A 48243-nucleotide genomic window follows, 5' to 3' on the forward strand; every position below is an offset into this window, starting at 1 on the left:
CCCGTTCGCCACTGATCCACAGAGCAAGCTCTGCTTCACCGTTCGACTTGCATGTGTTAAGCACGCCGCCAGCGTTCATCCTGAGCCAGGATCAAACTCTCCGTAAAGAAATGTTGCTGACCTCCACCGGAATAAGGCAGATGCAGCGAGTTTGATGCTGACCAAAGAGATAAATCATTGCTGACTATCCATAATGCCGACACCAAAGTGCCGGTCTTTGATCCAAAGGAATCTCACCCCAGGCAAAACCTGGAGTCGAGGTTATTTGGCATTTGACAAGTGCACGCTGTTGAGTTCTCAAGGATCGGATGCTCCCACACCACCCTTCCGGGCTTCGTAGTGAGGCGTCGTCTCATCTCCACGTCCGAGGCCGTGCGAGATCTCTGCGGAGGTCATGGACCTTCGTGAGGATCACCACGGGCTTCGAGGTGGAGTTCCCATCCTAGACCATGAAGGCTTGTTCTCTCTACCGAGAGGTTTGGGATGGGGTTTGGTTCTCCGCTTGAGGGGGCGTCGCCTTCCGGCTCTCGCTCTTCCCTGTGGGGCGAACAAGTAATAAGTTACGCGGGGATCGGGAGTCCGGCAAATCAGGTGCGAATCCCGGGCGTGTCGCGCCTGCTCACCCCACGAAAACGCCGGCGAGCGTCTTCTTGCCACGCCGTACGACGGACACTCCCCCGGGCAGCGATCCCTCGACAGGGTGATCCTCGGCGACGACCTTCACGCCGTCGACGACGACACCGCCCTGCGCGATGGCACGGCGCGCGTCACTCAGCGACTTGACCAGCCCGGTCTCCACGAGCGCCTGGCTCACCGGGATCGCACCGGCAACCGCCGTATTCGGAAGCTCTTCCAGCGCCGAGCGGAGCGTCGCGGCATCCAACGACGTCAGATCTCCCTGGCCGAACAGCGCGTCTGAGGCAGCAATGACCGCCGTGGTCGCCTCGATTCCATGCACGGTGGTGGTCACTTCAAGCGCGAGCCGGCGCTGGGCCGCGCGCCGGAACGGCTCGTCTTCGACGAGTCGCGCGTAGGCCGCGATCTCCTCACGCGTCAGGAAGGTGAAGACCTTCAGGCGCGAGATGACGTCGGCGTCATCGGTGTTCAGCCAGAACTGGTACATCCGGTAAGGGCTGCACATCGTGGCATCCAGCCAGATGGCGTTGCCCTCGCTCTTGCCGAACTTCGTGCCGTCGCTGTTGGTGATGAGCGGCGTGCCGATCGCATGGGCCGACACCCCCTCCACGCGGTGGATGAGGTCGGTCCCGCTCGTGAGGTTGCCCCACTGGTCGCTGCCGCCGGTCTGCAGGACGCAGTCGTACTGGCGGTGAAGCTCGAGGAAGTCCATCCCCTGGAGGATCTGGTAGCTGAACTCGGTGTAGCTGATGCCGGCGTCCGAGTTCAGGCGCGCGGCGACGGCGTCCTTCTTGAGCATCGTGCCGACGCGGAAGTGCTTGCCGATCTCGCGGAGGAAGTCGATGGCGCTCATCGGAGCGGTCCAGTCGAGGTTGTTGACCAGCCGCGCGGCGTTGTCGCCCTCGAAGCTCAGGTAGCGACCGACCTGTCCCCGCAGCCGGTTCACCCAGTCGGCGACCGTCTCGGGGGTGTTCAGGGTGCGCTCGGCGCTCGGGCGCGGGTCGCCGATCAGGCCGGTCGAACCGCCGACGAGGCCGAGGGGCTTGTGCCCGGCGAGCTGCAGACGGCGCAGGAGGAGAAGCTGAACGAGATTGCCCAGGTGCAGACTCGGCGCCGTCGGATCGAAGCCGCAGTAGTAGGTGATCGGGTCGCCGGCGAGCAGGGTGCGAAGCGCCTCCTGATCGGTCGACACGTGCACGAGACCACGCCAGACGATCTCGTCCCAGACGTTCTCGAAGGACGGGTCGTTGGAGGGGGCGAGGGCTTTCACCTCGGCGGTCACGACGGGTTCAGACACGCGTTTCAGGTTATCAGCGCGAAGATCAGCCGCCCTGCGCACACCGGGGTGCGCGTCGGCAGCCCGTGCCAGACTGACCCGCATGCACGCGACGATCGCCGAACCCCTCCTCGCCGCAGGTCTGTCGATCCTGCTGATCGCGACGCTCGCGGGCATCCTCGTCCTGACCGTCCTCAACCTCCGCACCCCGCGCACCGCCGCCCTGGCAGCTGCCGCCGGATTGCTCGTCGTCGCCACGATCGTCGCGGCCATCTCCCCCGTGGACGTCCCGATCCTCGTATCCGTCGTCATCGCGATGCTCGGCCTCGCGGTCGCCGTCCTCGGCGGCAACCCCGCCACCCGCGTGGTCCTGGGCCTCGCCACGGGAGGCCGTGTGCGCGAGACGGCGGACGGCGGCATCCTCATCGGAGCGCCCCGCCTGCACCCGGGATCGGAAGAGCTCGAGCCGCTCCTGCGAGGCGGCACCACGATCGGCTATCTCGAACGCGTCGCCGTCTCGATGGGCATCATCGCCGGATTCCCCGAGGCCATCGCCGTCGTCGTCGCCATCAAGGGCATCGGTCGATTCTCCGAGCTCGCCGCAGCCGAAGCCCGCGAGCGATTCATCGTCGGCACATTCTCGAGCCTCGTCTGGGCTGCGGTCGCCGGCGCGCTGGTGCGCCTGGCGATCTGGTGAGCCTGAGCGATCGGGGGAACCTGAGCGATCGGGGGAGCCTGGGCGATCGGAGGAACCTGGGCGATCTGGCAACCCTCAGGCGTTCTCCCGAAGCGCTCGATACCCCTCGACGACGGCGGAAGCGCCCGCCGTGGCGAGGATCTGGGACACCGCCGACTGCGTGATCCGCTCCTGCCGGGCCAGCGCCGCCTGCGTGTGACCGAGGCAGCGGCCGTAGCTGAGCCGCCGCGCACGACCCGACATCGCCGAGATGAGCTCGTCCCGCGCCCACGCGTAGGAGTTCGCCAGAGCGAGGGATGCCGCGTCCGCGGCATCCGGAGCGGCACTGATCCAGGTGCGCACACGGGGCATGGCGCGCACCTGCTTGGCGTGCAGGGTGTCGATCGCCTCGCGCGCCGCCCACCAGCCCGGCCCTTCGGACAGCTCGCCTGCCGACGACGGGATCATGCCGATCTCGCCGATCCCGACGCCGAAACGGAGGTCGACGTCCTCGGGGAGCGCGAGCCGGAGGAGGGTGAGTGCGCACAGGGCGGAGGCGAGGTCGGGATACACCCCCTGGAGCTCATCGCCGACGGTCGCCCTGAGCGGCCGGGTCGCCGCGGGGGCGTCTCGTTCCACCCTCTCGACGGCCGCGTCGATCTGCCGCTGCGCCTCGGCACGATCGTCGAGTTCGCGGGACCCGACGATGTCTGCGGTGATGACGACACTCATATCTTCACGATATAAGCGTCTGACTTACTTGACAAGAAAATAAGTCTTCTGCTGCTCAGAGGCCGAGGGCGTGACCGAGCTCCTGGCTCTTCGCGACCAACGCCGCCCGCTGCTCGGCGACGCGCACCGGGGCGGTGCCACCGGTCCCCGTTCGGCTCGAAACCGAGCCTTCGATCGTGAGCACCTCGCGGACGTCGGGAGTGAGTCGCTCCGACACCGCTGCCAGGGTCGCGTCGTCGGCATCCTCGAGGCCGATGCCCCGCTGCTCGCACGCCTGGACGAGCGCGCCGGACACCTCGTGCGCCTCCCGGAACGGGACACCGCGCTTGACGAGCCACTCGGCGACGTCGGTCGCGAGCGAGAATCCTTCGGGTGCCAGCGACGCCATCCGGTCGGTATCGAAGCGGAGGGTCGCGATCATGCCGGCGAAGGCGGGCAGGACCGTCTCCAGTGTGACGACGGAGTCGAAGACGGGCTCCTTGTCCTCCTGCAGATCGCGGTTGTAGGCCAGCGGGAGTGCTTTGAGGGTGGCGAGCAGACCGGAGAGGTTGCCGATGAGGCGCCCGGCTTTGCCTCGCGCGAGCTCGGCGATGTCGGGGTTCTTCTTCTGCGGCATGATGCTCGACCCCGTGGAGTAGCCGTCGTGCAGCGTGACGAACGAGAACTCACGGGTGTTCCAGATGATGATGTCTTCCGCGAAGCGGGAGATGTCGACGCCGATCATGGCGGCGATGAACGCGAACTCTGCCACGACATCGCGGGCCGCGGTGCCGTCGAGAGAGTTCTCCGCCGGACGGGCGAGACCGAGCTGATCGGCGACGAGCTGCGGGTCGAGGCCGAGGGTCGCGCCGGCGAGCGCACCACCGCCGTACGGGGACACCGACGCGCGCGCCGACCAGTCGCGGAGGCGCTCCAGGTCGCGCACCAGCGGCCACGCGTGGGCCTGGAGGTGATGCGAGAGCAGGATCGGCTGGGCGTGCTGCAAGTGGGTGCGGCCGGGCATGATCGCGCCGTGGTGCGCATCGGCCTGGGCGACGATCGCGTCGATGACGCGGAGGAGGTCCCGGGCGATGACCCGCGCATGGTCGAGGAGATACATCCGCACGAGGGTCGCGATCTGGTCGTTCCGGCTGCGACCGGCGCGGAGCTTGCCGCCGAGTTCGGGACCGACCTCGGCGATCAGCGCGTTCTCGAGTGCGCCGTGGACGTCCTCGTCCTCCTCGCGAGCGACGAGGGTGCCGTCCTGGACCGCCGCGGCGAGCGCGTCGAGCCCGGCGTGCATCCGAGACTCCTCATCGGCCGTCAGATAGCCCGCCGACGCGAGCGCGCGAGCGTGGGCGTGCGATCCGGCGAGATCGTACGGGGCGAGAACCCAGTCGAAGTGCGTCGAGCGGCTGAGCGCCACGAGTTCCGGCGAGGGCCCGGACGCGAAACGTCCGCCCCACAGTGCGCCCTGATTGGTTGCCTCGTTCTTGCTCTCGCTCACCGGTCCAGCCTATCGGCGGCTCGGTGCCGCACCGGGCGGCGGCGGCGCGGCATCCGTCGGCACGAGCCAGGCGACCAGACGGGCGAGCGCCCGCTCGAGCGGACCCTGCCCACGGAGCACAGCCCACACGGTGCAGGAGACGATCGTCCCGGCGATGAACCACCCGAGCGGTCGAAGCTCGCGGAAGCCGAAGAGGTCGCCGGTGTCGCCGAGGAGGACCAGCGCGGCGACCGCCCACGCGAGGATCTGTCCGGCGTACGCCGTCAGGGGCATCGATCCGACCGCCCGCAGCGGCGCGAGAACCCAGGTCAGCGGGGTGCGGCAGATCAGGAGACACCCTCCGAGCACGCTCGCCGCGACACCGGCCGACCCGACGACGTCGATGATGCCGCTGCTGTGCGGAACCGCGCTCCACACGGCGGCGAGGTACGGGTCATCGAGGAAGCCCGAACCGTCGAGCACCTCCGAGAGGAGCGCCGCCCCCACGGCGACGGCCAATCCTCCCGAGAGCAGGACGATCTGGGTGTAGGGCTGGCGCAGATCCGTGCGTCCGATCGCGATTCCCGCGAGGAGGAACGCGATCCACACCGGGAAGGGGTAGGCCAAGCCGAGGAGCAGCGACACCGTCTCGCCGATCTCCCCCGGCCCGTCCGGGAGGATGTCGAGCACGGGCAGGACCCACGGCACGAGGACGGCGACGGTCGCGGCGACCCCCCACAAGGCGGCGGGCTTCGCCGAGAGCGCCGGAAGCGCGAGGAGGAAGAGGATCGCGTACGCCGGCAGGATCACGTAGACCGGCACCCCGGTCTGGATCAGAAGCACACCGACGACCCACAGCACGGCGGCGCGGACGGCGATGCGCACGCGGGCGCGGCTGAGCTCCGGCCCACCGAGCGGCCGGAGGCCACCGGTCACCAGGGCGAGCGAGACACCCGCGAGGAGAGCGAACAGCACCGACGATCGACCGTTGACGAGATCGATCCAGGTCTCCGGCCGGGTGAGCGTGAAGGGGTCCTCGATCGTGAGCAGGTGGGCGGCGAGCATGCCGAGGACCGCGAGGGCCCGCGCGAGGTCGACGCCGTGCAGCCGGGCGGGGCCGTTCCAGCTCCGCCAGCCGCTGGTCACTGCTGACGCAGCAACCACACCAGCAGCGCCTTCTGCGCGTGCAGCCGGTTCTCCGCCTCGTCCCAGACGACGCTCTGCGGACCGTCGATGACATCGGCGTCCACCTCGTAGCCGCGGTCGGCGGGCAGGCAGTGGATGAAGATCGCCTCCTCCTGCGCGAGCCCCATCAGCTCCTGCGTGACCTTGTAGCCGCCCAGGTCGCGCAGCCGCGCGCTCTTCTCCTCTTCCTTGCCCATCGAGACCCAGGTGTCGGTGACGATGACGTCGGCACCGGTCGCGGCCTCGGCCGGGTCGGTGTACAGGGTCAGCGATCCGCCGGTGGTCTGCGCGATGCGCTGCGCGTCGGCGACGACGTCCTCGCGCGGCGCGTAGTCCGCGGGCGCCGCGATGCGCACGTGCATCCCGGCGGTCACCCCGGCCAGGGCGTACGAGTGCGACATGTTGCAGCGCCCGTCGCCGAAGAAGGCGAGGGTGAGTCCGGCGAGGTCACCCTTGTGCTCGCGGATCGTGAGCAGGTCGGCGAGCAGCTGGCACGGGTGGAAGTCGTCGCTCAACGCATTGACGACCGGCACCCGGGTGCCGCGGGCCATCTCCTCGAGCCCTGCCTGCGCGTAGGTGCGCCACACGATCGCCGCCACCTGGCGCTCCAGCACGCGGGCGGTGTCAGAGGGGGTCTCCTTGCCGCCGAGCTGGCTGTTCGCGGTGGAGATGATCAACGGTGATCCACCGAGGTCCGCGATGCCGACCGCGAAGGAGACGCGTGTGCGGGTGGAGGACTTGTCGAAGATGACCGCGACCGTCTGAGGCCCCTCGAGCGGCTTTTCGCGCCAGCGGTCCTTCTTCAGCTCGAGCGCCAGATCAAGGATCTCGGTCTGCTCGGCGGTGGTGAGGTCATCGTCACGCAGCAGGTGGCGGGTCATGCGGATTCCTCCGAGGTGTGGGGGTCGTCGAGCAGCAACGCATCCGCGACGGTCGCGAGCGCGTGGGCGAACAGGGACTGGAACTGGTCGATCTCGACATCACCGATCGTGAGGGCGGGCGCCAGTCGGATGGTGGAATCGTTGGCCGCGTTGATGATGAGGCCGTGCTGCTGGGCTGCTGCGACGACGGCCCCGGCGACGGGATGCCGGAGCGCGACGCCGATGAGAAGGCCCTGACCGCGGCATCCTTCGACCAACGGCGAACCGATCCGGTCGATCGCGGAGCGGATCTGCGCGCCACGCTCGGTCGCGGCGTCGACGAGGCCCGCGCGCTCGATCTCGTCGAGGACTGCCGAGGCGACGGCGGTGGCCAGCGGGTTGCCCCCGAAGGTCGAGCCGTGCGTGCCGGGGTAGAACAGGTCGCTCGCGGCGCCGAAGGTGATGAGTGCGCCGATCGGGATGCCGTTGCCGATGCCCTTGGCGACGGTGATCGCATCGGGGGTGATTCCCGCGTGCTGGAACGCGAACCACGCGCCGGTGCGGCCGGCACCGGTTTGGATCTCATCGACGATCAGGAGCGCGCCATAGCGTTCGGTGATCTCCCGCGCCGCCTGCAGGTATCCCTCGGGGAGCTCGATCACGCCCGCCTCGCCCTTGATGGGCTCGACGAACAGGGCCGCAACGCGGTCGTCCATCGCGGCCTCGAGCGCCTCGACGGTGGTGTCGAGGAACTCGACGCCCGGGACCATCGGTTCGAAAGGCTCCTGCATCGCGGGCTTGCCGGTGAGCGCGAGCGTGCCCATCGTGCGCCCATGGAAGGCCTGCTTCAGCGCGAGGATGCGGGGGCGCTCCGATCCGCCGTGGAGACGAGCGAGCTTGAAGGCGGCTTCGTTGGCCTCCGCGCCGGAGTTGCCGAAGTAGACGCGCCCCGACTCGCCGGTGCCCGCGAGGCGCTTGAGCCGTGCGGCGAGGCCGAGCTGCGGCGGCGTCGCGAAGTAGTTGGAGACGTGCCCGAGAGTCGCGGCCTGATCGGCGACGGCCTGGACGAACACGGGATGGGCGTGGCCGAGGGAGACGACAGCGATGCCGCCGAGGAAGTCGAGGTAGCGGGTGCCCTGGTCATCCCAGAGGTGGGAGCCCTCGCCGCGGACGAGCAGCCCGTAACGGTCTCCCGCGTTCAGGACGAGGTCGCGCGCGGCGTCGTCCTTCCAGTTGGTCGTCATCACTCCTGCGCCGCCGGTCACTGCGCCACCACCTCTGTTCCGATTCCCTGCTGTGTGAAGAGTTCGACCAGCACCGAGTGGGGCTGGCGGCCGTCGATGATCGCCGCGGCGCTCACTCCTCCGTCGACGGCGTCGAGGCATGCCTGCATCTTCGGGATCATGCCCGACTCCAGCGACGGCAGCATGTCGCGCAGCTCCGTCGCGGTCAGGTGCGACACGAGCGAGTCGCGGTTGGGCCAGTCGGCGTAGAGGCCCGCGACATCGGTGAGGATGACGAGCTTCGTGGCACCGAGGGCGACCGCGAGCGCGGCGGCCGCGGCATCCGCGTTGACGTTCAACGAGGCGCCGGGGGTGTCGGCGTCGGGGGCGATCGACGAGATCACCGGCACGCGGTCGGCCGCGATGTGATCGAGCACCGCCTGCGGATCGACGCCGATGACGTCGCCGACGTGACCCAGGTCGTGCTCAGCCCCGTCGATGACCACGCCGCGGCGACGTCCGCGGAACAGCCCCGCGTCCTCACCCGACAGTCCCGTCGCGAACGACCCGTGGGCGTTGATGCGGGACACCAGCTGCGGGTTGATCTGACCGGTCAGCACCATCCGGACGACGCTGATCGCCTCGGTGGAGGTGACCCGGTAGCCGCCCTTGAATTCACTCGGGATGTCGAGCCGGTCGAGCATCTTCGAGATCTGCGGTCCGCCGCCGTGGACGACGACGGGCTTCACACCGACGTGGTGCAGGTAGGCGATGTCCTCCGCGAAGGCCGCCTGCAGCTCTTCGCTGACCATCGCGTTTCCGCCGTACTTGATGACGATGATCTGGTCGCGGAACCGCTTGAGCCACGGCAGCGACTCGACGAGGACGGCGGCCTTGCCGGCGGCCTCCTCCGGGGTGGTCTGCTGGATGTCGGTCATGAGGAGTACGCGCTGTTCTCGTGGACGTAGTCGTGGGTCAGGTCGTTGGTGAGGATCGTCGCCTCGGCCTCGCCCACCCGCAGGTCGATGACGATGTGCGTGCGGCGCGGGGTGAGGTCGACCTCCTCGCGGGGGCGGTCGGGGCCGCCCTGGCTGCACACGCGCACGCCGTTGAACGACACGTCGACGTCGTAGGGGTCGAAGGCGGCGTCGGTCGTGCCGATCGCGGCGAGGACCCGACCCCAGTTGGGGTCGTTGCCGAAGATCGCGGCCTTGAAGAGGTTGTTCCGCGCGACGGAGCGACCGACGATGACGGCGTCCTCTTCGGATGCCGCGCCGACGACCTCGATGGCGATCTCATGGCTCGCGCCCTCGGCGTCGGCCTGCAGCTGCACGGCGAGGTCCTGGCAGACCTCGGCGAGCGCGGCCGCGAACTCGTCGAGGCTCGGACGGATGCCGGTCGCGCCGCTCGCGAGCAGCGTGACCTGGTCGTTCGTCGACATGCAGCCGTCGGAGTCGAGGCGGTCGAACGTGCGGGCCGTGGCGCGGCGGAGCGCGGCGTCGGCCTCGGCGGGCTCGAGGACGGCGTCGGTCGTGATGACCACGAGCATGGTCGCCAGTCCCGGCGCGAGCATCCCGGCGCCCTTCGCCATGCCGCCGATGGTCCAGCCGTCCCGCGTGACGACGGCGCGCTTGGGCTTCGAATCGGTCGTCATGATGGCGAGCGACGCGTCCTCTCCCCCGTCAGCGCTCAGCGCACCGATCGCCTCTTCCATCCCGGAGAGGATTTTGCCGCGGAAGATCTCGTCACCGGTGCCGATGAGCCCCGTCGAGCACACGATGATGTCGGCGGCACTCACGCCGAGGAGCTCTGCGGCCTTCTCGGCGGTCTGGTGCGTGGTCTGGAAGCCGAACGATCCCGTGAAGCAGTTCGCACCGCCGGAGTTGAGCACGACGGCTTCGACGACGCCGTCGGCGATCGCCTGCTGCGACCAGATGATCGGGTTCGCCTTCGCGCGGTTGCTCGTGAAGACCGCGGCGCCGGTCTTGTGCGGGCCACGGTTGACGACGACGGCGACGTCCTTGCCGCCGCTGCTCTTGAGCCCGGCGGAGACTCCGGCCGCTTCGAATCCCTGCGCTGCCGTGACGCTCACGGGGCGACTCCGTTCACACTCAGGCCCGTGGCCTCGGGGAGACCGAGGGCGATGTTCATCGACTGGATGGCGGCACCCGCGGTGCCCTTGACGAGGTTGTCCACCGCGGTCACGACGACGACGCGGTTCGCAGCGCGGTCGACGGCGATCCCCATGAGCGCGGTGTTGGCCCCCACCACGTCGGCGGTGCGCGGGAACTGGCCGGCCGGCAGCAGCTGCACGAACGTCTCGTCTCCGTAGGCGGTCTCCCACGCCTCGCGGATCTGCGCGTCGCTGACGCCGTCCGCGAGCGGGGCGGTGGAGGTCGCGAGGATGCCGCGGGCCATCGGCACGAGCACGGGCGTGAACGAGATCCGCACGGGGCCGGCCGCCCCGGCATCCTTCAGCGCCTGCTGGATCTCGGGGATGTGCCGGTGCGTGCCGCCGACGGCGTACGGGTTGGCGGTGCCGAGGATCTCGCTCGCGAGCAGGTTCGTCTTGAGACTCTTGCCCGCGCCGGACGGTCCGACGGCCAGCACCGAGACGATGTCCGAGGGGTCGATGACGCCCGCAGCGACGCCCGGGGCGAGGCTCAGCGAGACGGTGGAGGCGTTGCAGCCCGGGGCGGCGATGCGCGTCGCGCCGACGAGGCGCTCGCGCTGCTTCGCGCCGCCGACGAGGAGCTCCGGCACACCGTAGGTCCAGGGCTCGTGGAAGTGACCGCCGTAGAAGGCGTCCCACGACTCCTGCGAGGTGAGGCGGTGGTCGGCGCCGGCGTCGATGACGAGCGGGGTGTCACCGAGCGCCTCCGTGTACTGCCCGGACTGCCCGTGCGGCAGTGCGAGGAACACGATGTCATGCCCGGCGAGGATCTCGGGGGTCGTGTCCTGCAGCGTCTGGTGCGCGAGCGAGCGCAGGTGCGGCTGGTGCGCGATGAGCGGCTGCCCCACGGTGGAGTGCGCGGTGACGGTGCGGATCTCGAGGTCGGGATGCGAGGCGAGAAGGCGGAGGATCTCGCCACCCGCATAGCCGGAAGCGCCGGAAACGGCGACCGAATAGGTCATGACTCAACCTTATTGTCTGGGACGGAGGGGCCGAGGACGGCGACACCTGCGGCTGCGACCCACAGCTGTGGGGAGCACGGAGGGTCGCCTAGCGTCGGCGGTCGCCCAGACGTCGGCGCACGCGTGACACCGCGGGAGCGGTGAGGAGCGGGGCCGAGGGCATGCCGCCACCCTAGCCCCGCCGATCACGCGACCGCAAAACGGCGGCCGCACGTGACGACGTCAGGGCTCCTCGGCCCGCCACTGTTCGATGAGCGCGAGCTCATCGGCGCGGTCGAGGCCCGCACCGCGCGAGCGCGACACGCCCCGGTCACGCTCGTCGGCCAGGGTGCGCGCGATCGTCTCCACGAGGGAACGGATGCCGCCGCCCGCGGCGCGGTAGGCGGCACCGTCCCGCGTCGCGAATCCGGGCATGTCGCCGGGCAGCCACAGTGGCAGCGAGCGGGGACCGGACCAGTGGGCAACGCCGTGACGGCTCAACCACTCGTCGGGCACGACGACCACGTCGCCACGATGCCCCGCGGCTTCGCGCACCAGCGCGAGGAGATCGGCGAGGGGAAGCGAGGCGCCGACGGCGTTGACGACGCCGTCGAAGCCGCGGGCGCCGGCCGAGACCACGTAGTCGGCGAGGTCGTCCACGTCGATCACCTGCGCCATCGCTCCCGGCGCCGCCGGCACGAGCACCGGCTCGGCCCCCGCCGCCGCGAAGCGGGCGGGCCAGTAGCCGAATCGATCCGTCGGGTCGCCGGGACCCACGATGAGCCCCGCGCGGACGATCGACAGTCCGGCAGCGAAACCCCGGGCGGAGCGCTCGGACGCGGCCTTCGCGCGGGCGTAGTCGTCCTTCTCCCCCGGCTCCCACGGAACGGCGAGGTCGGCCGTCTCATCGGCGCCGACCTCGTCGGAGGCGGCGTAGACCGAGACGCTCGAGACGTACGTCGCGTGCGCCGCGCGCCCGCCGAGAGCCTCGGCCGCCGCTGCCACGGCCACCGGATCGGAGGACACATCCACGACCTCGTCCCAGTCCTGGGATGCGACGTGCGCGTAGGCGCCGGGCTTCGACCGGTCGGCGACGACGAGGTCGGCGCCTGCCGGCGCGGGCCTCGTTCCCCGCGCGAGACACGTGACCTCGGCTCCGCGTTCGAGCCACTGCTGCGCGACACGGGAACTGAGCCAACCGGTTCCGCCGAGGATGAGGACGCGAGTCATCTGTTCATCCCACCAAACCGCTCCGCCCACCGACAGCCCGTTCCGCTGGTGGCGTACCCGTGTCGGGGACGCAGGACATACTGGCGGCATGCTCACGACGCTCGCCGTGTCCGGTTACCGTTCTCTCCGCGACGTCGTCGTCCCTCTCGGGCCGCTGACGATCGTCACCGGGCCGAACGGTTCGGGAAAGTCGAACCTGTACCGCGCGCTGCGCCTGCTCGCCTCCTCTGCGCGCGGCGAGCTCGTCGGCGCCGTCGCCCGGGAGGGCGGACTGTCGTCACTGCTGTGGGCGGGACCCGAGAACGGCGGCGGGCAGGGAACCGTTCGCACCCGGCCCATCGCCGTGAGGCTCGGGTTCGCCTCCGACGAACTGGGGTACCTCGTCGATCTCGGCATCCCTCAGACCGCGGGGAACAGCCCGTTCGCCCGGGACCCCGAGATCAAACGCGAGCAGGTGTTCGCGGGCGCCCTGGCGAAGCCCGCGACACTGCTCATCGACCGCACTCGCGCCCACACCCGCGTCCGCGACGGATCGTGGACCGACCTCGCGCAGACCCTCGCGCCCTTCGAGAGCATCGTGACCGATCTCGCCGACGGGGACACCGCCCCCGAACTGCTCGGCATCCGACGCGTCATGAACGGATGGCGCTTCTACGACCACTTCCGCGTCGACGCCGACGCCCCCGCCCGCCGCCCCCAGATCGGCACCCGCTCACAGCTGCTCGCCGACGACGGCGCGAACCTCGCAGCGGTATGGGCAACCATCATCGATGCCGGCTTCGGACATGAACTCGACCGAGCCGTCGACCTCGCCTTCCCAGGCAGCCGTGCGCGGGTGGAGAGCGGCGACGGTCGCTTCCGCCTCACCCTCACCCAGCCCGGGCTCCTGCGACCCCTCGACACCGCCGAGCTCTCCGACGGAACGTTGCGCTACCTGCTGCTGTGCGCAGCGCTCCTGCCGGCCCGGCCCGCTCCCCTCGTCGTGCTCAACGAGCCGGAGTCGAGTCTGCACGTGAGTCTCCTCGAACCACTCGCGGAGCTCGTCCGGACGGCATCCAGCCGCACGCAGGTGGTGCTCGTCTCGCACGCCGGCAGGCTCGTCGACGGCTTCGACGATGCCGACCGCGTCGACCTCCGAAAGACCCTCGACGGCACGGTCGTCGAGGGTCAGGACTTCATGTCCGTGCCGGCGTGGAACTGGGGGAACCGCTGACCACGGGCCTCAGCTGAAGGAGATCAGCGACAGTCCACCGGTGATCGCCAGCACGATGCACGCGACAACGAACCCGCAGATCGTGACCGCCCGGAAGGCCCCGATGCCTCGGTGCCCCGCCGGCGCGGCCAGCGCCGCGACGCCCGCGACGAAGAACGCGATCGCCATGACGAAGAACCAGATCCCGATGGTCCCGTAGTAGGAGTTCAGCGCCCACGCGCCCGGGAAGAAGACCGCTGCTTGGGGGAACATGAATGACAGGAGGTTCAGGTTCGCCGCGTAGCCGATGACGCTGGCCACGATCGTCGCGACGTTGAACCCGACCAGCACCCGGATGAACGGGGTGATCCTCGGGATGCGACGCGGGCCCGTCGGGGCCGCGTCGGTCGTCGTCTCCACAGCGCTCATAGCTGAACGGTACTCCGGCACACGGCCGAGGCGCTGTCCCCTCTTCTGGGGACAGCGCCTCGGTCAGGCACGGGTTGTGACCGTCAGTCGCGGATGGTGGCGCCGAACCGGCTCGCCGCGGCGTCGACGCCGGCGAGCTTCGCCTCGGTCGCCTCGGCGGCGGTGAGAGTGCGATCGTCCGCCCGGAAGCGGAGGGCGAACGTGAGGCTCTTGGCTCCGTCGTCGATGCCGGCACCGCGGTAGTCGTCGACCAGTCGGAGCGACTCGAGCAGGTCGCCGGCGCCCTCGACGAGCGCGGCGCGCACATCGGCGGCGGGCACGTCGGCGGGGACGACGAGCGACACGTCCTGCGTCGCGGCGGGGTAGGTGCGCAGCGATGCGGCGACCTCCGGCGCGCCGGCGAGCGACAGGATACCGTCGAGGTCGAGCTCCGCGACGAACACCCGGCCCGGCAGATCGGCGGCGTGCGCCACCGCCGGGAGGAGTTCGCCGACGTAACCGACCTCGGTATCGCCGACGGTGAGGATACCGGTGCGTCCCGGGTGCAGCGCGGCGCGCTGTCCCTGGCGGACATCGATGCGGACCCCCGCAGCGGCGGCGATGGTCTGGACGGCGCCGAGCGCGTCGGACAGGTCGTATTCGACGGCGGCGCGACCCGGCTGCTTCGAGATCGCCGAGCCCGTCAGCAGCACGGCGATGTGGCGCGGCTGCGGCGGGATGGACGCGTGCAGCGCGGCGAGGGTCGCATCGTCCGGACGGACCGCGAGCGGCGGCACCGTCTCGGTGCCGTAGGCGGCACCCGCCTCGGGGGTGAACACCGATCCCGCTTCGAACAGCGCGAGGTCGGTGAGCCCGCGGGAGACGTTCCGGTGCGCGTTCTGCAGGAGACCCGGCAAGAGCGAGCGGCGCAGGAACGGCGCCTGACCATCGAGCGGGTTCGCGAGCTTGATCGAGGCCAGGTGCTCCCCCGTCTCCGATCCGTGCAGGTCGTTGAGCTCCTCGGTCGTGAACGGGAACGCCAGCGTCTCGACGAACCCGGCCGAGGCGAGGGCATTCGCGACGCGGCGACGTCCCTTCTGATGCGGGGTGAGGCCGCGACCCGACGGCGGCGTCGGCAGCACCGACGGGATGCGGTCGAGCCCGTGGATGCGGGCGACCTCTTCGGCGAGCGTCCACTTGTCGGTGAGGTCGGGACGCCACGACGGCGGGATGACCTCCCACGCGTCGCCGTCCTCCGAGACCTCGCAGCCGACCATCTCGAGCGCCGCGATGACCTCGTCCTCGGTGTAGTCGACGCCGATCAGACCGGCACTGAAGGACTTCGGCAGAGCGATGGCCTCGAGGAACACCTCGGAGAAGAGCGCACCGCCGACCGTGGTGTCGAGCGTGCCGCCGGCGAGCTCGACCATGAGATCGGCGACGCGGCGTGCGGCGACGAACGGGATGAGTGGGTCGACCCCACGCTCGAAGCGGCGAGATGCCTCACTGGGCAGCTTGTGTCGGCGCGCGGTGCGTGCGATCGACACGGTGTCGAAGATCGCGGCCTCGATGAGGACGTTGCGCGTGGCATCGCCCATCTCGGTCTTACCGCCACCCATCACGCCCGCCAGACCGATCGGGCCGGACTCGTCGGTGATGAGCAGGTCCTCGGGGCTGAGCGAGCGCTCCTTGCCGTCGAGGGTGGTGAGCTTCTCCCCCGCCGTCGCCCGGCGCACCGTGATGCCGCCGTTGAGCAGGTCGAGGTCGTAGCCGTGGATCGGGTTGCCGAGCTCGAGCATCACGTAGTTCGTGATGTCGATGAGGATGCCGAGCGAGCGGATGCCGGCGAGCGTGAGCCGCGCCCTCATCCAGGGCGGCGTCGGGCGGCTCGGGTCGACATCGCGGACGATGCGCACCACGAACTCGCTCGCGCCGACGTTGCCGTGGATCGGCGCGGTGTCGTCGACCGTGACCTCGAAGCCGCCGGTGGGCTGCTCGAGCTCCTCGAAGGCGCGCAGGCCCGGGTCGCGGAACTGGCCTCCGGTGGCGTGCGCGTATTCACGCGCCGCGCCGCGAAGCGAGAGCGCGTAACCGCGGTCGGGCGTGACGTTGATGTCGACCGCGACGTCGTCGAGTCCGAGGAGCGCGATGGCGTCGGTGCCGACCTCGGGGTCGAGGCCGAGTTCGGTCAGGCGGAGGATGCCGGAGTGCTCGTCGCCGAGGCCGAGCTCCTTCGCCGAGGCGATCATGCCGTCGGACACGTGCCCGTAGGTCTTGCGGGCGGCGATCGGGAACGGACCGGGCAGCACGGCGCCGGGCAGCGTCACGACGACCTTGTCACCCTCGAAGAAGTTGCCGGCGCCGCAGACGATCCCGCGGATCCCGCCATTCTCCTCGCCGACGTCGACCTGGCACCACCGGATCGTCTTGCCGTTGGACTGCGGCTCCGCCTCGAACGAGAGGACCTTGCCGACCACGATCGGCCCGGTGAGGTCGAAGCGGTGCACGTCCTCCTCTTCGAAGCCGACCGACACGAACGACGCGAGGACGTCCTCCGGCGTCGCGTCGGGCGCGACGTCGACGAACTCGCGCAACCAGGAGAGCGGGACGCGCATCAGACCACCATTCCGAACTGCTCGCTGAAACGGACATCGCCCTCGGCCATGTCGCGCATGTCCTGGACGTCGGAACGGAACATGAGGGTCCGCTCGATGCCCATGCCGAAGGCGAAGCCCGAGTACACCTCGGGGTCGATGCCCGCGGCGCGGAGGACGTTGGGGTTCACCATGCCGCAGCCGCCCCACTCGATCCAGCGCGCGCCACCGGGGAAGGTGGGGTGCCACAGATCGAGCTCGGCGGAGGGCTCGGTGAAGGGGAAGTAGTTGGTGCGGAACCGCGTCTTCGCCTCGGCGCCGAAGAGCACCTTGGCGGCGTGATCGAGCGTGCCCTTGAGGTTCGCCATCGTGATGTCCTTGTCGATGACGAGGCCCTCGAACTGGGTGAAGGCGGGCAGGTGCGTCGCGTCGAACTCGTCGGTCCGGTAGACCCGACCCGGGCAGAGGACGTAGATCGGCAGATCGCGCTCAAGCATGGAGCGCACCTGGACGGGGCTCGTGTGGGTGCGCATGACGAGGTGGCGCGCCACCGGGTCGACGAAGAACGTGTCCTGCATCTGGCGTGCGGGGTGGTCGGGCGCGAAGTTGAGTGCGTCGAAGTTGAACCACTCGTGCTCGAGCTCGGGGCCCTCCGCGATCTCCCACCCCATGCCGACGAACAGGTCTGCGATCTCCTCCTGCAAGAGCGAGATCGGATGCCGCGCCCCGACGCGCGTGCGCGGCGCGAGCGCCGTGATGTCGACACGCTCCGCCTCGAGCTTCGCGGCGGTCTCGGCCTCGGCGAGCTCCTGCTCGCGCGCGGCGAGGGCCTGGTTGACGCGGCCGCGCGCCTGGCCGACCAGCTTGCCGAAGGCGGCCTTCTGATCGTTCGGGACGTTGCGCAGCTGTGCGTTCAGACGCGCCAGCGGCGAGCCCTCTGCGGTGTGCGCGTTGCGGGCGGCTTTGAGGGCGGCGGTGTCGGAGGCGGCGGCGAAGGCCGCGAAGGCCTCGGCGACGGCGGCATCCACGGCCTCGGGAGTGATCTCAGGTGCGTCTGACACGAGAGACGAGTCTACCGGCGGGCCGGTGTGCGGCCCGCCGGTGGCGCATCAACCGGGCGCGTTGCCCTGATCGAACTTCCCGGCACCCTTCTGGGCGGCGATGAGCTCGGTGTCCGTCGTCGGGGCGACCGGGTGGTGCACCCCGCCATCGGGCTGCTTCGGCTGCCGCCGCAGACGCTTCTCGACACGATTGGCGATGAGCGAAAGCAGGAGGCACAGCGCGATGTAGATGGCGCCGATGATGATCGTCGCCGGCACGATGGGCGATTCGTACGTGGACTGCGTGCCGATGAACCGTGCATAGAACAGCAGTTCCTCGAAGGTGATCACATAGCCGAGCGCGGTGTCCTTCAGCGTCACGACGAGCTGCGCGATGATCACCGGCATCATCGCGCGGATCGCCTGCGGCAGGAGGACGAGCCGCATGACGCCGGACTTGCGCAGGCCGATCGCGTACCCGGCTTCCTTCTGACCGCGCGGCAGCGACTCGACGCCGGCACGGATGACCTCGGCGAGCACGGATCCGTTGTACGCGATGAGCGCGATGACCACCGCCCAGTAGGGCTCCATGCGGATGCCGATGGTCGGGAAGCCGTAGTAGAGCAGGAACATCAGCACGAGGACGGGGATCGCGCGGAACACCTCGATGACGGCGACGAACGGGGCACGCACCCAGGCGTGGTCGGACAGGCGACCGATCGCGAGCACGAAGCCGAGGACGAGGGCACCCACGGCCGCGACGACGAACGCGGACAGCGTCTGGCCGATGGCCTCGCCGATGCTGATCCACACGTTGGTGAAGGTGAAGGCGTACCACTTCTCGGCGGTGAACTGTCCGGTGACGGCGAGCCGCCAGATGAGGAAGCCGACGACCGCGGCGACCAGCACGATCGTGATCGCGGCGATGATCCGGTTGCGGGCGATCGCGCGAGGGCCGGGGACGTCGTAGAGAACGCTGGTCATCGTGCCACCTTCCATCGGAGCTCGAGTCGCTGCTGCGCCCAGGAGAGCAGGAGGACGAGGGCGACGAAGATCAACATCACCCAGATGATCACGAGCATCTGGTTCTCGCCCCGCTCGCTGAGCCAGCTGCGGATCGAGCCCAGGTTGAGCACGGAGAAGCCTGCGGCGACGGTCGTGTTCTTGAGGAGCGCGATGAACACGCTCATCATCGGCGGGATGACGGAGCGGAACGCCTGCGGCAGCACGACGAGCGTCATGACCTGGCCGAAGGTGAGGCCGAGGGCGCGGGCGGCTTCGGCCTGCCCGACCGGCACCGTGTTGATGCCGGAGCGGATCGTCTCGGCTACATAGGTGGCGGTGTAGATCCCGAGCGCGCCGATCGCCAGGTACATCGGGGCGATGCGCATGTCCAGCAGCGGCGGGAGTGCGAATGCGAATCCGAAGAAGACGAGCGTCAACGGGGTGTTGCGGATCGTGTTGACGTAGAGGGCGCCCACGCCGCGGGCGATGGGCACGGGCGAGACGCGCATGGCGCCGACGATGATGCCGAGCACCAGAGCCAGCAGGCCGCCACCAGCGAACAGGATGAGGGTGCCGGTGATCGCCTCGCCCCAGAGGTCGAGGTTGTCGGTGATGACGCCCATCGGCGCTCCTCTCGAAGGTGTGGGGGTCGAGGGGGCGGCGGTCCGCCGCCCCCACGACGGGTCAGTCGACCGCGGGCTGTTCGCCGTCGATGCCGGCCGGAGCCAGGTGCTCTTCGAACAGAGCGTCCCAGACGTCTCCGCCGTCGGTGAAGAGTCCGTTGACGTGGTCAAGGAGCGCGGTGTCACCCTTGGGGAGGCCGACGCCGTAGCGCTCCTCGCTGAAGGGCTCGCCGGCGATCTTGAGATCGTCGGGGCGCTGCGCGACGTAGCCGGCGAGGATCGCCTCGTCGGTGGTGATCGCGTCGACCTGGCCCTGCAGGAGCTGATCGATGCACTGCGAGTAGGTGTCGTACTCGCGGGTGTCGCCGGGGCTGTACTCGTCACGGATGCGCTGCAGCGGGGTGGACCCGGTCACCGAGCACACGACCTTGCCGGCGAGGTCGTCTGGGCCGGCGATGTCCTCGTTGTCCGCGGCGACGAGCAGGCCCTGACCGGTGATGAAATACGGACCGGCGAAGTCGATCTGCTTCTTGCGCTCGTCGGTGATCGAGTAGGTGCCGACGTAGTAGTCGATGTCGCCGTTCACGATCGCCTGCTCGCGGTTGGCGGAGGGAATCGTCTCGAACGTGATGTCGTCCTCTTCGAAGCCGAGGGATGCCGCAATCCAGCGCGCGATGTCGACGTCGAAGCCGGTGCGCTCTCCGGAGGCGGCATCCTCGTAGCCGAGGCCGGGCTGGTCGTTCTTCACGCCGACGATGACGCCGTCACGGTCGTCCATCTCCGCGAACGTGGGGCTGCCGTCCAGCGCGAAGTCGTCGGCGACCTGCCAGAGTCCGTTGTCGTCGTCGTCACCGCCGGCTCCCGGGCTGGTCGGGCTGCCGCTGTTGCAACCCGCGAGCGCGAGCGCTGCGATCGCGATGCCGGCGAAGGCGCCGGCTGCACGTGTGATGCGCATGTGATCCTCCTGGTGTCGTATCGTTCTTCATTCGCCGCGCCGGTGCGGGCGCGGACATCTCAATGGGTGATGAGCTTGGAGAGGAAGTCCTTCGCCCGGTCGCTGCGCGGGTTCGTGAAGAACTCCTGCGGCGTCGCCTCTTCGACGATCTGACCGTCGGCCATGAACACGACGCGGTCGGCGGCCTTGCGGGCGAAGCCCATCTCGTGCGTGACGACGATCATCGTCATGCCCTCCTGCGCGAGGCCGACCATGACGTCGAGCACCTCGTTGATCATCTCCGGGTCGAGCGCGCTCGTGGGCTCGTCGAAGAGCATGACCTTCGGCTTCATCGCGAGTGCGCGGGCGATCGCGACGCGCTGCTGCTGGCCACCCGAGAGCTGCGCCGGGAGCTTGGCGGCCTGGTGGCCGACGCCGACCCGGTCGAGCAGTTCCTTCGCCTGCTTTTCGGCTTCTGCCTTCTTGACGCCCTTGACCTTGATAGGGCCGAGCGTGACGTTCTCGAGGATCGTCAGGTGCGAGAAGAGATTGAAGGACTGGAAGACCATCCCGACGTCCGCGCGGAGGTCGGCAAGGGCTTTGCCCTCCTTCGGGAGCTCCGAGCCGTCGATCGTGATCGAGCCGCTCGTGATCGTCTCGAGACGGTTGATCGTGCGGCACAGCGTCGACTTGCCGGAGCCGGACGGACCCACAACGACCACGACTTCGCCGCGGTTCACCGTCAGGTCGATGTCGGTGAGCGCCTGGAAGTCGCCGTAGTGCTTCTGCACGTTCGAGATGACGACGAGCGGTTCACCACGGCGGACGTCGATGTTCGACGTGCGCGGCGCGGGGTCGGCAGCAGGAGTGGTCATGAATCGCAACCCTATGCCGACGGAGGCATCGACACCGACCTCTTGGCGCGGGGTTTACCGTTCCGTAACCAACGCCCCGGGCGTGTCGGTCAGCGGCTCGCGCGCTGCGCGAACGCCGACTCGTAGAGGCAGACGCTCGCCGCGGTGGCGAGATTGAGTGACTCCGCGCGGCCGTAGATCGGGAGTTTCAGCGACAAGTCGACGAGCGCGACCGCCTCGGGCTCGAGTCCGCGTGCCTCGTTGCCGAACACCCACGCCGTGGGCTCGACGAGCGTCTCGCGGTGCGCCAGGAAGTCCTCGCCCCCGACGTCCGCCGCGAGGACCCGGAGCCCAGCCCGGCGGGCGCGTTCGACCGTCTCGGCGAGGTCAGCACCGACGGCGACGGGGAGGTGGAACAGCGACCCTGTCGTCGCCCGAACCACTTTGGGGTTGTAGGGATCGACCGTGCGGCCGGTTAAGATCACGGCATCCGCTCCGACCGCATCGGCCGCACGGATGATCGTGCCGAGATTGCCCGGGTCCCGGACCTCCTCGCAGATCACCACGAGTTTCGGGTCACCCTCGAAGATGTCGCGGACGGCCGTCGGCGACTGCCGCGCGACGGCGACGATCCCCTGCGGGGTGACCGTGTCGGCCATCGCGTCGAGGACGGCCTCGCTCGCGAACTGCACCTCGACTCCGGCGGCCTCGGCGATCGTACGGATGTCCTGGTGCTTGTCCCACGCGCTCGGCGTCGCGTAGAGCTCCTCGAGCGTGTCTGGGCGGTAGGAGAGCGCCTCGCGCGCCGCCTGCGGCCCTTCGAGGAGGTACAACCCGGTCTCCTGCCGCGCACTGCGCTTAGTCAGCTTCGCGACGGCGCGGACACGAGGCGAGCGGGGGTTCTCGAGCACGCTCCCAGTGTAGAGCCGCTCCCCCGGTGGGCACGGAACCGCACGGACCCGGGATGCACGAACGGGCGCCCTCGGAAGAGGACGCCCGTTCGGGGTGCGTGGGTGCGATCAGGCCTTGGGCGCGTTCACGTCGGCCGGGAGCGCAGCCTTCGCGGTCGCGACCAGCGACGCGAAGACGGCGGGCTCGTTCACCGCGAGCTCGGCGAGCATGCGGCGGTCGACCTGGACGCCGGCGAGGCCGAGGCCCTGGATGAAGCGGTTGTACGTGATGCCGTTCTGGCGGGCAGCGGCGTTGATGCGCTGGATCCACAGGCGGCGGAAGTCGCCCTTGCGCTTGCGACGGTCGCGGTACGCGTAGACGAGCGAGTGGGTGACCTGCTCCTTCGCCTTGCGGTACAGGCGCGAACGCTGTCCGCGGTAACCGGAGGCGCGCTCGAGGATGACGCGACGCTTCTTGTGGGCGTTGACAGCCCGCTTGACTCTAGCCATTTCTTCTACTTCCTAAGTGGTGCGTCGGCGCTCAGAGGCCGAGGAGCTTCTTGGCGACCTTGGCGTCGCCGGGGGCCAGGACCTGCTCCTGGTCGAGGCGGCGGGTGCGACGGGTCGACTTGCCTTCGAGGTTGTGACGGAGGTTGGCCTGCTGCTTCATCAGCTTGCCGCTTCCGGTGAGCTTGAAGCGCTTCTTGGCACCCGAGTGGGTCTTCTGCTTCGGCATATCTCTTCCTTCGTTGAGTGTCCCGGCGGGCGGGAGTCTGTGGGGCCTACTCCGCCGAGGCGGGGGCGGCGGTCTCGTCGGCCTGACCGCTGCGCGCGTCGCGCGCAGCCTGCTTCGTCGCCGCACGGACGGCGTTCTGCTCGGTCTTGACCTCGGACTTGTTCTTGTGCGGTGCGACGACCATCACCATGTTGCGTCCGTCGATGGTGGGGTTGGACTCCACGGTGCCGAACTCGGCGACATCTTCGGCGAACTTGCGGAGCAGGCGCACACCCTGCTCAGGACGCGACTGCTCGCGACCGCGGAAGAGGATCATGGCCTTGACCTTGTCGCCCGCCTGGAGGAAGCCCTCCGCGCGCTTGAGCTTGGTCGTGTAGTCGTGCGCCTCGATCTTCAGACGGAACCGAACCTCCTTGAGGACGGTGTTCGCCTGATTGCGCCGCGCTTCCTTGGCCTTCTGCGCAGCCTCGTACTTGAACTTGCCGTAGTCCATGATCTTGACCACGGGGGGCTTCGAGTTCGGGGCTACCTCGACGAGATCGAGTTCGGCCTCCTGGGCCAGGCGCAGTGCCACCTCGATGCGGACGACGCCGACCTGTTCACCCGCGGGTCCGACGAGGCGGACCTCGGGGACGCGGATGCGGTCATTGGTGCGGGGATCGCTGATGCGGAACTCCTCTTCGTGCGGTTTGTGGACCTCCGGAGGCACAGGGATTGTGCCGCCGGGCGGAAGATCGTCACGTCCACCCGCACCATGCGCGCGCATCGGCATTCGTGTGTTCTGCACCCTGGACAACCTCGCGGACGAGGCGGAGTGCGTGACCCGGTAGCCTGGAGCGGCAAGCGCGGGTGGGATGTGATCCTCTTTCGACACGGAGTAAACACTCCGGTGCCCGCAGAAGTCTAGCAGAGAGCAGCACGTGAGCACTATTCCGGCCGTCCCCAGCGATCACGACCCCGAGCGCCTCGCGCAGTGGGAGGAGCAGGAGCGCGTGTCGCAAGCCGCCACGCGCGACATCGCCGACGTCCCCGCCGTCGAGGTGATCACCACCACCTCCGTCCACCTGATGAGCGCTGCCGCGGTCAAGCTCGGCCTCGCCGACGATCCCGACGCGCAGAAGGACCTCGACGAGGCCCGCAAGCTCATCAACGCCCTCGCGGGGCTGATCACCGCCGCAGCGCCCGAGGTGAGCGACATGCACGCGCGGTCGCTCCGCGACGGTCTCCGGACGCTGCAGCTCGCCTTCCGCGAGGCTTCCTCGATCCCCGACCCCATCGGCAAGGGCCCGGGCGAGAAGTGGACCGGCCCGGTCAACTGACTGGACGGTGCGCAGACAGCGCTCAGGCGCGAACGAGTTTGACCGTCAGCGAGTCCACGAGAACCGCGATGCGGTCGTCGGCCGCCCAGCGCGCGGCGAGTCGCTGGAGAATCGCATCCAACTCCGCCTGGTCGAGGCCGTCGACGAGGTGGAGGCGGACGATCAGCTCCGGCCCGCGCAGGCGTGACGACGGATCTCCGGGCGCGACCGACAGGTCGAGCACGCCCAGCTCGCCGCCGATCGACGCGTGCAGTGCGGCGACGACCTCCGTCGACACGTGCGGCGCCTCCCATCGCTGACCCTGCCCGATCGCCCACACCGCCGGGCGGCGGATCACGAACTCGTACTCGCCTCCCGGGTCGACGACGATGAGGTCGGTGTCGTCGGCGGCCGCTGACAGCGCGGTGCGGACGCCGTCCGCCGGCACGGGGCGCGCCGTGGCATCCCACGTCTTCATCGCGTCGACCGACGTGAACACCGGGAGCACCCGGCGGCCGTCGGGGGCGGCGACGGTGACGATGGAGAGCTCCTGGGTCTTGTCGACGGTCAGACCCGTCGGACCGACTCCCTCGTCGCCCTTCTCCGCGACGAGCGGGATCAGCAGCCGCGCGGCGCGGTAAGCGTCGATGACGGATGCCGCGTCGCCCTCCCCCGCGTGGAAACTCCGCAGCGCCGCCGCGAGTGCGGGGTCGGCGGAGCCGTCGTCTCCGGAATGCGGGTTGGATTCGAAGCTGCGCCCCTCCCACGGCACCCCGGCGGAATCCCCGCGGTTGCCGTGAGCGTGGCCGGGGGCCGGATCAGTGTCCGGCGACATCCAGCGCCTCAGCCAGCGTGAACGCCCCTGCGTACAGGGCCTTGCCCACGATCGCGCCCTCGACGCCCAGCGGCACGAGTTCACGCAGCGCGGCGATGTCGTCGAGGCTCGAGATGCCGCCCGAGGCGACGACCGGCTTGTCGGTGCGCGAGGCCACCTCACGGAGGAGTTCGAGGTTCGGACCCTTGAGGGTGCCGTCCTTGGTCACATCCGTCAGCACGTAGCGGCTGCAGCCGGCGTCCTCGAGGCGATCGAGGACCTGCCAGAGGTCGCCGCCGTCGCGCGTCCACCCCCGCGCGGCGAGGGTCGTGCCGCGCACGTCGAGGCCGACGGCGATCGCGTCGCCGTAACGGGAGATGACCGATGCCGCCCACTCCGGGTTCTCCAGCGCCGCCGTCCCCAGGTTGATGCGGGCGGCGCCGCTGTCGAGAGCAGCCTCGAGGGTGGCGTCGTCGCGGATGCCGCAGGAGAGCTCGACGTGCACGCCACGCATCTGCTTGATCACCTTCCGCAGCAGCGGGGCGTTGCTGCCCCGGCCGAAGGCGGCGTCGAGGTCGACGAGGTGGATCCAGTCGGCACCCTGCTTCGCCCATTCCATGGCGGCGTCGACGGGGTCACCGTAGTTGGTCTCGGTGCCCGCCTCGCCCTGGGTGAGTCGGACGGCCTTGCCGTCGGCGACGTCCACGGCGGGGAGGAGGATCAGTTCGGGCGAAGATGCGAAATCGTTCATGGCTCCGGGTGGGACGGTGTGCGGCCGGGCGCTCGCACAAGGGGACACATTACCCCGACGTGGGGAGCGACCTGATCCAGTTACGGAGCAGGCTGATGCCGGCGGCGCCGGACTTCTCGGGGTGGAACTGGGTCGCTGTCAGCGGACCGTTCTCGACCGCGGCGAGGAAGGGCACGCCGTGCTCGCTCCACGTCACAACGGGTGAGCGGAAGGGCTTCATGACGTCGAGGGTCCACTCCTGCGCGGCGTAGGAGTGGACCAAGTAGAACCGCTCATCCTCAAGTCCGTCGAAGAGGACCGACCCCTCCCCGGGCGTCACGGTGTTCCATCCCATGTGCGGAAGGACGGGTGCGGAAAGCTCCGTGACCGTCCCCGGCCACTCCCCGAGTCCTTCTGTGTCGACGCCGCGCTCGACGCCCTGCTCGAACATGATCTGCATCCCGACGCAGATCCCCATGACGGGGCGACCTCCGGCGAGGCGCCGCTCGATCAGTTCGTCACCGCGGCTCTCGCGGAGCGCCGCCATGACCGCCGAGAAGGAGCCGACACCGGGAACGAGGAGCCCTGCGGCATCCGCGATCAGACCGCGATCGCGTGTGAGGCGCACATCACCGCCCGCCTCCGTCAGTGCTTTGACGGCGGAGTGGACGTTTCCCGACCCGTAGTCGAGGACGGCGATCAAAGGACGCGCGGCATCGGTCACAGGGCGCCCTTCGTGCTGGGGATGCCCTGCACGAGCGGGTCGAGCGCCTTGGCCTGCCGGAACGCACGGGCGAACGCCTTGTACTCGGCCTCGGCGATGTGGTGCGGATCGCGACCGCCGAGCACGGTGACGTGGACCGTGAGCCCGGCGTGGAACGCGATGGCCTCGAACGTGTGACGGACGAGCGATCCGGTGAAGTGGCCGCCGATGAGGTGGAGCTCGTAGCCCTCGGGCTCGCCGCTGTGGACGAGGTACGGACGGCCGCTGATGTCGACGACCGCCTGCGCGAGCGCCTCATCGAGAGGCACCAGCGCGTCGCCGTACCGGGAGATCCCGGACTTGTCGCCGAGAGCCTGGCGGATCGCCTGCCCGAGGACGATGGCGGTGTCCTCGACGGTGTGGTGCGCGTCGATGTACGTGTCACCGGTGGCGGTCACCGTCAGGTCGGTCAGAGAGTGCTTCGCAAACGCGGTCAGCAGGTGGTCGAAGAACGGCACGGACGTGCTGATGCTGCTCTGACCGGTGCCGTCGAGGTTGAGTTCGAGGTCGATCGTCGATTCGCTCGTCGCGCGCCGAACGGACGCCGTGCGGACTGCCGGGGTGCTCATACCTCGATCCTAGCGAGCCGCACCGCCCTCCCCTCCGCGCGAACAAGGCGACTGGGTGGCTGGGTGGGCCGCTTCAGAGCGAGGCGAGGGCCTCGAGGAACGCGGTCGACTCGGCTTCGCTTCCGGCGGTGACCCGGAGCGTGTGCGGCAGCCCGACGTCACGGATGAGCACGCCGCGGTCGTAGAGGCCCTGCCAGGTGGCCTTCGGGTCCTCGACACCCCCGAAGAGAACGAAGTTCGACCAGCTCTCGTACGGGGTGTAGCCGAGTGCCGTCAGGGTGGCGGAGATGCGATCCCGCTGCGCGACGATGTCGTCGACCATCGAGAGCATCGTCGGCGCGTGTCGGAGAGCAGCCGTCGCGGCCGCCTGGGTCAGTGCACTGAGGTGGTACGGCAAGCGCACGAGCCGGAGCGCATCGATGAGCGCGGGGTCGGCGGCGAGGTATCCCACCCGGGCTCCCGCGAACGCGAAAGCCTTGCTCATCGTCCGGGAGACGACCAGCCGCTCCCGGCCGTGCAGCAAGGTGACCGCCGACGGCTCGTCGTGCGGCGCGAACTCGGCGTAGGCCTCATCCACGATCACGATGCCGCGGGAGGCCTCGTACACCGCTTCGACCACGTCGAGGGAGAGCGGCGTACCGGTGGGGTTGTTCGGAGAGCAGAGGAAGACGACATCCGGCTGCGCCTCTTCGATCTGCGCGGCCGCGTCGGCGGCGGTCAGCGTGAAGTCCACGCCGCGCGTGCCCGCCACATAGCGGGCCCCGGTCGCCTGCGTGAGCAGGGGGTACATGGAGTAGGTCGGCCCGAAGCCGAAGGCGGTCCGACCGGGACCGGCGAACGCCTGCAGGATGTGCTGCAGCACCTCGTTCGAGCCGTTCGCCGCCCAGATCTGGTCAGGCTGCAGGCCGTGCCCGAGGTAGTCGGCGAAGGCCTCCCGGAGCGTGGTGAACTCGCGGTCAGGGTAGCGGTTGACGTCGCGCAGCGCTTGCGCGATGCCGTCGAGGATGTCGTCGGCGACCTCTTCGGGCACCGGGTGGGTGTTCTCGTTGACGTTCAGGGCGACCGGCAGGGCCGCCTGGGGTGCCCCGTAAGGAGTCATCCCCCGGAGATCGTCACGGAGGGGTAGGTCGTCGAGACGTGCGCTCACCCTGCCATCGTAGGACGCGCGGGGTGCTCACTCGCCCGCGGCGACGGTGTACTCCGCCGGGACCGCCAGGGACTGGCCGGCATCGACCGCTGCCGAGGAGAGGGCGTTGAGCGACATGATGTCGTCGATCACGTCGCGCGGATCGTGGCTCGGCGCGATCGCCTCAGCGATCGACCACAGCGAATCACCCGGCAGGACGGTGACCGTCTCGAAAGAACCACTCGGCGCGCCCTGCTCACCGCTGGCGAGCGCGCCGCCGCCCGACACGATCGAGATCACCAACGCGACGACCGCCGGCACCGAGGCGACAGCGGCGAGCACCCGACGACCGCGGACGGTCAGGCGCAGGCGCGTGGTCACGGCGGGACGGACGGGTGTGATGGTGATCGTGCTCATGATTCCTCCTCGGGGCGACCCGGTCAGATGAGACCTTCGCACCCGCCCATCGGCCGGGACGGGCGGGATGCGAAGCTCTCTTCCGAATGTATCTTCGAGTCTTGTACGGTGTCAAGCAATCGGGTCTCGGAGATCGATCGAAGACGACACGCGGTCGACTGCGGGGACAACCTCTCGACACCGGATACGGTTTCGATGACGACAGGCCATCACCAACCTCCGACATTCGAAGACGAGTGCACCTGCACGAGGCTCGGACGGCATCCGGAATGACCGGATCAGGGAAGGAACGACATGAGCGAGAAGCCGCAGACGCGCCGGCGCAAGAGCCTCAGCGAGAAGCAGCTCGCGATCCTCGAGGTGATCCAGCGCTCCATCGCCCATCACGGCTATCCGCCGAGCATGCGCGAGATCGGTGACGCGGTCGGCCTCAAGTCCCTCTCCAGCGTCACCCACCAGCTCAACCAGCTCGAGCTCAGCGGCTACCTCCGCCGCGACCCGGGCAAGACGCGCGCCATGGAAGTGCTCATCGATCTGCCCGGCGCGGCAGCGGAGAACCCCGCGGACAGCGCCCCCGCGGTGGGCGATGCCGCCATGGTGCCCCTCGTCGGTCGCATCGCCGCAGGTGTGCCGATCACGGCAGACCAGCAGGTCGAGGAGATCTTCCCCCTCCCCCGCCAGCTCGTCGGCAAGGGCGAGCTGTTCATGCTGAAGGTCTCGGGCGACTCGATGATCGACGCCGCGATCTGCGACGGCGACTGGGTCGTCGTCCGCTCACAGGCGACGGCCGACAACGGTGAGATCGTCGCCGCGATGCTCGATGGCGAAGCGACCGTCAAGACCCTCCGCCAGCGCGACGGCCACACGTGGCTGCTCCCCCGCAACTCGGCGTTCGAGCCGATCCTCGGCGACGAGGCCGTCGTCCTCGGCAAGGTCGTCGCGGTCCTCCGAGCCGTCTGATCGGATCACTTGCGCCCACCGAGGCTGCCTATGGCCGCGCGGGGCACGGTGATCGTCGCGTGCGGGCGCCGGGCTCTGCTGTCGCTCCAGACCCGAGGCCGGGTCGTGATGCGATTCATGGTGACACGTGGCATCCGGGCAGGCCACCGTGTGACGACCTGTTGCGGGCGCGTAGCGTGGAGACATGACCACGATCGCTCCTTACGGTTCTTGGCCCTCCCCCCTCTCGGCCGCGGACGCCTCCGCGTCATCGGGTCGCTTCGACGGTGCACGCTTCGTCGGCGACGAGGTCTGGTGGGGCGAGTCGCTCCCGGCCGAAGCCGGGCGCACCTCGGTGCGTCGGCGCACCGCCTCGGGAGACATCGAAGACCTGCTGCCGGCGCCCTGGAGCGCCCAGTCCCGCGTGCACGAGTACGGCGGCGGCGCGTGGACGGCGACACCGGGCGGGCAGCTGTTCTTCGTCGAGAAGTCCGATCAGCGCGTATGGAGCCTCCTGCCCGGGAGCGAACCGGTCGCACTGACCCCGCCAGACCCCGCCACCCGCCACGGCGGACTTCGCTGGCAGGCCGGCACGCTCCTGGCCATCCGTGAGGTGCACGGCGACGCTCCGGTGCCGGCGCGATCCATCGTCTCGATCCCCACCGACGGTTCCGGCGACGTCGTGGAGCTGGTCTCAGGGAGCGACTTCCTCGCCCAGCCCGCCCTGTCGCCCGACGGATCGACCCTCGCCTGGGTGGAGTGGGACCACCCCGATATGCCTTGGGACCGCACGCGTCTGTGCACCGGCAGCGTGACCGGCTCCGGTGTGGAAGGACGAACCGTCGTCAGCGACGGCGAGACGTCCGCGCTCCAACCCGAATGGACGGCCACCGGAGACCTGCTGTTCGTCGACGAGCCGACCGGCCGCTGGAACCTCTGGCGAACGGATGCCGCGGGCTCCCCGGCCACTCCTGTCGCCCCCGCAGACGCCGACACCGGCGGCGGCCTCTGGGTGCTGGGCGTGCGCTGGTTCGCGCCGCTCGCAGACGGCGGCGTGGTGGCCGTCCGCACGAACGGCTCGGACGCGCTCGTCCGCATCGACCGGGACGGCACCGCGACCCCGCTGGCGCTGCCCGTCCGCGCCCGCGCGCTGGTCGAGGACGCGCTCGGGGACCGCGTGATCGTGTCGGGCGCCGCTCCCGGCGTGTCCGGCGTGTGGCTCGTCGAAGCCGACGGCACGTCCACCCTGGTCCGCGGGTCCGCTTCCGACCTGGATGCCGCGTGGACCCCACCGGTGCGGGAGCTCACGGTACCCGGGCGCCACGGCGACGTGCACGCGTTCGACCACCCGCCGACCAACCCGCATGTGACCGCACCCGAGGGCGAGAAGCCACCGTACGTCGTGCTCGTCCACGGCGGACCGACCGCCCACGTCGGGGGCGTCGCGGACAGCAAAACCGTCTACTTCACCAGTCGCGGCATCGGCGTCCTGGAGGTCAACTACGGCGGCTCGACCGGGTACGGCCGCGCATACCGTGACCGCCTGAAGGGGCAGTGGGGCGTCGTGGACGTCGACGATGTCGCCGCAGCAGCTGCCGGTCTGGTCGAGGCGGGACGGGCCGACGGCGCGCGCATCGCGATCGAGGGCGGTTCGGCCGGCGGGTGGACCGTGCTGGCCGCCCTCGTCGGCACCGACGTGTTCGCGGCGGGGATCTCGCGCTACGGCGTGGGTGACGCCCGCACCCTCGCCACCGACACGCACGACTTCGAGGCCCGCTACCTCGACGGGCTCATCGGTCCGCTCCCCGACGCGGAGGAGCTCTACCTGGAGCGCTCACCGCTCAGCCGCACCGAGAACTTCCGCGTCCCGGTCCTCCTCTTGCAGGGCGATCAGGACGAGGTCGTCCCGCCGTCACAGGCCGAGGCGATCCGCGACGCCCTGGCGGCGCGCGGCATCCCGCACGCCTACGTGCTCTACGAGGGCGAGGGGCACGGGTTCCGCCGCGCCGAGACGATCGTCCACTCGCTCGAGAGCGAGCTCGCCTTCCTCGGGCAGGTGTTCGGGTTCGACACCCCGGACGTCGCGCCGGTTGCCCTTGAGGGCGGATCGACGGATGCCGCGGGGCGGGGGGCCGCTCAGACCGCGTAGTCGGCGAGGTCGGCGGCGAGCCGCTCCGAGACGTGCGCGTGCACCAGCGTGCCGCCCGCCTCGTGGGTGGTCGAGATGATGTGACCCGACTCGTGCACCGCGTTGACGAGGTCGCCGCGGTCGTACGGGACGAGCGCGTGCACCTCCACCGCGGGCAGCGGCAGGGCGGCCTCGACGGCGGCGCGGAGTTCGGCGATGCCCTCGCCGGTGCGCGAGGACACGAAGTGCGCCTTCGGCTCCAGGCCGCGCAGGATCAGGCGGGTGTCGTCGCCGACGAGGTCGGCCTTGTTGAAGACGACGATCTCGTTCGTCGACCGCGCACCCACATCGCCCATGACATCCCGGACGGTCGCGAGCTGCGCAGCCGGGTCAGGGTGGCTGCCGTCGACGACGTGCACGATGACGTCGGCATCGCCGACCTCTTCGAGCGTCGACCGGAATGCCTCCACCAGCTGGTGCGGAAGGTTCCTCACGAACCCGACGGTGTCGGTGAGCGTGAACACACGGCCGTCGGCCGCCTCGGCGCGGCGCACCGTGGCATCCAGGGTCGCGAACAGCGCGTTCTCCACGAGCACGCCCGCGCTGGTCAGGCGGTTGAGGAGGCTCGACTTGCCGGCGTTGGTGTAGCCGGCGATCGCGACCGAGGGGATCGTGTTGCGCTTGCGCTCAGCCCGCTTCGCCTCACGTGCCGGCGCGAACTCGCGGATCTGGCGGCGCAGCAGCGCCATCTTGGTGCGGATGCGGCGACGGTCGAGCTCGATCTTCGTCTCACCGGGACCACGCGAACCCATGCCCGCACCGCCCGCGCCGACCTGACCGCCGGCCTGGCGGCTCATCGAGTCACCCCAGCCGCGCAGGCGCGGGAGCAGGTATTCGAGCTGGGCGAGTTCGACCTGCGCCTTGCCCTCACGGCTCTTGGCGTGCTGGCTGAAGATGTCGAGGATGACGGTCGTGCGGTCGATCACCTTCACCTTCACGACGTCCTCGAGGGCACGCCGCTGGCTGGGCGCAAGCTCGGTGTCGGCGATGACGGTGTCGGCGCCGACAGCGGCGACGAGGTCGCGGAGCTCGGCGGCCTTGCCGCGCCCGATGTAGGTCGCGGGGTCGGGGTGGGGGCGCCGCTGCAGGACGCCGTCGAGGACGACGGCGCCGGCGGTCTCGGCGAGCGCGGCGAGTTCACGCAGAGAGTTCTCGGCGTCCTCGTGCGAACCCTGCGGGTAGACGCCGACGAGGACGACATTCTCCAGGCGCAGCTGCCGGTACTCGACCTCGGTGACGTCCTCGAGCTCGGTGGACAGGCCCGGCACGCGGCGGAGCGCGGCGCGCTCCTCGCGGTCCCACTGGTCGCCATCGGTGTCGCTGTAGGCCACGGTCGCGGCATCCTGCAGCGCCTGAGCCGAACCGCCGGAGCCGAACACGCTCACCCCGACGCGACTCCCCGCGCTCGCAAGGACGCGGTCGACGGCGTCCCGGGGACCTTCCGACGCCGTCGTCGAGGTCTCCTCACCCGCCACCGGTTCGTCTGCGGTCGATGGGGTGGTGCTGTCTGTCATCTTCGCCTTTCGTGGCCTGAGGCCATCCGAGAATCCTAGTCTCCCGCGCGGCTCGCCGCCTCCGCTACGCTCGTCGCATGGGGAGCGACCACTACTTCAGCGCGTCCCCCGCCAGTCCCGAGAATCTCCGCCGCATCCGTGTGTCCCTTGCCGGTCGCAGCGTCGAGGTCACGACCGCCGGCGGGGTGTTCAGTCCGGACCACGTGGACGGTGGCACGGAGGTGCTGCTCGCGAACACTCCCCCTGCCCCTCCGGGCGGGCATCTGCTCGACCTGGGGTGCGGCTGGGGGCCGATCGCGCTGACGCTCGCCACGCAGTCGCCGCGGGCGACCGTCTGGGCGGTCGATGTGAACGAGCGCGCCCTCGATCTCGTGCGACGCAATGCCGAAGAGCTGGGACTCGACAATGTCAACGCCGTCCTGCCCCAAGATGTTCCCGCGGATGTGACCTTCCGGACCATCCGCTCCAACCCACCCATCCGGGTCGGCAAGGACATCCTTCACGGACTCATGGAGACGTGGATCCCCCGGCTCGCGGAGCGGAGCGACGCGTGGCTCGTCGTGCAGCGCAATCTGGGATCGGACTCGCTGCAGCGGTGGCTCGCGGCATCCTTCGATCGCACCTACTCCGTCTCGCGCGCGGCGACCGGGCGCGGTTTCCGTGTCATCAAGGTGCGTCGACACGGCACACCGCCGACCGGTTCGATCGACCTGCCGGAACCGGATGTGGTGGAGTCAGGCGAGCGCGATCTCGCCTGAGAAGACCAGCGACGCCGGCCCCGACAGGAGCACCCGCTCCCCCTCGTCGGTTCTGACCACGCGCACGCCGAGCCGCCCGCCGGGGACGTCGACGATCCACTGATCGGGCGCACCGGCGCCTGCCCAATGGCGAACGGCGAGAGCGGATGCCGCGACCCCGGTGCCGCATGAGAGGGTCTCCCCCACCCCGCGCTCGAACACCCGCATGCGGATGGCGCCGACGCCGTCCTGGACGAGCGGGTCGGCGGGGACGACGAACTCGACGTTCGCGCCGGCCGGCGGCACGGGGTCGAGCACCGGCTGCACCGTGAGGTCGAGGGTCGCCAGATCGTCGGCGCTCGGCAACGCGACGACGATGTGCGGGTTGCCGACGTCGATGCCCAGGCCGGGACGCGCGATCGGCAGGCCGCGACCGCGGACGAGCACTTCGGACTCGTCGGGACGCCAGAGCCCGAGATCGACCTCGAGGCCGTTGTCTGCGAGGGTGACCGATTTCGTTCCGGCGCGGGTGCCGATCTTGAGCGTCTCCCCCGGGGCGAGCGTCGCGAGACCCGCGGTGAGGAGGTACTTCACGAACACGCGCACGCCGTTGCCGCACATCTCCGCGATCGAGCCGTCGGCGTTGCGGTAGTCCATGAACCACTCGGCGTCGGGGGTCGCCGCACCTGCGTCGATGGCGCGCGAGCGGACGACGCGGAGCAGTCCATCTCCGCCGATGCCGAACCGTCGGTCGGTGATCGCGGCGATCTGCTCCCCGGTGAGTTCGGCCGTACCGTCGGGGTCGGCGACGATCACGAAGTCGTTGCCGGTGCCATGACCTTTGGTGAAGGGGATCGTCGCCACCGTCCGATTCTAGATCGGGCCGGCGGTGCGACCGGGTCAGAGTGCGGACAGAACGGAGGCGGACGCCTGCGGCCCGACCCACGCGACGTCGGGGTAGCGCCGGAACCACGACACCTGTCGGCGGGCATAGCGCCGCGTGAGCGCCTGCGTCTGGGCGATGGCCTCCGACTCGGTGAGCTCGCCGGTCAGCTGGGCGAGAGCCTGCGCGTACCCGATCGCGCGTCGCGCCGTGGTGCCCTCCTCGAGGCCTTCGGCCTTGAGGCGACGAGCTTCCCCGACGATGCCCGCTGCCCACATCCCCTCGACCCGGGCGTCGAGCCGTTCGACGAGCTCGGGCCGCTCCACCTGCACGCCGATGACCGTCGTCCTGTCGTGCCATACCGCGGGCTCCTGCGGGAGCGCGGCGCCGTGGGTGCTCTCGCCCTGCAGCACGACTTCGAGCGCGCGCACGATGCGACGGCCGTTGTTCGCGTCGATCCGCTCCGCCGTGACGGGGTCGAGGCTCCGGAGGCGCGCGAACAGTGCCCCCGTGCCCTCGCGATCGAGCTCCGCCTCCAGCTGGGCTCGCAGCTCCTGGTCTCGAGGCGGGAACCGGAAGTCGAACAGCACGCTCGACACGTACAGCCCCGACCCACCCACGAGCACCACGTCACGCCCGCGGGCGAAGACCTCGGCGATCACACGCCGCGCGTGCTCCTGGTAGACCGCGACGGCGGCATCCTGCGTCACATCCAGCACGTCGAAGAGATGGTGCGGGATGCCGCGCCGCTCCGCAACCGGCAGTTTCGCGGTGCCGATGTCCATGCCGCAGTAGAGCTGCATGGCATCCGCGTTGACGATCTCGGCGCCGGTGGCCTCAGCGAGGTCCAGCGACAGTGCGGTCTTGCCGGTGCCGGTCGCCCCCACGAGCGCCCACAGGCGCGGGGCGGCCACAGGTCACTGCCCGATACGGAGGGTGGGCAATCCCAGCGAGACAGCCCGCGGTGCGCCGTCGGCTGCGGGGGTCGGGACACCGCACGAGTCGGCCTGCGCACGGTCCCACGCGTCGCCGGCGCGCGTCCGGCGGATGCGCAGGGGCGCGCCGTCGGGGCTGTCGGCGAGGAGGTGGAACGGTGCGGCGTGCGTCACGACGACCGAGACGACATCGCCCGGCCGCGGGGCCGGGGAGTCTGCGGGGAGCTCGAAGTGGACGAGACGGTTGTCCTCCGCGCGCCCGGTGAGGCGGTGGGTCGCGGCATCCTTCTTGCCCTCACCCGTCGAGACGAGCACCTGCAGTTCGCGCCCGAGCTGCTTCTGGTTCTCCTCGAGCGAGATCCGCTCCTGCAGGGCGACGAGGCGCTCGTAACGACGCTGCACGACCTCCTTGGGGACCTGGTCGGGCATGGTCGCAGCGGGTGTGCCCTCGCGGATGGAGTACTGGAAGGTGAAGGCGCTCGCGAAGCGGGCCTGCTCGACGACCCGCATGGTGTCCTCGAAGTCCTCTTCGGTCTCGCCCGGGAAGCCGACGATGATGTCGGTGGAGATGGCGGCGTTCGGGATCTTCGCGCGGACGCGGTCGAGGATGCCGAGGAATCGGTCGCTGCGGTACGAGCGTCGCATGGCCTTGAGGATGCGGTCGGAGCCCGACTGCAGCGGCATGTGCAGCTGCGGCATGACCGAGGGGGTCTCGGCCATGGCGTCGATGACGTCATCGGTGAAGGCGGCGGGGTGCGGGCTGGTGAACCGGATCCGCTCCAGGCCGGGGATCTCGCCCGCGGCGCGCAGCAGCTTGCCGAACGCCTGCCGATCGCCGAACTCGACGCCGTAGCTGTTCACGTTCTGGCCCAGCAGGGTGACCTCGATCGCGCCGTCTTCGACGAGCAGTCGGATCTCGCTGAGGATGTCGCCGGGGCGACGGTCCTTCTCCTTGCCGCGGAGGCTCGGCACGATGCAGAACGTGCAGGTGTTGTTGCAGCCGACCGAGATCGAGACCCAGCCGCTGTAGGACGAGTCGCGCTTGGTGGGAAGCGTGGAGGGGAACACCTCGAGGGATTCGAGGATCTCGAGCTCGGCGTCGTCGTTATGACGGGCACGCTCGAGGAGGCTCGGGAGGGAGCCCATGTTGTGCGTGCCGAAGACGACATCGACCCACGGCGCCTTCTGTTGGACGACGTCCTTGTCCATCTGCGCCAGGCAGCCGCCGACGGCGATCTGCATGCCCTCGTGCTGGTCCTTGCGGCTCTTCAGATGCCCGAGGGTGCCGTAGAGCTTGCCGGCGGCGTTGTCGCGGACGGCGCACGTGTTGATGACGACGACGTCGGCTTCGTCTCCGGATGCCGCGCGGATGTAGCCGGCGGACTCGAGCGACCCCGAGAGGCGCTCGGAGTCGTGGACGTTCATCTGGCACCCGAACGTGCGCACCTCGTACGTGCGGGGGCGACCCTCGGCGGTGATGGCGGCGGGTGAGGGCGCGATGAGCGTGGGTGCGGCAGACGGGCTGGTCATGATGTGGATCATTCTACGAGCCGCACCTGAGCCCGGCCGTCAGTCACGCACCCGTCGCAGGCCTGCAGGATCGCCGTCACTCGAACCGAACGCGGCTCTTCGGGCTCGATCGTTCATCGAGGGCCTGCCGCGCGGCCGACAACGCGGTCGCGCCGTAGCCGCGGCGCGCGAGCTGGCCCGCGAGGCGGCGGAGCGCGACGTCTCGATCCAAGCCGTCCATCGACGAGGCCTTCGACCGTGCGAACTCCAGGGCCCGCTCGCTCTCGTCATCCGGAAGAGCTGCCAGCGCGATGTCGATGACGTCCCGCGGCAGTCCTCGCTGCGAGAGCGTCTGGGCGACCGCTTGACGGCCCTGCGCCTTGCGCGACATCGCCTTGTCGATCAACTGCTCGGCCAGTGCCTCGTCGTCCAGGTACCCGAGATCGAGGAACCGGGCGATGAGGCCTTCGGCATCCTCATCGGAGACCTCGGCCGTGCGGAGGGCGCTCCGCGCTTCCCGCACGGACAGCGAGCGGCCGCGGAGCTTCTTCATGAGCGTCCTCTCCGCGGCGTCGAGGCTCGCTTCCGAGTCAGCCTGATCTGATGCCGAGGAGAACGCGTCGGCCTCTGTGGCGACCGCCGACGCCGATACCGGCGCGACCCAGGTCGGGTGCCACCTCTCGGCGGGCTCCTCTGAGTGCTCGTCGGCGGCCGGGGGGGAGGTGCTCGCCCCGCCGAAGAGCGGGATCACGGGGGCGAGGCCGGCGGTGCGGCCTGCGCCCCCCTGAGTGTCGCCGCTCATCAGGCCGGACGGCGCGCTGCCAGATCAGCGGGCGGGGCGGGCTCGGCCTCGGCCTTCGGCACCCCGATGCCCATCTTCTGCTTGATCTTGGACTCGATCTCCGCCGCCACATCGGTGTTCTTGATGAGGAAGTTGCGGGAGTTCTCCTTGCCCTGCCCGAGCTGCTCGCCCTCGTAGGTGTACCAGGCACCGGACTTCTTGACGATGCCGTGCTCGACACCGAAGTCGATGAGGCTGCCCTCGCGGGAAATGCCCACGCCGTACAGGATGTCGAACTCGGCCTGCTTGAACGGCGGAGCCATCTTGTTCTTGACGACCTTCACGCGGGTGCGGTTGCCGACTGCCTCGGTGCCGTCCTTCAGCGTCTCGATGCGACGGATGTCCAGGCGCACGGAGGCGTAGAACTTCAGCGCCTTTCCACCGGCGGTCGTCTCGGGCGAACCGAAGAAGACACCGATCTTCTCGCGAAGCTGGTTGATGAAGATCGCGGTCGTCTTGGTCTGGCTCAGACCACCGGTGATCTTGCGGAGCGCCTGCGACATCAGGCGAGCCTGCAGACCGACGTGGGAGTCACCCATCTCACCCTTGATCTCGGCTTCGGGAACGAGAGCCGCGACGGAGTCGATGACGACGAGGTCGATCGCGCCGGAGCGGATCAGCATGTCGGCGATCTCGAGGGCCTGCTCACCCGTGTCGGGCTGCGAGACGAGGAGCTGGTCGATGTCGACGCCCAGCTTCTGCGCGTAGTCGGGGTCGAGCGCGTGCTCCGCGTCGACGAAGGCGGCGATGCCGCCGGCGCGCTGGACGTTCGCGATCGCGTGGAGGGTGAGGGTGGTCTTACCGGACGATTCCGGTCCGTAGATCTCCACGACACGGCCGCGCGGGAGTCCGCCGATACCGAGGGCGACGTCGAGGGCGATGGAGCCGGTGGGGATGACCTCGACGGGAGCGCGCTCGTCGCTGCCCAGTCGCATGATCGAGCCCTTGCCGAACTGGCGGTCGATCTGGGCGAGGGCCGATTCCAGGGCCTTCTCGCGGTCGGCGGGTGATGGCATGTCCTGCTCCTTCTTTCGCGTCCTCTGCGACTGCGCCGCATCGGGGATTCCGTCGCCCGTAGGCTGTCGCGCTCGTCACCGACGGTTCGGATGCTGCGACAGGGCGTGGGGTGTCATCTGACGTGTCTCACGCTACGAAGGGGTTCCGACATTGCATCCGGAGCACCCTTCGAGGTGGACGACGTGCGTCCGACTCCCGCTGTGCAGAAGCCTACGCGCCTATCGAACGAATATTCGATGGCGACACGCCGCGGCCGTCGCCGACCGTCGTCAGCGCCGGGGCTCGAGCCGGCCTGCGCCGTGGCGGCGGGCGAGAGGGACGTCGGCCTCCACGCAGAGGGCGGCCCACACTTCCCGCGGGGCCACACCGGCCGCGAGGGCCTGCCGCGCGGTGCGACCGCCGACGGCCGTCAGCACGAGATCGTCGACCAGGGCGGAGCCGTGTGCGCCGAACTCATCCTCGACCGCGCGATCGAACTCGCTGTGACGCATCGAGGCGTCAGTGCAGCGAGAGCTCGGGAGCGACGATGTCGTCGCCGAGCGAGGCGAGGTCGTCGGGGACCACGTCGGTGATGGGGTGCAGACCCTCCAGCACCGAGATCCGGTCGCCGACCTCGCGCATGATCGTGGAGATCGGCACGTCGAGGGCTTCGGCGACGGCGGCGAGGATCTCGCTGGACGCTTCCTTCTGCCCGCGCTCGACCTCGCTCAGATAGCCAAGGGCGACGCTTGCGCGGCCGGAGACCTGCCGCAGCGTGTGCCCCTTCTGCAGGCGGAAGTCACGCAGCACGTCACCGATCTCTTGACGAACCAGAATCATGCGGTGCCCTCCTTCTGCTCTCCACCCGATGTCCCCTTCGGGGGGGAACCACGGTACAGCACCTTGGCTGTCACCCTAGACCCCACGTGCTGAGGAATGGATGGGAATCACCGAGACGTAACCACGTCGAAACGCGAGCTATTCCCGATTCAGAGCGCGTCGAGGGCGAGAGCGACGGCGCGGGCGGCGGCCTCGGTGCGGATCTGATCACGGTCGCCCTGCAGGAGCAGCGACTCGACCCGCGATCCGAGCGGGGTCGACACCGCGATGTGCACCGTGCCGACGGGCTGCCCGTCGGACGACACCGGCCCGGCGATGCCGGTCGTGGCGATGCCGACATCCGCGGCATCTCCCTCCCCCACCGCGCGCCGGACGCCGTCCGCCATCTGGCGGGCCACCCGCGGATGCACCGGCCCGTGCGCATCGAGGAGGGTCTCGTCGACGCCCAGCAGCCGCGCCTTCAGATCGGTGGCGTAGGCGACGATCCCGCCGCGGAACACAGCGGAGGCGCCTGAGACGGAGACGACGGATGCCGCGACGAGCCCTCCCGTGAGCGACTCCGCCACCCCCAGGGTCCACCCCAGCTCCCGCAGCCGCGCGACGAGGCGCTCCGGCTCCGAGCGCGGGCCCTCCGAGACGAGCGTCGCCTCGACGTCGTCCGGCAGGTCGGCGAATGTGCGGTCCGTCATGACCGGCTCTTCCGGCGCGCTCCGCGCACCTCGGTCACGACGTAGTCGAGGCCACTGGCGATCGTGAGGATGACGGCGATGGCCATCGTGACGGCGTTGACGATGTGGATCCACTCCCCCACGACCGTCCACAGGGGCAGCAGGGCGAACGAGAGTGCGACACCCTGCGCCACCGTCTTCAGCTTGCCCATCCACGCAGCGGCTACGACGTGATCGGATGCCACGACGAGGCGGTGGATGGTGATGCCGATCTCGCGGACGAGTACGACGACGGTGATCCACCACGGCAGCTCCGCCAGAATCGACAGGCCGACGAATGCGGCTCCGGTGAGCACTTTGTCGGCGATCGGGTCGAGCAGCTTGCCGAGGTTGGTCACGATGTTGTGGCGCCGTGCGAGGTACCCATCGACGCCGTCGGTGGCGATCGCCACGATGAACAGGACCGCCGCCCACCAGCGCAGCGCGCTGTCGTTACTGCCGTCTGCCAGGAGCATCCAGACGAAGACCGGCGCGCAGAGGATCCGGACGATCGTGATGGTGTTGGGCAGCTGCCTCGGGATGCTCACGGATCGAGCCTATCCAGGTCACTCACGACCCGTAAGACCCCACGCGTCCTCGTCGCCGCCGTCCGCCTCGACGACCTCGTAGCCGTCGAACTGGGCCGTCACGGCGTCGGGTCCGTACGGGTCGACCGGCGCCGCGGTCGGCGATGCCGGAGCACTCGGCGCGGCATCCTCCGGCGGTTCCTCACCACGCAGGCGGGCGAGCACCGCAGGCAGCTCGTCGGGTGTGACGAGCACGTCGCGCGCCTTCGATCCCTCGGACGGGCCGACGATCTCACGGGCCTCGAGGAGGTCCATGAGCCGACCGGCCTTCGCGAATCCCACGCGGAGCTTGCGCTGGAGCATGGAGGTCGATCCGAACTGGGTGGAGATGATCTGCTCGGCCGCGGCGAGGAGGAGCTCGAGGTCGTCGCCGATGTCCGCGTCGATCTCCTTCTTCTCCACGATCGCCTCGACGTCCTTGCGGTATTCGGGGCGGGCCTGCGCCTTGACGTGCGCGACGACCTTCTCGATCTCCTTCTCGGCGACCCATGCGCCCTGCACGCGGACGGCCTTGGAGGCGCCCATGGGCAGGAACAGCCCGTCTCCCTGTCCGATGAGGCGATCAGCACCCGGCTGATCGAGGATGACGCGCGAGTCGGTGACGCTCGTCACGGCGAACGCGAGCCGCGACGGCACGTTCGCCTTGATCAGGCCGGTCACCACGTCGACCGACGGGCGCTGGGTGGCCAGCACGAGGTGGATGCCGGAGGCGCGGGCGAGCTGCGTGATGCGGACGATCGAGTCCTCGACGTCTCGCGGGGCGACCATCATCAGGTCGGCGAGCTCGTCGACGACGACGAGGAGGTAGGGGTAGGGCTTCAGCACCCGCTCGCTGCCGGCGGGCAGCTGGATCTCCCCCGCGACGACCGCCTTGTTGAAGTCGTCGATGTGGCGGAATCCGAACGACGCGAGGTCGTCGTACCGCATGTCCATCTCCTTCACGACCCACTGCAGCGCCTCGGCGGCCTTCTTGGGGTTCGTGATGATGGGGGTGATGAGGTGGGGCACGCCGGCGTAGCCGGTGAGCTCGACGCGCTTCGGGTCGATCAGGACCATCCGCACATCGCTCGGCTTCGCACGCATGAGCAGGCTCGTGATCATCGAGTTCACGAAGCTCGACTTGCCGGAGCCGGTGGAACCGGCGACCAGGAGGTGGGGCATCTTCGCGAGGTTCGCGACGACGTATCCACCGCCGACGTCCTTGCCGATGCCGATGGTCATCGGGTGGGTCGCCTGCTGCGCGTTGGGAGAGCGGAGCACGTCGCCGAGGGTGACGATCTCGCGGTCCGTGTTCGGGATCTCGACACCGATCGCGCTCTTGCCCGGGATCGGCGCGAGGATCCGCACCTCGTTGGAGGCGACGGCATAGGCGATGTTGTTGGTGAGCGCGGTGATCCGCTCGACCTTGACGCCCGGGCCCAGCGCGATCTCGTACTGGGTGACGGTCGGGCCGCGCGAGAACCCGGTGACCTTGGCGTCGACGGAGAACTGGTCGAAGACACCGGTGATGGCACGCACCATGGCGTCGTTCGCCTCGGAGCGCGCCTTGTGAGGGGTGCCCGCCGCAAGGGCATCGGATGCCGGAAGGCGGTAGTCCGCGGCATCCGGATCGACGGAGTCGAGGCTCGCGCCCTCGAGATTCGCGGCGATGAAGTCGGGGATCGGCGGCGGGGGCGGCACGTCGAGGGAGCCGGGTTTGCGACCGGGCTTGCGCGGCGGGATCGGGGCGATGATCTCGGTGACGTCGTCCTGCGCCGCCACGGGAGTGGTGACGGGGTTGTCGAAGCTGCCGTCGCCGCTGGATTCGAGCAGGGCGGTGAGGTCGTCGGCGCCCAGGCCGCCGTCGGCGTCCTCCTCGCGGCCGGACTTGTTGCGGCGCCACCACGGCAGGCCCGGTTCGGCGTCGTCGTCCACAGCGTCGAACGCGACGGTCGGACCGGTATCCCCGGCCATCGCCGCCGACTTCTCGACGCGCTCGGTCCCGAACATCCAGGCGTACAGATCGCCGAGGCGCTGACCGATGCGGTTCGGCGGGGTCTTGGTGAGGATGAGGACGCTCAGCACGGCGAGGAGCCCCAACACGATGCCGGCGCCGATCTCGGTGAGCGCGGTGAGCGGTTCGCCCACCATCCAGCCGAACAGACCGCCGGCTTCGCTGAGTGCGGGCAGTCCGGTATGCGGCTGCGGACGACCGCCCATGACATGGCAGAACCCGGCGATGGCCAGCACGAGCAGACCCGATCCGATGCCGATCCGGCCGTTGTCGTGGACGGAGGGCGGGTTGCGGAACAGCCAGCCGGCGAGGAGCAGCAGGAAGACGGGGAAGACGAACGCCTCACGCCCGATGAGTGCGCCCACGGTGTACGCACTGATGGTGGTGCCCACCTCGGTGCCGATGAGGAACCACTCGACCACGGCACCCGCGACGGCCATGAGCACCAGCAGGAACGGGAAGCCGTCGCGGCGCTGATCCTTCTCGAGCCGCTCCGACCCGAACGCCCGGAACATGCCCCCTGTCGCGTGGGCGAGACCCATCCAGGCGCGGGAGATCACCGGCGGCCGGTCGACGTCATCGACGTAGCGCCGGGGCGCGGGTTCGGGTTTGCGGCGGGGCGCCGGCTCGGACTTCTTGGCGCGCGACGAGGAGCCCGACGCGGACGCGCGGGACTTGCTGGTCGGACTGCTGCTCCTGGCCATACCTCCACGGTAGGCGCGACCCGGGACACAACCGCGGATTGACGCGGCGGGCACCGGCATCCGCGGTCCGCCGTCAGGCCAGGCGCTTCACCATCGTGTCGCGGACGAAGCCGCTCTGCGTGACCGCGAATCCTTCACTGCGGTAGAGCACCTGCGCGAAGTTGCCACGCTCCACGGAGAGGCAGATGCGGGCCTTCCCCTCGGCCCGCGCCATCTCGCAGACACGGCGCAGGAGCGCCCGTCCGACGCCGTGCGCCCGCCACATCGGACGCACGCCGATGATCAGCTCCGGCACGTTGGTGCCGACGTATCCGAACCCGGGTCCGCCTCGCGGCAGCATCCGGTACCAGGCGGCGCCGATCGGCTCGGTGCCGCTCACGGCGACCGCACCGGCATCCCCCGGACGCATCCAGCCGGAGAGGTAGCGGCTGTGATCGGGGTGGGTCAGGATCTCGTGACGCGGGCGCGCGGTTCCGGGACGCCAGTTGGCGGCTTCGACCACCATGTCGCCCAAGAAGACGCCGTCGGCCTGCGTGGCGGGCCGCAGCGACCAGGAGTCGGGCATGCCCAGATGTTAGCGCTCCCGGTCAGGCCTCGATCACCATGGGGACGATCATCGGACGGCGGCGCAGCGACTGGTTGACCCAGCGGCCGATCGTGCGCCGCACGACCTGCTGCAGGGCGTGCTGGTCACGGACGCCCGACTGCGCCGCCTCGACGAGCGCAGCGGCGATCTTCGGCTTGACGGAGTCGAAGACCGCGTCGTCTTCCGCGAAGCCGCGGGCGTGGATCTCGGGGCCCGTGATGATCTGCCCGGTGGAGGCGTCGACCACGACGATGACGGAGATGAACCCCTCCTCGCCGAGGATCCGACGGTCCTTGAGGTCTGCATCCGTGATCTCACCGACCGACGAGCCGTCGACGTAGACGAAGCCGAGGTCGAGCTGACCGGCGACGCGAGCGACACCGTCCTTCAGGTCGATGATCGTGCCGTTCTCGGCGAGGATCGTGTTCTCCGCCGGGATGCCGGTCTGCTGCGCGAGCTTGGCGTTCGCCATCAGGTGGCGGTACTCGCCGTGCACCGGGAGGACGTTCTTCGGCGTCAGGATGTTGTAGCAGTAAAGCAGCTCGCCGGCGGCCGCGTGGCCGGAGACGTGCACCTTCGCGTTGGCCTTGTGGACGACGTTGGCACCCAGCTTGGTGAGCCCGTCGATGACGCGGTAGACGGCGTTCTCGTTGCCCGGGATGAGGCTCGAGGCGAGGATGACGGTGTCACCCTCCCCCGGCTCGATCGCGTGGTCGAGGTTCGCCATGCGCGACAGGACGGCCATCGGCTCGCCCTGGGAGCCCGTGGACATGTAGACGATCTTGCCGTCGGGGAGGTCCTTCGCCTTCTTGTAGTCGATCAGCACGCCCTGCGGCACCTTGAGGTAGCCGAGGTCTTCGGCGATGCCCATGTTGCGCACCATCGAGCGGCCGAGGAAGGCGACCCGGCGCCCGTGCGCGGCGGCGGCGTCGATGACCTGCTGGACGCGGTGGACGTGACTCGAGAAGCTCGCGACGATGACGCGGCGCGGTGCGCGGCCGATGACCTGGTCGAGGACCGGTCCGATCTCGCGCTCGAGCGGGGTGAAGCCGGGGACATCGGCGTTGGTCGAGTCCACGAGGAACAGGTCCACGCCCTCGTCGCCGAGCGCGGCGAAAGCGCGGAGGTCGGTGAGGCGGCCGTCGAGCGGCAGCTGGTCCATCTTGAAGTCGCCGGTCGCGAGGACGAGCCCCGCGGGGGTGCGGATCGCGACGGCGAGCGCGTCGGGGATGGAGTGGTTGACCGCGATGAACTCGAGGTCGAACGGGCCGACCTGCTCGTCCTGACCCTCGGCGACGGTCAGCGTGAACGGACGGATGCGGTGCTCCTTCAGCTTCGCCTCCACCAGCGCGAGCGTGAGCTGCGATCCGATCAGGGGGATGTCGCGCTTGAGGCGCAGGAGGTACGGCACGGCCCCGATGTGGTCCTCGTGGCCGTGCGTCAGGACGACGCCGACGATGTCGTCGAGACGCTCTTTCAGGGGCTCGAAGTCCGGGAGGATCAGATCGACGCCCGGCTGGTGCTCCTCGGGGAACAGGACACCGCAGTCGACGATGAGCAGCTTGCCCTCGTACTCGAAGACGGTCATGTTGCGGCCGACCTCGCCGAGGCCGCCGAGGGGGGTGACCCGGAGGGTGCCGGGTTCGAGGACAGCGGGCTCGGAGACGGGAGTGCTCATCGGGTTGTGCCATGCACCTTCGGAAGGGCGCCGCCGGCGGCGGCGTTGCGGTCAGGACGGAAGTTGGAGAAGTCGGCGCCGTCGACATCCTTCACGAGGGCGAGTTCGTCCTCGATCAGGGCGGCTTCCCACTCCTCGGGCCCGACGAGCGGCAGACGCACGCGCGGGCTGGTGATGCGGCCGAGGCCGTGGAGGATGTACTTCGCGCTCACAGTGCCGGGGACGTGCGTCATGACGGCCCGCACGAGCGGCTCGAGCTTCTTGTGCGCCTCGGTGGCGGTCTTCAGGTCGCCGCGGTTCACGGCGTCGACGATCACGCGGTAGGGAGCGGACGTGATGTTCGCGGTGACCCCGATGAGACCCGCGGCGCCGATCGACAGGTGCGGCAGCACGTTGGCGTCGTCGCCCGAGAAGTACATCAGGTCGGTCTGGTTGAGCACGCGGCTGACCTCGCTGAAGTCGCCCTTGGCGTCCTTCACGGCGAGGATGTTCGGGTGCTTCGCGAGCCGGAGGATCGTTTCGTACTTGATCGGCACGCCGGTGCGGCCGGGGATGTCGTAGAGGATGACGGGCAGGTCCGTGGCATCCGCGACGAGGCGGAAGTGGGTGAGGATGCCGGCCTGCGTCGGCTTGTTGTAGTACGGCGTGACGATCATGATGCCGTCGGCGCCGGCCTTCTCGCTCGCCTTGTAGAGCTCGATCGCGTGTGCGGTCTCGTTCGAGCCGCCGCCGGTGATGATCTTCGCGCGGCCGGCCGAGACCGACTTGCCGACCTCGACGAGCTTCAGCTTCTCGGCATCCGTCAGCGTGCTGGTCTCACCGGTGGTCCCGGTGACCACGACGCCGTCGGCGCCGCCGACGATGACGGAGTCGATGTGCTTCTCGACCGCCGGCCAGTCGACCTCGCCGTCCGCCGTCATGGGAGTGACGAGCGCGACGAGCACCTGACCGAAGGGATTGCCGGAATGCGTCATGGTGTCCAGGGTATCGGTTGGGGCACCGCGCGCCGCCCATACTCCCGCCGCCGACCACCGTGATACAGATGCACGACCGGTGGGGCTCACGTCACCTGGTGGGCCCCATGATGCGTCCGGCGAGTCGACGGTCGTGCATCCGTACCGGCACGGCGGGTCCGGGTGCCCCGGGTGGTCAGCGCGCGGCGGCGGTGCGGTCGCGAAGCCGGGCCAAGATGGCGCGCTCCACGCGCGGCCAGTCGTGCACCACGAGCGCGTAATCGAACCGGAGCGTCTCGTATCCCGCCGCAGCGGCCTCGGCGTCGCGGACCAGATCGCGGTGCCGCTGGGAAGGTCCGTCGTGGTTGTCGCGGCCATCCACCTCGAGCACGATGCACCCCGCCAGGACGAAGTCGACCCTGCCGACGCGAGGAATCGGAACCTGACATGCGAGCGCGATTCCGAGCCGCAGGAGACGGAGTCGGAGAAGCGATTCCAGACCGCTCCCCGCGTCGGGTCGGGCGATGTCCACGAGCCAGCGGAACCGGGCCAGGAGATCCGACCTGATCTCGACGCGGTCGGCGGCGGTCAGCAGACCCTGTGCCCACGCGGACTCGAACGCCGCGAAGAAGGCCTCCGCTCCGAGGCACGATGCGCACTGCACGAGCGCCCGGGTCAGGGAGACGACGCCGAACGACGCCGCGCCACCGTCTCGGTGCGTGATGCAGCGGCATCCGTCGTGGGCATGGGTTCGTGCGTTCGGGCCTACCCAGACATGCAGCCGCGGCGCCGGTTCTAGCACCCACACGCCGAAGTGGCGCAGCGCGGACGCACAGGCGAGTTCGCCGCCGTGCGCGGCCGCCGTCCTCACGCCGGGCGCGAGCACTCCGGCCGCGTAGACGCCGGGGCGGATCCTGTCGACCGCACCTCGCTCGGCTGCCCGAGCGAGTCGGAGTCGGGTTGTTCCCTGGGCGCAGAGCTGGGAGGTGCGAGCGATCCCGCCCAGCATCCGAATCGCCTCAGCCGCGTCCATCGGATCAGGGTGGCCCTGCGGTCGATCCGGCGGCGCTGATGACGGCGTGCGGTGAAGAGATCCTCGCCGGGGCGCGCTGGGGAGAAGGACTCACCCCGATACAGGATGCACGACCGGTGGTGCCGGTGTTGACTCACCGGGGCGGCGAAGCGACACCTGCACCACCGGTCGTGCGGATGTATCACGACCTCGCTGGGACCGGGGCAGGCGGGGGGCCGCGGGGCGAGATG

General features: G+C 69.6%; 48 protein-coding genes and 1 rRNA gene. 6 read left to right on the top strand and 43 right to left on the bottom strand.

The window, feature by feature from the left end:
- Together ACHFGS_RS12525 and tyrS are read right to left on the bottom strand one after the other, a co-directional pair.
- Window positions 1-107, bottom strand: a 16S ribosomal RNA gene (locus ACHFGS_RS12525); the annotation flags it as partial.
- 512 nt (window positions 108-619) lie between these two features.
- The gene (gene tyrS / locus ACHFGS_RS12530; protein ID WP_394289514.1) at window positions 620-1933 is read right to left on the bottom strand and encodes a tyrosine--tRNA ligase; all 1314 of its coding nucleotides are present in this window, start codon (window positions 1931-1933) and stop codon (window positions 620-622) included.
- Window positions 1934-2015: 82 nt separating this feature from the next.
- On the opposite strand from tyrS, the gene ACHFGS_RS12535 reads away from it, so the two are divergent.
- Complete coding sequence (locus tag ACHFGS_RS12535) at window positions 2016-2609, top strand: hypothetical protein (protein ID WP_394279283.1); 594 nt, start codon at window positions 2016-2018, stop codon at window positions 2607-2609.
- Window positions 2610-2684: 75 nt separating this feature from the next.
- Here the strand turns inward: ACHFGS_RS12535 and ACHFGS_RS12540 are convergent, their stop codons facing one another.
- The 9 genes from ACHFGS_RS12540 to ACHFGS_RS12580 form a co-directional block, all read right to left on the bottom strand.
- Window positions 2685-3320: a SatD family protein gene (locus ACHFGS_RS12540; RefSeq protein ID WP_394279282.1), complete on the bottom strand. Its 636-nt coding sequence runs from the start codon at window positions 3318-3320 to the stop codon at window positions 2685-2687.
- 55 nt (window positions 3321-3375) lie between these two features.
- Window positions 3376-4806 carry an argininosuccinate lyase gene (gene argH / locus ACHFGS_RS12545; RefSeq protein ID WP_394279281.1) on the bottom strand — a complete coding sequence of 477 codons (1431 nt, stop codon included), beginning with the start codon at window positions 4804-4806 and terminating at the stop codon, window positions 3376-3378.
- Between the two features lie 9 nt (window positions 4807-4815).
- Window positions 4816-5949 carry a heparan-alpha-glucosaminide N-acetyltransferase domain-containing protein gene (locus ACHFGS_RS12550; protein ID WP_394279280.1) on the bottom strand — a complete coding sequence of 378 codons (1134 nt, stop codon included), beginning with the start codon at window positions 5947-5949 and terminating at the stop codon, window positions 4816-4818.
- Window positions 5928-6851: an ornithine carbamoyltransferase gene (gene argF / locus ACHFGS_RS12555; RefSeq protein WP_394279279.1), complete on the bottom strand. Its 924-nt coding sequence runs from the start codon at window positions 6849-6851 to the stop codon at window positions 5928-5930. The genes ACHFGS_RS12550 and argF overlap by 22 nt, the downstream gene beginning before the upstream one ends.
- Window positions 6848-8074: an acetylornithine transaminase gene (locus ACHFGS_RS12560; protein WP_394279278.1), complete on the bottom strand. Its 1227-nt coding sequence runs from the start codon at window positions 8072-8074 to the stop codon at window positions 6848-6850. The genes argF and ACHFGS_RS12560 overlap by 4 nt, the downstream gene beginning before the upstream one ends.
- Window positions 8075-8091: 17 nt before the next feature.
- A complete protein-coding gene (argB, locus tag ACHFGS_RS12565) occupies window positions 8092-8991 on the bottom strand; it encodes an acetylglutamate kinase (RefSeq protein ID WP_394279277.1) in 900 nt (299 codons plus the stop codon).
- Window positions 8988-10145 (bottom strand): bifunctional glutamate N-acetyltransferase/amino-acid acetyltransferase ArgJ, encoded by a 1158-nt coding sequence (argJ, locus tag ACHFGS_RS12570; protein ID WP_394279276.1) that lies wholly within the window; start codon window positions 10143-10145, stop codon window positions 8988-8990. The genes argB and argJ overlap by 4 nt, the downstream gene beginning before the upstream one ends.
- Entirely contained in the window at window positions 10142-11188 is a 1047-nt protein-coding gene (argC, locus tag ACHFGS_RS12575; protein WP_394289515.1) for an N-acetyl-gamma-glutamyl-phosphate reductase, read from the bottom strand. The genes argJ and argC overlap by 4 nt, the downstream gene beginning before the upstream one ends.
- Before the next feature lie 222 nt (window positions 11189-11410).
- Window positions 11411-12397 carry an NAD-dependent epimerase/dehydratase family protein gene (locus ACHFGS_RS12580; protein ID WP_394279678.1) on the bottom strand — a complete coding sequence of 329 codons (987 nt, stop codon included), beginning with the start codon at window positions 12395-12397 and terminating at the stop codon, window positions 11411-11413.
- 88 nt (window positions 12398-12485) lie between these two features.
- Here ACHFGS_RS12580 and ACHFGS_RS12585 point away from each other — a divergent pair, with 88 nt between their 5' ends.
- Window positions 12486-13610 carry an AAA family ATPase gene (locus ACHFGS_RS12585; RefSeq protein ID WP_394279679.1) on the top strand — a complete coding sequence of 375 codons (1125 nt, stop codon included), beginning with the start codon at window positions 12486-12488 and terminating at the stop codon, window positions 13608-13610.
- 9 nt (window positions 13611-13619) lie between these two features.
- On the opposite strand, the gene ACHFGS_RS12590 is transcribed toward ACHFGS_RS12585, so the two are convergent.
- From ACHFGS_RS12590 to infC, 11 genes are all read right to left on the bottom strand, one after another.
- Window positions 13620-14018 (bottom strand): hypothetical protein, encoded by a 399-nt coding sequence (locus tag ACHFGS_RS12590; protein ID WP_394279680.1) that lies wholly within the window; start codon window positions 14016-14018, stop codon window positions 13620-13622.
- Window positions 14019-14101: 83 nt separating this feature from the next.
- Window positions 14102-16612, bottom strand: a complete 2511-nt coding sequence (gene pheT, locus ACHFGS_RS12595) for a phenylalanine--tRNA ligase subunit beta (protein WP_394279681.1) — start codon at window positions 16610-16612, stop codon at window positions 14102-14104.
- The gene (gene pheS / locus ACHFGS_RS12600) at window positions 16612-17652 is read right to left on the bottom strand and encodes a phenylalanine--tRNA ligase subunit alpha (protein ID WP_394279682.1); all 1041 of its coding nucleotides are present in this window, start codon (window positions 17650-17652) and stop codon (window positions 16612-16614) included. Before pheS ends, pheT begins: the two co-directional genes overlap by 1 nt.
- A gap of 48 nt (window positions 17653-17700) precedes the next feature.
- Window positions 17701-18615, bottom strand: a complete 915-nt coding sequence (locus tag ACHFGS_RS12605; protein ID WP_394289516.1) for an amino acid ABC transporter permease — start codon at window positions 18613-18615, stop codon at window positions 17701-17703.
- A complete protein-coding gene (locus ACHFGS_RS12610) occupies window positions 18612-19259 on the bottom strand; it encodes an amino acid ABC transporter permease (RefSeq protein WP_394289517.1) in 648 nt (215 codons plus the stop codon). The genes ACHFGS_RS12605 and ACHFGS_RS12610 overlap by 4 nt, the downstream gene beginning before the upstream one ends.
- Window positions 19260-19320: 61 nt before the next feature.
- Complete coding sequence (locus ACHFGS_RS12615) at window positions 19321-20214, bottom strand: glutamate ABC transporter substrate-binding protein (RefSeq protein WP_394289518.1); 894 nt, start codon at window positions 20212-20214, stop codon at window positions 19321-19323.
- Window positions 20215-20273: 59 nt separating this feature from the next.
- On the bottom strand, window positions 20274-21068 hold the full coding sequence (locus ACHFGS_RS12620) for an amino acid ABC transporter ATP-binding protein (protein WP_394280276.1): 795 nt from the start codon (window positions 21066-21068) through the stop codon (window positions 20274-20276).
- A gap of 89 nt (window positions 21069-21157) precedes the next feature.
- Window positions 21158-21958 carry a TrmH family RNA methyltransferase gene (locus ACHFGS_RS12625; protein ID WP_394289519.1) on the bottom strand — a complete coding sequence of 267 codons (801 nt, stop codon included), beginning with the start codon at window positions 21956-21958 and terminating at the stop codon, window positions 21158-21160.
- A 108-nt stretch (window positions 21959-22066) separates the two neighbouring features.
- On the bottom strand, window positions 22067-22447 hold the full coding sequence (gene rplT, locus ACHFGS_RS12630) for a 50S ribosomal protein L20 (RefSeq protein ID WP_064003211.1): 381 nt from the start codon (window positions 22445-22447) through the stop codon (window positions 22067-22069).
- 31 nt (window positions 22448-22478) lie between these two features.
- Window positions 22479-22673, bottom strand: a complete 195-nt coding sequence (gene rpmI / locus ACHFGS_RS12635; protein ID WP_394280274.1) for a 50S ribosomal protein L35 — start codon at window positions 22671-22673, stop codon at window positions 22479-22481.
- A 46-nt stretch (window positions 22674-22719) separates the two neighbouring features.
- The gene (gene infC, locus ACHFGS_RS12640) at window positions 22720-23382 is read right to left on the bottom strand and encodes a translation initiation factor IF-3 (RefSeq protein WP_394280273.1); all 663 of its coding nucleotides are present in this window, start codon (window positions 23380-23382) and stop codon (window positions 22720-22722) included.
- A 211-nt stretch (window positions 23383-23593) separates the two neighbouring features.
- Between infC and ACHFGS_RS12645 the strand changes: the two genes are divergently transcribed.
- The gene (locus ACHFGS_RS12645) at window positions 23594-23992 is read left to right on the top strand and encodes a DUF1844 domain-containing protein (protein ID WP_394280272.1); all 399 of its coding nucleotides are present in this window, start codon (window positions 23594-23596) and stop codon (window positions 23990-23992) included.
- A gap of 22 nt (window positions 23993-24014) precedes the next feature.
- Here ACHFGS_RS12645 and ACHFGS_RS12650 read toward each other — a convergent pair whose 3' ends face one another.
- The 6 genes from ACHFGS_RS12650 to ACHFGS_RS12675 form a co-directional block, all read right to left on the bottom strand.
- A complete protein-coding gene (locus ACHFGS_RS12650; protein WP_394280271.1) occupies window positions 24015-24806 on the bottom strand; it encodes an SseB family protein in 792 nt (263 codons plus the stop codon).
- Window positions 24790-25536, bottom strand: a complete 747-nt coding sequence (priA, locus tag ACHFGS_RS12655; RefSeq protein WP_394289520.1) for a bifunctional 1-(5-phosphoribosyl)-5-((5-phosphoribosylamino)methylideneamino)imidazole-4-carboxamide isomerase/phosphoribosylanthranilate isomerase PriA — start codon at window positions 25534-25536, stop codon at window positions 24790-24792. Before priA ends, ACHFGS_RS12650 begins: the two co-directional genes overlap by 17 nt.
- A gap of 49 nt (window positions 25537-25585) precedes the next feature.
- Complete coding sequence (hisH, locus tag ACHFGS_RS12660) at window positions 25586-26239, bottom strand: imidazole glycerol phosphate synthase subunit HisH (RefSeq protein WP_394289521.1); 654 nt, start codon at window positions 26237-26239, stop codon at window positions 25586-25588.
- Entirely contained in the window at window positions 26236-26847 is a 612-nt protein-coding gene (gene hisB / locus ACHFGS_RS12665; protein ID WP_394280268.1) for an imidazoleglycerol-phosphate dehydratase HisB, read from the bottom strand. Before hisB ends, hisH begins: the two co-directional genes overlap by 4 nt.
- 73 nt (window positions 26848-26920) lie before the next feature.
- On the bottom strand, window positions 26921-27946 hold the full coding sequence (locus ACHFGS_RS12670) for a histidinol-phosphate transaminase (protein WP_394280278.1): 1026 nt from the start codon (window positions 27944-27946) through the stop codon (window positions 26921-26923).
- 75 nt (window positions 27947-28021) lie between these two features.
- Window positions 28022-28390, bottom strand: a complete 369-nt coding sequence (locus ACHFGS_RS12675) for a LysM peptidoglycan-binding domain-containing protein (RefSeq protein ID WP_394280267.1) — start codon at window positions 28388-28390, stop codon at window positions 28022-28024.
- A 294-nt stretch (window positions 28391-28684) separates the two neighbouring features.
- Between ACHFGS_RS12675 and lexA the strand changes: the two genes are divergently transcribed.
- Both lexA and ACHFGS_RS12685 read left to right on the top strand, forming a co-directional pair.
- Complete coding sequence (gene lexA, locus ACHFGS_RS12680) at window positions 28685-29350, top strand: transcriptional repressor LexA (RefSeq protein WP_394280266.1); 666 nt, start codon at window positions 28685-28687, stop codon at window positions 29348-29350.
- A 184-nt stretch (window positions 29351-29534) separates the two neighbouring features.
- Window positions 29535-31478, top strand: coding sequence for a prolyl oligopeptidase family serine peptidase (locus tag ACHFGS_RS12685; protein ID WP_394289522.1), 1944 nt, complete (start codon window positions 29535-29537; stop codon window positions 31476-31478).
- Here the strand turns inward: ACHFGS_RS12685 and hflX are convergent.
- On the bottom strand, window positions 31466-32785 hold the full coding sequence (hflX, locus tag ACHFGS_RS12690; protein WP_394289528.1) for a GTPase HflX: 1320 nt from the start codon (window positions 32783-32785) through the stop codon (window positions 31466-31468). The two genes, ACHFGS_RS12685 and hflX, sit on opposite strands and share 13 nt — an antisense overlap.
- Before the next feature lie 323 nt (window positions 32786-33108).
- Between hflX and ACHFGS_RS12695 the strand changes: the two genes are divergently transcribed.
- The gene (locus ACHFGS_RS12695; protein WP_394279980.1) at window positions 33109-33789 is read left to right on the top strand and encodes a class I SAM-dependent methyltransferase; all 681 of its coding nucleotides are present in this window, start codon (window positions 33109-33111) and stop codon (window positions 33787-33789) included.
- Here ACHFGS_RS12695 and dapF read toward each other — a convergent pair.
- The 14 genes from dapF to ACHFGS_RS12765 all read right to left on the bottom strand — a co-directional run bounded on the left by dapF (window position 33766) and on the right by ACHFGS_RS12765 (window position 48013).
- Window positions 33766-34632, bottom strand: coding sequence for a diaminopimelate epimerase (gene dapF / locus ACHFGS_RS12700; protein ID WP_394279981.1), 867 nt, complete (start codon window positions 34630-34632; stop codon window positions 33766-33768). The genes ACHFGS_RS12695 and dapF overlap by 24 nt on opposite strands.
- 36 nt (window positions 34633-34668) lie before the next feature.
- On the bottom strand, window positions 34669-35565 hold the full coding sequence (gene miaA, locus ACHFGS_RS12705) for a tRNA (adenosine(37)-N6)-dimethylallyltransferase MiaA (protein ID WP_394289523.1): 897 nt from the start codon (window positions 35563-35565) through the stop codon (window positions 34669-34671).
- A gap of 3 nt (window positions 35566-35568) precedes the next feature.
- Entirely contained in the window at window positions 35569-37116 is a 1548-nt protein-coding gene (gene miaB, locus ACHFGS_RS12710) for a tRNA (N6-isopentenyl adenosine(37)-C2)-methylthiotransferase MiaB (RefSeq protein WP_394289524.1), read from the bottom strand.
- A gap of 76 nt (window positions 37117-37192) precedes the next feature.
- On the bottom strand, window positions 37193-37897 hold the full coding sequence (locus ACHFGS_RS12715) for a regulatory protein RecX (protein ID WP_394279497.1): 705 nt from the start codon (window positions 37895-37897) through the stop codon (window positions 37193-37195).
- Window positions 37897-38952 carry a recombinase RecA gene (gene recA / locus ACHFGS_RS12720; RefSeq protein WP_394279496.1) on the bottom strand — a complete coding sequence of 352 codons (1056 nt, stop codon included), beginning with the start codon at window positions 38950-38952 and terminating at the stop codon, window positions 37897-37899. The genes ACHFGS_RS12715 and recA overlap by 1 nt, the downstream gene beginning before the upstream one ends.
- Before the next feature lie 270 nt (window positions 38953-39222).
- Window positions 39223-39444, bottom strand: a complete 222-nt coding sequence (locus ACHFGS_RS12725; RefSeq protein WP_394279495.1) for a DUF3046 domain-containing protein — start codon at window positions 39442-39444, stop codon at window positions 39223-39225.
- 7 nt (window positions 39445-39451) lie between these two features.
- The gene (locus ACHFGS_RS12730) at window positions 39452-39772 is read right to left on the bottom strand and encodes a helix-turn-helix domain-containing protein (RefSeq protein ID WP_394279494.1); all 321 of its coding nucleotides are present in this window, start codon (window positions 39770-39772) and stop codon (window positions 39452-39454) included.
- A 149-nt stretch (window positions 39773-39921) separates the two neighbouring features.
- A complete protein-coding gene (locus tag ACHFGS_RS12735; protein WP_394279493.1) occupies window positions 39922-40461 on the bottom strand; it encodes a CinA family protein in 540 nt (179 codons plus the stop codon).
- Entirely contained in the window at window positions 40458-41027 is a 570-nt protein-coding gene (gene pgsA, locus ACHFGS_RS12740) for a CDP-diacylglycerol--glycerol-3-phosphate 3-phosphatidyltransferase (RefSeq protein WP_394279492.1), read from the bottom strand. Before pgsA ends, ACHFGS_RS12735 begins: the two co-directional genes overlap by 4 nt.
- Window positions 41028-41045: 18 nt before the next feature.
- A complete protein-coding gene (locus tag ACHFGS_RS12745) occupies window positions 41046-43763 on the bottom strand; it encodes a DNA translocase FtsK (RefSeq protein ID WP_394289525.1) in 2718 nt (905 codons plus the stop codon).
- A 73-nt stretch (window positions 43764-43836) separates the two neighbouring features.
- A complete protein-coding gene (locus ACHFGS_RS12750) occupies window positions 43837-44328 on the bottom strand; it encodes a GNAT family N-acetyltransferase (RefSeq protein WP_394280326.1) in 492 nt (163 codons plus the stop codon).
- Between the two features lie 22 nt (window positions 44329-44350).
- Complete coding sequence (locus tag ACHFGS_RS12755) at window positions 44351-46027, bottom strand: ribonuclease J (protein ID WP_394280325.1); 1677 nt, start codon at window positions 46025-46027, stop codon at window positions 44351-44353.
- Window positions 46024-47001 (bottom strand): 4-hydroxy-tetrahydrodipicolinate synthase, encoded by a 978-nt coding sequence (dapA, locus tag ACHFGS_RS12760; protein ID WP_394289526.1) that lies wholly within the window; start codon window positions 46999-47001, stop codon window positions 46024-46026. Before dapA ends, ACHFGS_RS12755 begins: the two co-directional genes overlap by 4 nt.
- A gap of 175 nt (window positions 47002-47176) precedes the next feature.
- Window positions 47177-48013, bottom strand: coding sequence for a type IV toxin-antitoxin system AbiEi family antitoxin domain-containing protein (locus ACHFGS_RS12765; protein ID WP_394289527.1), 837 nt, complete (start codon window positions 48011-48013; stop codon window positions 47177-47179).
- Window positions 48014-48243: the final 230 nt, after the last annotated feature.

The sequence above is a fragment of the Microbacterium sp. genome (assembly GCF_043427715.1).
Lineage (GTDB): Bacteria > Actinomycetota > Actinomycetes > Actinomycetales > Microbacteriaceae > Microbacterium.

Excerpts from the sequence above, each read along its gene's own strand:
- ACHFGS_RS12535 (WP_394279283.1), top strand. The coding sequence starts at position 2,016 with ATGCACGCGACGATCGCCGAACCCCTCCTCGCCGCAGGTCTGTCGATC.
- ACHFGS_RS12540 (WP_394279282.1), bottom strand. The coding sequence starts at position 3,320 with ATGAGTGTCGTCATCACCGCAGACATCGTCGGGTCCCGCGAACTCGAC.
- argF (WP_394279279.1), bottom strand. The coding sequence starts at position 6,851 with ATGACCCGCCACCTGCTGCGTGACGATGACCTCACCACCGCCGAGCAG.
- ACHFGS_RS12560 (WP_394279278.1), bottom strand. The coding sequence starts at position 8,074 with ATGACGACCAACTGGAAGGACGACGCCGCGCGCGACCTCGTCCTGAAC.
- argB (WP_394279277.1), bottom strand. The coding sequence starts at position 8,991 with ATGACCGACATCCAGCAGACCACCCCGGAGGAGGCCGCCGGCAAGGCC.
- argC (WP_394289515.1), bottom strand. The coding sequence starts at position 11,188 with ATGACCTATTCGGTCGCCGTTTCCGGCGCTTCCGGCTATGCGGGTGGC.
- ACHFGS_RS12580 (WP_394279678.1), bottom strand. The coding sequence starts at position 12,397 with ATGACTCGCGTCCTCATCCTCGGCGGAACCGGTTGGCTCAGTTCCCGT.
- ACHFGS_RS12585 (WP_394279679.1), top strand. The coding sequence starts at position 12,486 with ATGCTCACGACGCTCGCCGTGTCCGGTTACCGTTCTCTCCGCGACGTC.
- ACHFGS_RS12590 (WP_394279680.1), bottom strand. The coding sequence starts at position 14,018 with ATGAGCGCTGTGGAGACGACGACCGACGCGGCCCCGACGGGCCCGCGT.
- pheT (WP_394279681.1), bottom strand. The coding sequence starts at position 16,612 with ATGCGCGTCCCGCTCTCCTGGTTGCGCGAGTTCGTCGACGTCGCGCCC.
- ACHFGS_RS12605 (WP_394289516.1), bottom strand. The coding sequence starts at position 18,615 with ATGACCAGCGTTCTCTACGACGTCCCCGGCCCTCGCGCGATCGCCCGC.
- ACHFGS_RS12610 (WP_394289517.1), bottom strand. The coding sequence starts at position 19,259 with ATGGGCGTCATCACCGACAACCTCGACCTCTGGGGCGAGGCGATCACC.
- ACHFGS_RS12615 (WP_394289518.1), bottom strand. The coding sequence starts at position 20,214 with ATGCGCATCACACGTGCAGCCGGCGCCTTCGCCGGCATCGCGATCGCA.
- ACHFGS_RS12620 (WP_394280276.1), bottom strand. The coding sequence starts at position 21,068 with ATGACCACTCCTGCTGCCGACCCCGCGCCGCGCACGTCGAACATCGAC.
- rplT (WP_064003211.1), bottom strand. The coding sequence starts at position 22,447 with ATGGCTAGAGTCAAGCGGGCTGTCAACGCCCACAAGAAGCGTCGCGTC.
- rpmI (WP_394280274.1), bottom strand. The coding sequence starts at position 22,673 with ATGCCGAAGCAGAAGACCCACTCGGGTGCCAAGAAGCGCTTCAAGCTC.
- ACHFGS_RS12650 (WP_394280271.1), bottom strand. The coding sequence starts at position 24,806 with ATGTCGCCGGACACTGATCCGGCCCCCGGCCACGCTCACGGCAACCGC.
- priA (WP_394289520.1), bottom strand. The coding sequence starts at position 25,536 with ATGAACGATTTCGCATCTTCGCCCGAACTGATCCTCCTCCCCGCCGTG.
- hisB (WP_394280268.1), bottom strand. The coding sequence starts at position 26,847 with ATGAGCACCCCGGCAGTCCGCACGGCGTCCGTTCGGCGCGCGACGAGC.
- ACHFGS_RS12670 (WP_394280278.1), bottom strand. The coding sequence starts at position 27,946 with ATGACTCCTTACGGGGCACCCCAGGCGGCCCTGCCGGTCGCCCTGAAC.
- ACHFGS_RS12675 (WP_394280267.1), bottom strand. The coding sequence starts at position 28,390 with ATGAGCACGATCACCATCACACCCGTCCGTCCCGCCGTGACCACGCGC.
- lexA (WP_394280266.1), top strand. The coding sequence starts at position 28,685 with ATGAGCGAGAAGCCGCAGACGCGCCGGCGCAAGAGCCTCAGCGAGAAG.
- ACHFGS_RS12685 (WP_394289522.1), top strand. The coding sequence starts at position 29,535 with ATGACCACGATCGCTCCTTACGGTTCTTGGCCCTCCCCCCTCTCGGCC.
- ACHFGS_RS12695 (WP_394279980.1), top strand. The coding sequence starts at position 33,109 with ATGGGGAGCGACCACTACTTCAGCGCGTCCCCCGCCAGTCCCGAGAAT.
- miaB (WP_394289524.1), bottom strand. The coding sequence starts at position 37,116 with ATGACCAGCCCGTCTGCCGCACCCACGCTCATCGCGCCCTCACCCGCC.
- ACHFGS_RS12715 (WP_394279497.1), bottom strand. The coding sequence starts at position 37,897 with ATGAGCGGCGACACTCAGGGGGGCGCAGGCCGCACCGCCGGCCTCGCC.
- recA (WP_394279496.1), bottom strand. The coding sequence starts at position 38,952 with ATGCCATCACCCGCCGACCGCGAGAAGGCCCTGGAATCGGCCCTCGCC.
- ACHFGS_RS12725 (WP_394279495.1), bottom strand. The coding sequence starts at position 39,444 with ATGCGTCACAGCGAGTTCGATCGCGCGGTCGAGGATGAGTTCGGCGCA.
- ACHFGS_RS12730 (WP_394279494.1), bottom strand. The coding sequence starts at position 39,772 with ATGATTCTGGTTCGTCAAGAGATCGGTGACGTGCTGCGTGACTTCCGC.
- ACHFGS_RS12735 (WP_394279493.1), bottom strand. The coding sequence starts at position 40,461 with ATGACGGACCGCACATTCGCCGACCTGCCGGACGACGTCGAGGCGACG.
- ACHFGS_RS12745 (WP_394289525.1), bottom strand. The coding sequence starts at position 43,763 with ATGGCCAGGAGCAGCAGTCCGACCAGCAAGTCCCGCGCGTCCGCGTCG.
- ACHFGS_RS12750 (WP_394280326.1), bottom strand. The coding sequence starts at position 44,328 with ATGCCCGACTCCTGGTCGCTGCGGCCCGCCACGCAGGCCGACGGCGTC.
- ACHFGS_RS12755 (WP_394280325.1), bottom strand. The coding sequence starts at position 46,027 with ATGAGCACTCCCGTCTCCGAGCCCGCTGTCCTCGAACCCGGCACCCTC.
- dapA (WP_394289526.1), bottom strand. The coding sequence starts at position 47,001 with ATGACGCATTCCGGCAATCCCTTCGGTCAGGTGCTCGTCGCGCTCGTC.
- ACHFGS_RS12765 (WP_394289527.1), bottom strand. The coding sequence starts at position 48,013 with ATGGACGCGGCTGAGGCGATTCGGATGCTGGGCGGGATCGCTCGCACC.